The sequence below is a fragment of the Klebsiella sp. CD33 genome, assembly GCF_051992865.1.
GTDB lineage: Bacteria > Pseudomonadota > Gammaproteobacteria > Enterobacterales > Enterobacteriaceae > Klebsiella > Klebsiella pneumoniae.
In genome coordinates this window covers 4144023-4201693 of sequence record NZ_CP197023.1, presented here as the reverse complement: position 1 = coordinate 4201693, position 57671 = coordinate 4144023, and the positions used below count along the sequence as shown (strand labels likewise).

At 55.9% G+C, this 57671-nt stretch carries 51 protein-coding genes, 4 tRNA genes and 3 rRNA genes (2 of these 58 cut by a window edge); 40 read left to right on the top strand and 18 right to left on the bottom strand.

The window, feature by feature from the left end:
• From dgt to cdaR, 3 genes are all read left to right on the top strand, one after another.
• A protein-coding gene (gene dgt / locus ACR809_RS20685) for a dGTPase (protein ID WP_004145871.1) crosses the window boundary here: on the top strand, positions 1–238 show its final stretch. It extends 1277 nt beyond the left edge of the window; the window shows 238 of its 1515 coding nt (coding positions 1278–1515); the start codon falls outside the window, past its left edge; the stop codon is at positions 236–238.
• A gap of 134 nt (positions 239–372) precedes the next feature.
• Positions 373–1806 carry a serine endoprotease DegP gene (gene degP, locus ACR809_RS20680; RefSeq protein ID WP_004145870.1) on the top strand — a complete coding sequence of 478 codons (1434 nt, stop codon included), beginning with the start codon at positions 373–375 and terminating at the stop codon, positions 1804–1806.
• 166 nt (positions 1807–1972) lie between these two features.
• Positions 1973–3130 carry a DNA-binding transcriptional regulator CdaR gene (cdaR, locus tag ACR809_RS20675; protein ID WP_002889289.1) on the top strand — a complete coding sequence of 386 codons (1158 nt, stop codon included), beginning with the start codon at positions 1973–1975 and terminating at the stop codon, positions 3128–3130.
• A 121-nt stretch (positions 3131–3251) separates the two neighbouring features.
• On the opposite strand, the gene ACR809_RS20670 is transcribed toward cdaR, so the two are convergent.
• The 4 genes from ACR809_RS20670 to map all read right to left on the bottom strand — a co-directional run bounded on the left by ACR809_RS20670 (position 3252) and on the right by map (position 8116).
• Entirely contained in the window at positions 3252–3638 is a 387-nt protein-coding gene (locus tag ACR809_RS20670; RefSeq protein WP_002889292.1) for a DUF3461 family protein, read from the bottom strand.
• A gap of 107 nt (positions 3639–3745) precedes the next feature.
• The gene (gene dapD, locus ACR809_RS20665) at positions 3746–4570 is read right to left on the bottom strand and encodes a 2,3,4,5-tetrahydropyridine-2,6-dicarboxylate N-succinyltransferase (RefSeq protein WP_002889295.1); all 825 of its coding nucleotides are present in this window, start codon (positions 4568–4570) and stop codon (positions 3746–3748) included.
• A gap of 30 nt (positions 4571–4600) precedes the next feature.
• Positions 4601–7264, bottom strand: a complete 2664-nt coding sequence (gene glnD / locus ACR809_RS20660) for a bifunctional uridylyltransferase/uridylyl-removing protein GlnD (RefSeq protein WP_004151931.1) — start codon at positions 7262–7264, stop codon at positions 4601–4603.
• A 57-nt stretch (positions 7265–7321) separates the two neighbouring features.
• Entirely contained in the window at positions 7322–8116 is a 795-nt protein-coding gene (gene map / locus ACR809_RS20655) for a type I methionyl aminopeptidase (protein ID WP_004212705.1), read from the bottom strand.
• Between the two features lie 322 nt (positions 8117–8438).
• On the opposite strand from map, the gene rpsB reads away from it, so the two are divergent.
• The 20 genes from rpsB to tilS all read left to right on the top strand — a co-directional run bounded on the left by rpsB (position 8439) and on the right by tilS (position 32119).
• On the top strand, positions 8439–9164 hold the full coding sequence (gene rpsB / locus ACR809_RS20650; RefSeq protein ID WP_002889299.1) for a 30S ribosomal protein S2: 726 nt from the start codon (positions 8439–8441) through the stop codon (positions 9162–9164).
• A gap of 119 nt (positions 9165–9283) precedes the next feature.
• On the top strand, positions 9284–10135 hold the full coding sequence (tsf, locus tag ACR809_RS20645; RefSeq protein ID WP_004151930.1) for a translation elongation factor Ts: 852 nt from the start codon (positions 9284–9286) through the stop codon (positions 10133–10135).
• 150 nt (positions 10136–10285) lie between these two features.
• On the top strand, positions 10286–11011 hold the full coding sequence (gene pyrH / locus ACR809_RS20640) for a UMP kinase (RefSeq protein ID WP_002889306.1): 726 nt from the start codon (positions 10286–10288) through the stop codon (positions 11009–11011).
• A gap of 150 nt (positions 11012–11161) precedes the next feature.
• The gene (gene frr, locus ACR809_RS20635) at positions 11162–11719 is read left to right on the top strand and encodes a ribosome recycling factor (RefSeq protein ID WP_002889308.1); all 558 of its coding nucleotides are present in this window, start codon (positions 11162–11164) and stop codon (positions 11717–11719) included.
• 228 nt (positions 11720–11947) lie between these two features.
• Positions 11948–13150 carry a 1-deoxy-D-xylulose-5-phosphate reductoisomerase gene (gene ispC, locus ACR809_RS20630; RefSeq protein ID WP_004178642.1) on the top strand — a complete coding sequence of 401 codons (1203 nt, stop codon included), beginning with the start codon at positions 11948–11950 and terminating at the stop codon, positions 13148–13150.
• Between the two features lie 237 nt (positions 13151–13387).
• Positions 13388–14146 (top strand): (2E,6E)-farnesyl-diphosphate-specific ditrans,polycis-undecaprenyl-diphosphate synthase, encoded by a 759-nt coding sequence (gene ispU, locus ACR809_RS20625; RefSeq protein ID WP_002889316.1) that lies wholly within the window; start codon positions 13388–13390, stop codon positions 14144–14146.
• Positions 14147–14158: 12 nt separating this feature from the next.
• Positions 14159–15016, top strand: coding sequence for a phosphatidate cytidylyltransferase (gene cdsA, locus ACR809_RS20620; protein WP_002889318.1), 858 nt, complete (start codon positions 14159–14161; stop codon positions 15014–15016).
• 11 nt (positions 15017–15027) lie between these two features.
• Positions 15028–16380, top strand: coding sequence for a sigma E protease regulator RseP (rseP, locus tag ACR809_RS20615; RefSeq protein WP_004177358.1), 1353 nt, complete (start codon positions 15028–15030; stop codon positions 16378–16380).
• Between the two features lie 31 nt (positions 16381–16411).
• A complete protein-coding gene (gene bamA, locus ACR809_RS20610) occupies positions 16412–18841 on the top strand; it encodes an outer membrane protein assembly factor BamA (protein WP_004145860.1) in 2430 nt (809 codons plus the stop codon).
• Between the two features lie 121 nt (positions 18842–18962).
• Positions 18963–19448 carry a molecular chaperone Skp gene (skp, locus tag ACR809_RS20605; protein WP_004178645.1) on the top strand — a complete coding sequence of 162 codons (486 nt, stop codon included), beginning with the start codon at positions 18963–18965 and terminating at the stop codon, positions 19446–19448.
• Between the two features lie 3 nt (positions 19449–19451).
• Positions 19452–20477 carry a UDP-3-O-(3-hydroxymyristoyl)glucosamine N-acyltransferase gene (lpxD, locus tag ACR809_RS20600; RefSeq protein WP_002889327.1) on the top strand — a complete coding sequence of 342 codons (1026 nt, stop codon included), beginning with the start codon at positions 19452–19454 and terminating at the stop codon, positions 20475–20477.
• A gap of 105 nt (positions 20478–20582) precedes the next feature.
• On the top strand, positions 20583–21038 hold the full coding sequence (gene fabZ / locus ACR809_RS20595; protein WP_004145858.1) for a 3-hydroxyacyl-ACP dehydratase FabZ: 456 nt from the start codon (positions 20583–20585) through the stop codon (positions 21036–21038).
• A gap of 3 nt (positions 21039–21041) precedes the next feature.
• Positions 21042–21830, top strand: a complete 789-nt coding sequence (lpxA, locus tag ACR809_RS20590) for an acyl-ACP--UDP-N-acetylglucosamine O-acyltransferase (protein ID WP_004178647.1) — start codon at positions 21042–21044, stop codon at positions 21828–21830.
• Positions 21830–22981 (top strand): lipid-A-disaccharide synthase, encoded by a 1152-nt coding sequence (lpxB, locus tag ACR809_RS20585; protein WP_002889374.1) that lies wholly within the window; start codon positions 21830–21832, stop codon positions 22979–22981. Before lpxA ends, lpxB begins: the two co-directional genes overlap by 1 nt.
• Positions 22978–23577: a ribonuclease HII gene (gene rnhB / locus ACR809_RS20580; protein ID WP_002889376.1), complete on the top strand. Its 600-nt coding sequence runs from the start codon at positions 22978–22980 to the stop codon at positions 23575–23577. The genes lpxB and rnhB overlap by 4 nt, the downstream gene beginning before the upstream one ends.
• A gap of 17 nt (positions 23578–23594) precedes the next feature.
• Positions 23595–27077, top strand: coding sequence for a DNA polymerase III subunit alpha (gene dnaE / locus ACR809_RS20575; protein WP_004177353.1), 3483 nt, complete (start codon positions 23595–23597; stop codon positions 27075–27077).
• Positions 27078–27089: 12 nt separating this feature from the next.
• Positions 27090–28049, top strand: a complete 960-nt coding sequence (gene accA, locus ACR809_RS20570) for an acetyl-CoA carboxylase carboxyl transferase subunit alpha (protein ID WP_108452651.1) — start codon at positions 27090–27092, stop codon at positions 28047–28049.
• A 113-nt stretch (positions 28050–28162) separates the two neighbouring features.
• Complete coding sequence (locus ACR809_RS20565) at positions 28163–30316, top strand: lysine decarboxylase LdcC (protein WP_002889384.1); 2154 nt, start codon at positions 28163–28165, stop codon at positions 30314–30316.
• Positions 30317–30362: 46 nt separating this feature from the next.
• On the top strand, positions 30363–30752 hold the full coding sequence (locus tag ACR809_RS20560; RefSeq protein ID WP_002889387.1) for a VOC family protein: 390 nt from the start codon (positions 30363–30365) through the stop codon (positions 30750–30752).
• 53 nt (positions 30753–30805) lie between these two features.
• The gene (tilS, locus tag ACR809_RS20555) at positions 30806–32119 is read left to right on the top strand and encodes a tRNA lysidine(34) synthetase TilS (protein ID WP_004178654.1); all 1314 of its coding nucleotides are present in this window, start codon (positions 30806–30808) and stop codon (positions 32117–32119) included.
• Positions 32120–32132: 13 nt separating this feature from the next.
• On the opposite strand, the gene rof is transcribed toward tilS, so the two are convergent.
• Both rof and ACR809_RS20545 read right to left on the bottom strand, forming a co-directional pair.
• Complete coding sequence (gene rof / locus ACR809_RS20550) at positions 32133–32393, bottom strand: Rho-binding antiterminator (RefSeq protein WP_002889424.1); 261 nt, start codon at positions 32391–32393, stop codon at positions 32133–32135.
• Positions 32380–32580, bottom strand: a complete 201-nt coding sequence (locus tag ACR809_RS20545; RefSeq protein WP_002889429.1) for a YaeP family protein — start codon at positions 32578–32580, stop codon at positions 32380–32382. Before ACR809_RS20545 ends, rof begins: the two co-directional genes overlap by 14 nt.
• Positions 32581–32776: 196 nt before the next feature.
• Here ACR809_RS20545 and ACR809_RS20540 point away from each other — a divergent pair, with 196 nt between their 5' ends.
• The 3 genes from ACR809_RS20540 to nlpE are packed head-to-tail and all read left to right on the top strand — an operon-like array spanning position 32777 to position 34473.
• On the top strand, positions 32777–33322 hold the full coding sequence (locus ACR809_RS20540) for a YaeQ family protein (RefSeq protein WP_002889431.1): 546 nt from the start codon (positions 32777–32779) through the stop codon (positions 33320–33322).
• Positions 33319–33732, top strand: a complete 414-nt coding sequence (gene arfB, locus ACR809_RS20535) for an alternative ribosome rescue aminoacyl-tRNA hydrolase ArfB (protein ID WP_002889433.1) — start codon at positions 33319–33321, stop codon at positions 33730–33732. The genes ACR809_RS20540 and arfB overlap by 4 nt, the downstream gene beginning before the upstream one ends.
• 42 nt (positions 33733–33774) lie before the next feature.
• Positions 33775–34473: an envelope stress response activation lipoprotein NlpE gene (gene nlpE, locus ACR809_RS20530; RefSeq protein WP_002889435.1), complete on the top strand. Its 699-nt coding sequence runs from the start codon at positions 33775–33777 to the stop codon at positions 34471–34473.
• A 131-nt stretch (positions 34474–34604) separates the two neighbouring features.
• Here nlpE and ACR809_RS20525 read toward each other — a convergent pair whose 3' ends face one another.
• The 7 genes from ACR809_RS20525 to metN all read right to left on the bottom strand — a co-directional run bounded on the left by ACR809_RS20525 (position 34605) and on the right by metN (position 41091).
• Positions 34605–35447: a YaeF family permuted papain-like enzyme gene (locus ACR809_RS20525; RefSeq protein ID WP_004212714.1), complete on the bottom strand. Its 843-nt coding sequence runs from the start codon at positions 35445–35447 to the stop codon at positions 34605–34607.
• A gap of 58 nt (positions 35448–35505) precedes the next feature.
• On the bottom strand, positions 35506–37224 hold the full coding sequence (gene proS / locus ACR809_RS20520; protein ID WP_004151928.1) for a proline--tRNA ligase: 1719 nt from the start codon (positions 37222–37224) through the stop codon (positions 35506–35508).
• A gap of 111 nt (positions 37225–37335) precedes the next feature.
• Positions 37336–38043 (bottom strand): tRNA (N6-threonylcarbamoyladenosine(37)-N6)-methyltransferase TrmO, encoded by a 708-nt coding sequence (gene tsaA, locus ACR809_RS20515; protein WP_004178661.1) that lies wholly within the window; start codon positions 38041–38043, stop codon positions 37336–37338.
• On the bottom strand, positions 38040–38447 hold the full coding sequence (gene rcsF, locus ACR809_RS20510) for an Rcs stress response system protein RcsF (protein WP_002889443.1): 408 nt from the start codon (positions 38445–38447) through the stop codon (positions 38040–38042). The genes tsaA and rcsF overlap by 4 nt, the downstream gene beginning before the upstream one ends.
• Before the next feature lie 107 nt (positions 38448–38554).
• Complete coding sequence (gene metQ / locus ACR809_RS20505) at positions 38555–39370, bottom strand: methionine ABC transporter substrate-binding lipoprotein MetQ (protein WP_002889445.1); 816 nt, start codon at positions 39368–39370, stop codon at positions 38555–38557.
• Positions 39371–39413: 43 nt separating this feature from the next.
• Entirely contained in the window at positions 39414–40067 is a 654-nt protein-coding gene (locus ACR809_RS20500; RefSeq protein ID WP_002889448.1) for a methionine ABC transporter permease MetI, read from the bottom strand.
• Positions 40060–41091, bottom strand: a complete 1032-nt coding sequence (gene metN, locus ACR809_RS20495) for a methionine ABC transporter ATP-binding protein MetN (protein ID WP_002889450.1) — start codon at positions 41089–41091, stop codon at positions 40060–40062. Before metN ends, ACR809_RS20500 begins: the two co-directional genes overlap by 8 nt.
• Before the next feature lie 188 nt (positions 41092–41279).
• Between metN and gmhB the strand changes: the two genes are divergently transcribed.
• The 8 genes from gmhB to dkgB all read left to right on the top strand — a co-directional run bounded on the left by gmhB (position 41280) and on the right by dkgB (position 48470).
• Positions 41280–41846: a D-glycero-beta-D-manno-heptose 1,7-bisphosphate 7-phosphatase gene (gmhB, locus tag ACR809_RS20490; RefSeq protein WP_002889452.1), complete on the top strand. Its 567-nt coding sequence runs from the start codon at positions 41280–41282 to the stop codon at positions 41844–41846.
• Between the two features lie 368 nt (positions 41847–42214).
• Positions 42215–43754, top strand: a 16S ribosomal RNA gene (locus ACR809_RS20485).
• A 71-nt stretch (positions 43755–43825) separates the two neighbouring features.
• Positions 43826–43902 (top strand) — tRNA-Ile (locus tag ACR809_RS20480).
• A gap of 105 nt (positions 43903–44007) precedes the next feature.
• Positions 44008–44083, top strand: a tRNA-Ala gene (locus ACR809_RS20475).
• Positions 44084–44252: 169 nt separating this feature from the next.
• Positions 44253–47155: ribosomal RNA gene (locus ACR809_RS20470) — 23S ribosomal RNA — on the top strand.
• A gap of 97 nt (positions 47156–47252) precedes the next feature.
• Positions 47253–47368, top strand: a 5S ribosomal RNA gene (gene rrf, locus ACR809_RS20465).
• Together the 16S, 23S and 5S rRNA genes with 3 tRNA genes alongside form the textbook arrangement of a ribosomal RNA operon.
• Positions 47369–47425: 57 nt before the next feature.
• Positions 47426–47502: transfer RNA gene (locus ACR809_RS20460), tRNA-Asp, on the top strand.
• 164 nt (positions 47503–47666) lie between these two features.
• Positions 47667–48470: a 2,5-didehydrogluconate reductase DkgB gene (gene dkgB, locus ACR809_RS20455; protein ID WP_002889598.1), complete on the top strand. Its 804-nt coding sequence runs from the start codon at positions 47667–47669 to the stop codon at positions 48468–48470.
• 45 nt (positions 48471–48515) lie between these two features.
• Here the strand turns inward: dkgB and yafC are convergent, their stop codons facing one another.
• The gene (gene yafC, locus ACR809_RS20450; protein WP_025861719.1) at positions 48516–49421 is read right to left on the bottom strand and encodes a DNA-binding transcriptional regulator YafC; all 906 of its coding nucleotides are present in this window, start codon (positions 49419–49421) and stop codon (positions 48516–48518) included.
• Between the two features lie 104 nt (positions 49422–49525).
• Between yafC and ACR809_RS20445 the strand changes: the two genes are divergently transcribed.
• From ACR809_RS20445 to ACR809_RS20435, 3 genes are all read left to right on the top strand, one after another.
• Positions 49526–50716: an MFS transporter gene (locus ACR809_RS20445; protein WP_122051545.1), complete on the top strand. Its 1191-nt coding sequence runs from the start codon at positions 49526–49528 to the stop codon at positions 50714–50716.
• A gap of 102 nt (positions 50717–50818) precedes the next feature.
• The gene (locus tag ACR809_RS20440) at positions 50819–51616 is read left to right on the top strand and encodes an endonuclease/exonuclease/phosphatase family protein (RefSeq protein WP_122051661.1); all 798 of its coding nucleotides are present in this window, start codon (positions 50819–50821) and stop codon (positions 51614–51616) included.
• 91 nt (positions 51617–51707) lie between these two features.
• Positions 51708–52478: a class I SAM-dependent methyltransferase gene (locus ACR809_RS20435; protein ID WP_122051544.1), complete on the top strand. Its 771-nt coding sequence runs from the start codon at positions 51708–51710 to the stop codon at positions 52476–52478.
• Between the two features lie 57 nt (positions 52479–52535).
• Here ACR809_RS20435 and mltD read toward each other — a convergent pair whose 3' ends face one another.
• Both mltD and gloB read right to left on the bottom strand, forming a co-directional pair.
• Complete coding sequence (gene mltD / locus ACR809_RS20430) at positions 52536–53903, bottom strand: murein transglycosylase D (RefSeq protein WP_002889632.1); 1368 nt, start codon at positions 53901–53903, stop codon at positions 52536–52538.
• Between the two features lie 71 nt (positions 53904–53974).
• Positions 53975–54730: a hydroxyacylglutathione hydrolase gene (gloB, locus tag ACR809_RS20425; RefSeq protein WP_004145833.1), complete on the bottom strand. Its 756-nt coding sequence runs from the start codon at positions 54728–54730 to the stop codon at positions 53975–53977.
• 32 nt (positions 54731–54762) lie between these two features.
• On the opposite strand from gloB, the gene ACR809_RS20420 reads away from it, so the two are divergent.
• Positions 54763–55485, top strand: a complete 723-nt coding sequence (locus tag ACR809_RS20420; RefSeq protein WP_002889685.1) for a class I SAM-dependent methyltransferase — start codon at positions 54763–54765, stop codon at positions 55483–55485.
• On the opposite strand, the gene rnhA is transcribed toward ACR809_RS20420, so the two are convergent.
• Positions 55482–55949, bottom strand: a complete 468-nt coding sequence (gene rnhA / locus ACR809_RS20415; protein WP_002889686.1) for a ribonuclease HI — start codon at positions 55947–55949, stop codon at positions 55482–55484. The genes ACR809_RS20420 and rnhA overlap by 4 nt on opposite strands.
• Before the next feature lie 64 nt (positions 55950–56013).
• Between rnhA and dnaQ the strand changes: the two genes are divergently transcribed.
• Positions 56014–56745: a DNA polymerase III subunit epsilon gene (gene dnaQ / locus ACR809_RS20410; protein ID WP_004152034.1), complete on the top strand. Its 732-nt coding sequence runs from the start codon at positions 56014–56016 to the stop codon at positions 56743–56745.
• 133 nt (positions 56746–56878) lie between these two features.
• Positions 56879–56955 (top strand) — tRNA-Asp (locus ACR809_RS20405).
• Between the two features lie 59 nt (positions 56956–57014).
• Here the strand turns inward: ACR809_RS20405 and ACR809_RS20400 are convergent.
• A protein-coding gene (locus tag ACR809_RS20400) for a LysR family transcriptional regulator (RefSeq protein WP_122051543.1) crosses the window boundary here: on the bottom strand, positions 57015–57671 show its 3' portion. Its footprint extends 225 nt past the window's final position; 657 of the gene's 882 nt are visible here — the last part of the coding sequence; its start codon lies off the right edge, out of view; it ends in the stop codon at positions 57015–57017.

Here is a 57671-nt window from a genome sequence, read left to right as displayed (position 1 = left end):
CGAATTAGTAGCGCAGGAGCGGGTACGACGTTTACCCATTGCCTCCCGGCTGTATCAGAAACTTTCGACCCGTCACCGGCTGGCCTATGTTGAAGCGGTAAATAAACTGGCGCGTACGGCGCCCGAATTTGCGCTGATGGAATACTATTATCGCTGCCGTCTGATTCAGGACTATATCAGCGGGATGACGGATTTGTATGCGTGGGATGAATATCGGCGACTCATGGCGGTGGAATAGGCTGGAGTTTTGTAAAGATGGACAATAAATTTTTACTTTTTCCAGAAACTTAATTCCGGAACTTAGCGTTATAAAATGACTCTGATAGTCACGTACACAGCAACTTTCGTTACCTGATATTGAGATTGAAACTGATGAAAAAAACCACGTTAGCAATGAGTGCACTGGCTCTGAGTTTAGGTCTGGCGTTGTCCCCGCTCTCTGCGAGCGCGGCAGAAACGGCATCTTCGGCCACTAATGCACAGCAGATGCCAAGCCTGGCCCCGATGCTGGAGAAGGTGATGCCGTCGGTGGTGAGCATTAACGTTGAAGGTAGCACCACCGTTAATACCCCACGGATGCCACGTAACTTCCAGCAGTTCTTTGGCGATAATTCGCCGTTCTGCCAGGATGGTTCTCCTTTCCAGAGTTCGCCGTTTTGCCAGGGCGGCGGACAGGGCGGTCAGCCTGACGGCGGCCAGCAGCAGAAATTTATGGCGCTGGGCTCCGGCGTCATCATTGATGCCGCCAAAGGGTATGTGGTGACCAACAACCACGTCGTGGACAACGCCACCACGATTAAGGTTCAGCTGAGCGATGGCCGTAAGTTTGATGCCAAAGTCGTCGGCAAAGATCCGCGCTCTGATATCGCGCTGATTCAGATTCAGGATCCAAAAAACCTGACGGCGATTAAGCTTGCCGACTCCGATGCGCTGCGCGTCGGTGATTACACCGTGGCTATCGGCAACCCGTTCGGTCTGGGCGAAACCGTGACCTCCGGGATTGTCTCCGCGCTGGGCCGTAGCGGCCTCAACGTGGAAAACTACGAAAACTTTATCCAGACCGATGCGGCGATTAACCGCGGGAACTCCGGCGGTGCGCTGGTGAACCTCAACGGCGAGCTGATCGGTATCAACACCGCCATTCTGGCGCCGGACGGCGGCAACATCGGTATCGGTTTTGCTATCCCGAGCAACATGGTGAAAAACCTGACCGAGCAGATGGTGAAATATGGCCAGGTGAAACGCGGTGAGCTCGGCATTATGGGCACCGAACTGAACTCTGAGCTGGCGAAAGCGATGAAAGTCGATGCCCAGCGCGGGGCCTTCGTCAGCCAGGTAATGCCAGGTTCGGCGGCCGCGAAAGCGGGCATTAAAGCCGGCGATGTCATCACCTCCCTCAACGGGAAAGCGATCAGCAGCTTCGCCGCGCTGCGTGCCCAGGTCGGCACCATGCCTATCGGCAGCAAAGTTGAGCTTGGTCTGCTGCGCGACGGCAAACCGGTGACCGTGACCGTCGAACTGCAGCAGAGCAACCAGACCCAGGTTGACTCCAGCACCATCTTCAACGGGATTGAAGGGGCGGAAATGAGCAATAAGGGTCAGGATAAGGGCGTGGTGGTCAATAATGTGAAAGCCGGTACCCCGGCGGCACAGATTGGCCTCAAGAAAGGCGACGTCATCGTCGGGGCGAATCAGCAGCCGGTGAAAAACATCGCCGATCTGCGGAAAATCTTCGACGCCAAACCGTCCGTACTGGCGCTGAACATTCAGCGCGGCGACGCCTCTATCTATCTGCTGTTGCAGTAACCGCCAGCGCTCGCTTCCCAGCCCCTTCCCTCGCCGAGGGCAGGGGCTTTTTTCGTTCTGTGACCGCCCCCACAACTCCACATATCTCACCCCGGCTTAGTGCAAATGCACAATGCAGCGCGACGATGACTCTTTTATGCTGGTGCCCAGCAAAGGGGAGGACTACATGGCTGGCTGGCATCTTGATACCAAAATGGCGCAGGATATTGTGGCGCGGACCATGCGCATCATCGATACCAATATCAACGTGATGGATGCCCGCGGGCGGATCATCGGCAGCGGCGATCGGGAAAGGATTGGTGAATTGCACGAAGGCGCGCTGCTGGTCCTCTCCCAGGGGCGGGTGGTGGATATCGACGACGCGGTCGCTCGCCATCTGCACGGGGTTCGCCAGGGGATTAACCTGCCGCTGCGCCTGGAGGGGGAGATCGTCGGGGTGATCGGCCTGACCGGCGAGCCGGAGTCGCTGCGAAAATATGGCGAGCTGGTGTGCATGACAGCAGAGATGATGCTGGAGCAGTCGCGGCTGATGCATCTCCTGGCCCAGGACAGCCGTCTGCGCGAAGAGCTGGTGATGAACCTGATTCAGGCGGAAGAGCATACCCCGGCGCTGAACGAATGGGCTCAGCGTTTAGGCATCGATCTCAATCAGCCGCGCGTGGTGGCGATGATTGAGGTAGACAGCGGTCAGCTCGGCGTGGACAGCGCGATGGCGGAACTGCAACAGTTACAGAACGCGCTGACCACCCCCGATCGCAATAATCTGGTGGCCATTGTCTCGCTCACGGAAATGGTGGTGCTGAAACCGGCGCTGAACAGCTTTGGCCGCTGGGACGCTGACGATCACGTCCGGCGCGTCGAGCAGCTTATCGCCAGGATGAAAGAGAATGGCCAGCTGCGCTTTCGCGTGGCGCTGGGCAACTTCTTCACCGGCCCAGGAAGTATCGCCCGCTCTTACCGTACCGCACGGACGACAATGATGGTTGGCAAGCAGCGGATGCCGGAGAGCCGCAGTTATTTCTATCAGGATCTAATGCTGCCGGTGCTGCTTGACAGCCTGCGCGGCGGCTGGCAGGCCAATGAGCTGGCCCGTCCGCTGGCGCGTTTGAAGGCCATGGACAACAACGGGCTGCTGCGGCGGACGCTGCAGGCGTGGTTTCGCCATAACGTGCAGCCGCTGGCGACGTCAAAGGCGCTGTTTATTCATCGCAATACGCTGGAGTACCGGTTGAACCGTATCTCGGAGCTGACCGGCCTGGATCTCGGTAGCTTTGACGACAGGCTGCTGCTGTATATCGCGCTGCAGCTGGACGAACAACGCTAAGACGTGGAGGAGGCAAAAAAATGCCGGGTAGCGACGCGCCATACCCGGCCTGGACGATGCATGCTGTCTGGAGTGGATAGAGACCACTAGCCCGGCCAGGCAACGCGCCGCCGGGATGCTCTTACTTACGGGTGAGCTTTTCCAGATCGGCTTCGATTTCGCTGATCTTATTGGTGACCACGCTTTCCAGATGGCGTAAATCGTCGAGGATTTTACGCTTGAGATCGATTTCAGTGCGATCGCGCTGGCAGATCTGATCTAACTCGTCGATAACGTAGCGCAGATTGGGGCTGATCTCCTGGACCTCTTTGTAGCCCTGGCCGACGCCGTCGGCGACGACGGTTTTGCGCTGACGCGGATATTTGAACTTCACGCTCTTGGCGAAGAATTCGCCTTTGTCTTTCTGAAAATAGATTTTCAGAATGTCGTTGTTAGCTTCCTGCCGCAGGCTATAGCGATCGATCTCATCAGGGTTGGTAATGCCAAGACTTTTCAGATTATCGTACATAACGGTACCTTTGATAGCATCATAACCATTGAATAATTAACGAAAAAATCCATTTTCGCCAGCATCAAATATAAAAAAAGCGGGATATCTCCCGCTTTTTATTTGCTTTAGTCGATGGTGCGCAGCAGTTCGTTAATGCCGACCTTGCCGCGGGTTTTGGCATCGACTTTCTTCACAATCACCGCGCAGTACAGGCTGTATTTACCATCTTTCGACGGCAGGTTGCCTGAGACCACCACCGAGCCAGCCGGTACGCGGCCGTAGAAGACTTCGCCGGTTTCGCGATCGTAGATTTTGGTGCTCTGACCGAGGTAAACGCCCATGGAGATGACGGAGCCTTCTTCGACAATCACCCCTTCAACCACTTCAGAGCGCGCGCCGATGAAGCAGTTATCTTCGATGATGGTCGGGTTCGCCTGCAGCGGCTCCAGTACGCCACCGATGCCGACACCGCCGGACAGATGCACGTTTTTACCGATCTGCGCGCAGGAGCCGACGGTGGCCCAGGTATCAACCATGGTGCCTTCGTCAACGTAGGCGCCGATGTTAACGTAGGACGGCATCAGCACAGTGTTGCGGGCGATGAACGCGCCCTGGCGCACGGCGGCCGGCGGCACCACGCGGAAACCTTCTTTCTGAAAACGCGCTTCGTCGTAGTCAGCGAATTTCATCGGCACTTTATCGAAGTAGCGGCTTTCCGCACCATCGATAACCTGGTTATCGTTAATACGGAAAGAGAGCAGTACCGCCTTCTTCAGCCACTGATGCGTCACCCACTGACCGTCGATCTTCTCAGCGACGCGCAGCGCGCCGGAATCAAGAAGGGCGATAACCTGGTTAACCGCTTCGCGGGTCACGGTATCCACATTAGCCGGCGTAATGTCGGCGCGACGCTCGAAAGCGGACTCAATAACGTTCTGTAACTGCTGCATTGTTTCTTTCCATTCACTAAAAAAAATACGTCACCCTTTATCGTTTGGATTGAGGGCCGCTGTCAACCGTTGTTGCACTTCTTGTTGCAGCTCATTATTAAGGGCACGCCGGTCGGCGGTGGCGATTATAAATAAATCTTCTACTCGCTCACCAATTGTCGTAATTCGCGCCCCGTGAAGCGATATCCCGAGGTCGGCGAACACCTGCCCGACGCGGGCGAGCAGCCCGGGCTGGTCGAGCGCTATCAGCTCCAGAAACGATTTTCGGTCGGTATGGGTCGGCAGGAAATTCACCTCGGTGTCCACGGAAAAATGGCGTAGCTTTGCCGCCTGACGACGCGGGGCCGGAGGCTGCCAGCTGCGCTGAGTGATGGTCTGCTCCAGCCCCTGGCGGATCGCCTCGTGGCGGTCGGCGGAAAGGGGGCTGCCGTCGGGCTCAAGGACGATAAAGGTATCCATCGCCATACCGTCGCGGGTGGTGAAGATCTGCGCGTCGTGGACGCTGAGGTTGCGACGGTCAAGTTCGCCACACACCGCGGCGAACAGGTAAGGGCGATCCGGGCTCCAGATAAAAATCTCCGTACCGCCGCGGGTGGCCTGCGAGCTCAGCAGGATCATCGGTTTATTCAGATCGTGGCGCAGCAGGTTGCGGGCGTGCCAGGCGAGCTGCGTCGGCGTATGTCGCACGAAATAGTTGGCGCGGCAGCGGTTCCAGATCTGATGCAGCGCCTCTTCATTAATATTGTCCATCCGCAGCAGGGCCAGCGCCTGCAGCTGATGGTGACGCACTCGTTCGCGCATGTCCGGGGTGCTTTGCATGCCGCGACGCAGCTGCTTCTCGGTGGCGAAATAGAGTTCACGCAGCAGGCTCTGCTTCCAGCTGTTCCACAAGGTTTCGTTGGTGGCGCAGATATCGGCGACGGTCAGACACACCAGATAGCGCAGACGATTTTCCGTTTGCACCTCCTCGGCGAACTGCTTAATCACCTCCGGATCCTGAATATCGCGCCGCTGGGCGGTGACCGACATCAGCAGGTGGTGACGCACCAGCCAGGCGACCAGCTGCGTTTCGCGCGAGTTCAGCCCGTGCAGCTCGGCAAACTTCAGCACATCCTGCGCGCCGAGGATCGAGTGGTCGCCGCCGCGCCCTTTGGCGATGTCGTGGAACAGGGCGGCAATTAAGATCAGCTCCGGGTGCGTTAAGCGCGGCCACAGCTCCACGCACAGCGGGTGGCGGCTGCGGGTTTCTTCTTTGGCAAAGCTTTCCAGCTTGAGCATCACCCGGACGGTGTGTTCATCGACGGTGTAGGCGTGAAACAGGTCGAACTGCATCTGGCCGACGATATGCGACCACTGCGGCATATAGGCCCACAGTACGCTGTGGCGATGCATCGGCAGCAGCCCGCGACTTACCGCCCCCTGATGGCGCAGCATACTAAGAAAGAGCGTGCGCGCCTCCGGGATATAGCACAGCGGCTGGGTGAGATGACGGCGGGCGTGGCGCAGATGGCGCAACGTCGTTGAGTAGATGCCGGTGATGGTGCTGTTGCGCACCATGATATAAAACATGCGCAGAATGGCCTGCGGTTCGCGAATAAACAGCGTGTCGTCACGCAGATCGATAAGGGTGCCGCGCAGCTGGAAATCATCATCGATCGGGCGTGGTTTTTCATCCTCGGTCAGGGCGAGGATAGCCTCCTCAAACAGCTGAAGCAGCATCTGATTCAGCTCGCTCACCCGGCGGGTAACGCGGAAGAAGTCCTTCATCATATGCTCAATCGGCTGGTTGCCGTCGCCTTCATAGCCTAGCCGGCGGGCCACGCTGAGCTGGCGGTCGAAAAGCAGACGGTTGTCATAGCGCGTGAGTTCGAGATGCAGCGCGAAACGGATGCGCCACAGCTGATGCAGACACTCATTGAGTTCATTGCGCTCGGCTTCGGTCAGAAAGCCGAAGCCGACCATCTCATCCATTGAGGTGGCGCCGAAATGGCGGCGAGCCACCCACTGTAGCGTATGGATATCGCGCAAGCCGCCGGGGCTGCTTTTCACGTCCGGCTCGAGGTTATAGCTGGTGCCATGATAGCGCTGATGACGGACGTTCTGCTCTTCGACCTTGGCGGCGAAGAACTTTTCCGATGGCCAGAAGCCGTCGCTAAAAATATGTTTTTGCAGTTCAAGGAACAGCGCGACGTCGCCGATCAGCAGGCGCGATTCGATTAAGTTGGTGGCAACGGTCAGATCCGAGAGACCTTCCAGCAGGCACTCTTCGAGGGTGCGTACGCTGTGGCCCACCTCCAGCTTGACGTCCCACAGCAGGGTGAGCAGTTCGCCGACTTTTTGCGCCTGGTCGTCCGGCAGTTTTTTACGACTGAGGATCAGCAGATCGACGTCTGAGAGCGGGTGCAGTTCGCCACGGCCATAGCCGCCGACGGCGACCAGCGCCAGGTCGCTGACGGATTCAAAACCGCAGGCGATCCATAATCGCTGCAGCAACTGGTCGATAAATTCGGTGCGCGCCGCGATGAGCTGCTCCGCGACGATGCCGGAGTCAAACGCCTCGCCCAGCCAGTGCTGGAAGGTATCGATGTGCGCCTTGATTGCGGCACAGTTCAGATCGCCCTGCGGCCAACTCACCGGGTGTTCCGGCGGGACGGGCAGGAGAGGGGAGGCTGTGTCAGGTAATGAGTTGCTCATCGCGTCACCATAAGAAAAAACTATCTAATAAAAAAGCCGGCGGGCGCCGGCTTTTCATCATTCATCGTGCGAGATTATCGCCGGGATGGTGTCATCCTTGCGTAGCGTCAGAATTTCGCAGCCGTTGTCTGTCACCACAATAGTATGCTCGTACTGCGCAGACAAGCTCCGGTCTTTGGTTTTCACCGTCCAGCCGTCTTTCATGCTGCGGATCTCTTTTTTACCGGCGTTGACCATCGGCTCGATGGTGAAGGTCATGCCTGGTTTGAGTACGACGTTGGTCTCCGGCGAATCGTAGTGCAGCACCTGAGGTTCTTCATGGAAGCCGCGGCCGATACCGTGCCCACAGTACTCGCGCACCACGGAGAAACCTTCCGCTTCGACGAATTTCTGGATCGCCGCGCCGATCGCGCGCAGGTTGATCCCCGGTTTAACCATCTTCAGCGCCAGGTACAGGCTTTCCTGAGTGATGCGGCACAGGCGCTCGCCGAGAATCGTCGGTTTGCCAACGATAAACATTTTGGAGGTATCGCCATGGAAATCATCTTTAATGACGGTCACGTCGATATTGACGATATCGCCATCTTTCAGCAGCTTGCCGTCATCAGGGATACCGTGACAGACCACTTCATTGACCGAAATGCAGACGGATTTCGGATAGCCGTGATAGCCGAGGCAGGCGGAAATGGCCTTCTGCTCGTTAACGATATAGTCGTTACAGATGCGGTCCAGTTCGCCGGTGCTGACGCCCGGTTTGACGTAGGGTTCGATCATTTCCAGCACTTCGGCGGCCAGGCGGCCGGCAACGCGCATTTTTTCGATGTCTTCAGATGTCTTAATAGAGATAGCCATGGAGTATGTCCAGCAGTGTCGATATTTTCGACAATAATAGAGTAAGTCCTGTCAATGGTAACAGTCCGGGCAGGCTGGTGCCAAACTGAGAATCATTAACAGCACGCGACGTCAACAAGAGTTGGTGTCTGGATGGATTTTGTGGTATAAAGCGCGCCGGACTTCCGTTCCATCTCAGATACACAAGGATGGACGTAAGCGACATAGCTCACTTTGTGTAATAACACACACGTATCGGCACATATTCCGGGGTGCCCTTCGGGGTCGGTAATATGGGATACGTGGAGGCATAACCCCAATTTAATCTATAGAGGTTTTAAACATGGCAACTGTTTCCATGCGCGACATGCTCAAGGCTGGTGTTCACTTCGGTCACCAGACCCGTTACTGGAACCCGAAAATGAAGCCTTTCATCTTCGGCGCGCGTAACAAAGTTCACATCATCAACCTTGAGAAAACCGTACCGATGTTCAACGAAGCTCTGGCTGAACTGAACAAGATCGCTGCTCGTAAAGGTAAAATCCTTTTCGTTGGTACTAAGCGCGCTGCAAGCGAAGCGGTAAAAGACGCTGCTCTGAGCTGCGATCAGTTCTTCGTGAACCATCGCTGGCTGGGCGGTATGCTGACTAACTGGAAAACCGTTCGTCAGTCCATCAAACGTCTGAAAGACCTGGAAACTCAGTCCCAGGACGGTACTTTCGACAAGCTGACCAAGAAAGAAGCGCTGATGCGCACTCGTGAGCTGGACAAGCTGGAAAACAGCCTGGGCGGTATCAAAGATATGGGCGGCCTGCCGGACGCACTGTTCGTTATCGACGCTGACCACGAGCACATCGCTATCAAAGAAGCAAACAACCTGGGCATCCCGGTATTTGCTATCGTTGATACCAACTCTGATCCGGACGGCGTAGACTTCGTTATCCCGGGTAACGACGATGCAATCCGCGCAGTAAGCCTGTACCTGGGCGCTGTTGCTGCTACCGTTCGTGAAGGTCGCTCTCAGGACCTGGCTTCTCAGGCGGAAGAAAGCTTCGTAGAAGCTGAATAATAAGGTTTAAGCCCTTATTAGTACCGTGTATGAATAGGGGCCCATTATCGGCCCCTTTTTTCAATTTACGCTGTTTGGCCGTTGGCCGGGCAGTATCCACATCTCCCGAGGATTTTAGAATGGCTGAAATTACCGCTTCCCTGGTAAAAGAGCTGCGCGAACGTACTGGCGCAGGCATGATGGATTGCAAAAAAGCGCTGACTGAAGCGAATGGCGACATCGAGCTGGCAATCGAAAACATGCGTAAATCCGGCGCGATCAAAGCGGCGAAGAAAGCAGGCAACGTGGCTGCTGACGGCGTGATCAAAACCAAAATCGAAGGCAACTACGGTTACATTCTGGAAGTTAACTGCCAGACTGACTTCGTTGCTAAAGATGGTGGTTTCCAGGCATTTGCCGACAAAGTACTGGACGCCGCTGTTGCAGGTAAAATCTCCGACGTTGAAGTTCTGAAAGCGCAGTTCGAAGAAGAACGTGTTGCGCTGGTTGCTAAAATCGGCGAGAACATCAACATCCGTCGTATCGCTGTTCTGGAAGGCGACGTTCTGGGTAGCTACCAGCACGGTGCGCGTATCGGCGTTCTGGTTGCCGCTAAAGGCGCTGACGAAGAGCTGGTTAAGCAGCTGGCAATGCACGTTGCTGCAAGCAAGCCGGAATTCGTTAAGCCGGAAGACGTGTCTGCTGAAGTGGTAGAGAAAGAGTACCAGGTTCAGCTGGACATCGCGATGCAGTCCGGTAAGCCGAAAGAAATCGCAGAGAAAATGGTTGAAGGCCGCATGAAGAAATTCACCGGCGAAGTTTCTCTGACTGGTCAGCCTTTCGTTATGGAGCCGAGCAAATCTGTTGGCCAGCTGCTGAAAGAGCACAACGCTGACGTGACTGGCTTCATCCGCTTTGAAGTGGGCGAAGGCATTGAGAAAGTTGAGACTGACTTTGCAGCAGAAGTTGCTGCGATGTCCAAGCAGTCTTAATTTTTAAAAAAAGGAGCCGCCTGAGGGCGGCTTCTTTTTGCGCCCATTTTGTAAATTCAGCCAACTGCTTATAGTGGCCGCGCTGAAATGCGACATACAATGTCGCCGGAATTAACACATCTCATTCGTTGACAGTCTCAGGAAAGAAACATGGCTACCAATGCAAAACCCGTCTACAAACGTATTCTGCTGAAATTAAGTGGCGAAGCGCTGCAGGGCTCAGAAGGCTTCGGTATTGATGCAAGCATACTTGACCGCATGGCTCAGGAGATCAAAGAGCTGGTTGAGCTGGGTATTCAGGTTGGCGTAGTAATTGGTGGCGGTAACCTGTTCCGTGGTGCTGGTCTGGCGAAAGCGGGTATGAACCGCGTTGTGGGCGACCACATGGGCATGCTGGCAACGGTCATGAACGGCCTGGCAATGCGTGATGCGCTCCACCGCGCCTATGTGAACGCTCGTCTGATGTCCGCCATCCCGCTGAACGGCGTATGCGACAACTACAGCTGGGCAGAGGCAATCAGCCTGCTGCGCAACAACCGCGTAGTGATCCTCTCCGCTGGTACCGGCAACCCGTTCTTTACCACCGATTCCGCAGCCTGCCTGCGCGGTATCGAAATTGAAGCCGATGTGGTGCTGAAAGCCACCAAGGTTGACGGCGTATTCACCGCTGACCCGGCAAAAGATCCTTCTGCCACCATGTACGATCAGCTGACCTACAGCGAAGTTCTGGAAAAAGAGCTGAAAGTCATGGATCTGGCGGCCTTCACCCTGGCGCGTGACCATAAATTACCGATTCGCGTCTTCAACATGAACAAACCTGGCGCCCTGCGTCGCGTGGTGATGGGCGAAAAAGAAGGCACATTGATCACGGAATAATTCCCGTCAGCGCCAAATCCGGGTAATATTCCGCTTTACTTTCGCGGGGATATTGCCCGGTGATTTTCATTAAATCTGACTATACTTAGCTCATTTTCCGACGGGTGCCCCGTCTGGTCTGACTGAGACAAGCTTTCAAGGATTCGTAACGTGATTAGCGATATCAGAAAAGATGCTGAAATCCGCATGGAAAAATGCGTCGAAGCATTCAAAAACCAAATCAGCAAAATTCGCACGGGTCGTGCTTCTCCGAGCCTGCTGGACGGGATTGTTGTTGAATACTACGGTACTCCGACCCCGCTGCGCCAGCTGGCCAGCGTCACCGTCGAAGACTCCCGTACCCTGAAAATCAACGTCTTTGACCGTTCTATGTCCGCGGCCGTTGAAAAAGCGATCATGGCGTCAGACCTCGGTCTGAACCCAAGCTCTGCCGGCAGCGATATTCGTGTCCCGCTGCCGCCGCTGACCGAAGAGCGTCGTAAAGATCTGACCAAGATCGTGCGTGGTGAAGCCGAGCAGGCGCGCGTTGCCGTGCGTAACGTTCGCCGTGACGCCAACGATAAAGTCAAAGCGCTGCTGAAAGAAAAAGAGATCAGCGAAGATGACGATCGCCGTTCTCAGGACGACGTGCAGAAAATGACTGACGCCGCCATCAAAAAAGTTGACGCGGCGCTGGCAGACAAAGAAGCGGAACTGATGCAGTTCTAATGCTCTGCCCTTACTCGGGCCAGACAGGCTCTGGCCTGAGTAAAATCTGAAACGCCGTACAGAAGACTGTACGCTCAATTCTCGGGATTGCGTTGCGACCGCTGGCCTTGTAGCCTTTAGCGCTTAGTTGAAGGCCTAATGCCGCCGCCTTATCCCCGATAGTTGCTGCGTAGGGGCTTGCTGGCGGCGTTTTGCTTTTTATTCTGTTTCCACTCTTCTGGACGTCTCATGAAGCAATTAACCGTTCTCGGTTCGACCGGCTCCATTGGCTGTAGCACGCTGGACGTGGTGCGCCATAACCCTGGTCGCTTTTCCGTCGCCGCGCTGGTCGCGGGGAAAAACGTTGACCGTATGGTTGAACAATGCCTGGAATTTACCCCCCGTTACGCGGTGATGGACGATGCGCAAAGCGCTGAGCGGTTGCGCACCCGTCTGCATGAGCATGGCTGTCGCACCGAGGTGCTAAGCGGCCAGCAGGCGGCGGCCGAGGTCGCGGCGCTGGATGAGGTCGATCAGGTCATGGCGGCAATCGTCGGCGCGGCGGGACTGGTGCCGACGCTGGCGGCGATCCGCGCCGGGAAAACGGTATTGTTAGCGAATAAAGAATCGCTGGTGACCTGCGGTCGCTTATTCATGGAGGCGGTGCAACAGTCGGGGGCGCGATTGCTACCGGTCGATAGCGAGCATAACGCTATTTTTCAGAGTATGCCGGAGACAATTCAGCAGCATCTGGGATACGCTGATCTTGCCCGGAACGGCGTCTCGTCTATCCTGCTGACCGGCTCCGGTGGGCCTTTCCGCGAGACGGCCGTGGCTGAACTGGCGGCGATGACCCCGGATCAGGCCTGCCGTCATCCCAACTGGTCGATGGGGCGCAAGATCTCCGTCGATTCGGCCACGATGATGAACAAAGGCCTGGAATATATTGAAGCGCGCTGGCTGTTTAACGCCTCGGCCCAGCAGATGGAAGTGCTGATCCATCCGCAGTCGGTGATCCACTCGATGGTTCGCTATCAGGATGGCAGCGTGCTGGCCCAGCTTGGGGAGCCGGATATGCGCACGCCGATCGCCCATACCATGGGCTGGCCGCAGCGACTGAATTCCGGCGTTAAACCGCTGGACTTCTGTCAGTTGAGCAATCTGAGCTTCTCCGCGCCGGACTATACGCGATATCCGTGCCTGAAGCTGGCGATGGACGCGTTTGACGTCGGCCAGGCCGCGACCACGACGCTGAATGCGGCTAATGAAGAGTCGGTTGCCGCGTTTCTGCATGGCGATATCCGCTTTACCGATATTGCGGCGGTTAACCTGGCGGTGCTGGATAAGATGGACCTGCAGGAGCCGCAAAGCATTGATGATGTTCTGGTTATCGACGCCGAGGCGCGCGCAATCGCTCACCAGCAGCTGCAGCGGTTGGTTGCGCAGGCGTAACGCGGTGATATTTGTGGGCGCAAGGCTTCGGTGATATAGTCTGCGCCACCCGATCGTTGCATTTTGTTGTTAAAGATTACGGTGGCCGTGACAAAACACGGCTTTTTTGCGTAAAGCTTTTGGTTGTTCTCTGCGATTGGCTGCAGCCCCGGCACCGGATAAAAATGCGTATCCAGCGCGGCCCGGTGCCCTCTGTTTGGTGGCTAGTTAATCCTTATTATGGACTTAAAACGCGTGATGTTGTCTGCTAATCAAACTGTCAGCGAAATATCGCCCACCCATGGCTGCCGTCATGTCGCCATTATTATGGATGGCAACGGCCGTTGGGCAAAACGGCAAGGTAAAATTCGCGCTTTCGGGCATAAGGCCGGGGCGAAATCCGTGCGTCGCGCGGTCTCCTTCGCGGCGAATAATGGGATTGAGGCGTTAACGTTATACGCGTTCAGCAGCGAAAACTGGAACCGTCCGGCTCAGGAAGTCAGTGCGCTGATGGAACTGTTCGTCTGGGCGCTGGATAGCGAAGTCAAAAGCCTGCACCGACACAATGTGCGTCTGCGGATTATTGGCGACACCACGCGCTTCAATGCGCGCCTGCAGGAGCGGATCCGCAAAGCGGAAGCGCTAACCGCAAACAATACCGGCTTAACGCTGAATATTGCAGCCAATTACGGCGGTCGCTGGGATATTACCCAGGGCGTTCGTTTGCTGGCGAAACAGGTACAGGACGGGACGCTGCTGCCTGAGCAGATCACGGAAGACATGCTGAGTCAGCAGGTCTGCATGCATGAACTGGCTCCCGTTGATTTAGTTATTAGGACCGGGGGAGAGCACCGAATAAGTAACTTTCTGATTTGGCAAATTGCCTATGCCGAACTTTACTTTACGGATGTTCTTTGGCCCGATTTTGCTGAACAGGACTTTGAAGGTGCACTCCATGCCTTTGTTAATCGAGAGCGTCGTTTCGGCGGCACTGAGCCGGGTGGCAGTCATGCCTGATGGGGGTCACTTTTGCTGAAGTATCGCCTGATATCTGCTTTCGTCTTAATCCCCATCGTCATTGCGGCATTGTTTTTATTGCCGCCGATGGGCTTTGCTATCGTCACCCTGGTGGTCTGTATGCTCGCCGCCTGGGAGTGGGGACAACTGAGCGGTTTTACCTCGACGTCGCAGCGGGTTTGGCTGGCGGTGCTGTGCGGCCTTCTGCTGGCGGCGATGCTTTTTCTGCTGCCTGAATACCACTATGACGTTCATCAACCGATGGTTGAAGGGTCGCTATGGGCCTCTTTTGCCTGGTGGATCGTCGCGTTACTGCTGGTGCTCTCATACCCGGCGTCAGCGGCATTCTGGCGCCACTCTAAGGTGCTGCGCCTCATCTTCGGCATTCTGACCATCGTCCCGTTTTTCTGGGGCATGCTGGCGCTGCGCGCCTGGCACTATGCCGATAACCACTATAGCGGCGCGCTGTGGCTGCTGTACGTCATGATCCTGGTGTGGGGCGCGGACTCTGGCGCCTATATGTTTGGTAAAATGTTTGGCAAGCACAAGCTGGCGCCGAAGGTCTCACCGGGTAAAACCTGGCAGGGCTTTTTTGGCGGTTTGCTGACCGCGGCAGTGATTTCCTGGGCCTACGGCGTGTGGGCCCATCTTGACGTCACGCCGACGGTGCTGCTGGTCTGTTCGGTGGTGGCGGCCCTGGCTTCGGTGCTGGGCGACCTGACGGAAAGTATGTTTAAGCGCGAGGCCGGCATTAAGGATAGCGGGCACTTGATTCCCGGACATGGTGGTATTCTCGATCGTATCGACAGCCTGACGGCGGCGGTACCGGTCTTCGCCTGTCTGCTACTGTTGGTCTTCAGGACGATTTGACGGAAGGTTATATGCTGAGCGTGCTCTGGAATCTGGCGGCTTTTATCATTGCGCTTGGCGTACTGATTACGGTGCATGAGTTTGGCCATTTTTGGGTGGCGCGCCGCTGCGGTATCCGGGTTGAGCGTTTTTCTATCGGCTTCGGCAAAGCGCTGTGGCGGCGGATGGATAAGCAGGGCACAGAGTTCGTCATCGCCCTGATCCCACTGGGCGGCTACGTCAAGATGCTGGATGAGCGTGTTGAAGCGGTGGCGCCGGAGATGCGTCACTATGCCTTCAACAATAAAACCGTCGGTCAGCGTGCGGCGGTGATTGCCGCCGGCCCCATCGCTAACTTCATTTTCGCTATCTTTGCTTACTGGCTGGTCTTTATCATCGGCGTTCCCGGCGTGCGGCCGGTGGTGGGTGAAATAACGCCCAATTCGGTTGCCGCGCAAGCACAAATTGCAAAAGGAACGGAACTTAAAGCGATAGATGGTATCGAAACGCCTGATTGGGATGCGGTGCGTCTGCAGCTGGTGGCCAAAATCGGCAACCCGCAAACAATAGTTACCGTCGCCCCTTTCGGGACCAATCAGCGCCAGGATAAAATCGTCGATCTGCGGCACTGGTCGTTTGAGCCAGACAAGCAAGATCCCGTGACCTCTCTGGGGATCCAGCCGCGCAGCGCGCAGATTGATACGGTGCTGGCTGAGGTTCAGGCGGGATCGGCAGCCCAGAAAGCGGGTTTGCAAGCGGGCGACCGGATCGTTAAAGTCGATGGTCAACCGTTAACGCAGTGGATGACGTTTGTTAATCTGGTGCGCGATAATCCGGGCAAAGCGCTGGCGCTGGAGATTGAACGGCAGGGGAGTGCGCTGCCGTTAACCCTGACGCCGGATGCGAAAACGGTGAAAGGTAAGGCGGAAGGGTTCGCAGGGGTGGTGCCAAAGGTCATCCCGCTGCCTGAAGAATACAAGACAGTACGTCAGTACGGACCGTTTGCCGCCATCGCTGAAGCCACGGATAAAACCTGGCAGCTGATGTCGCTGACGGTCAGGATGCTGGGTAAATTGATAACCGGTGATGTCAAACTGAACAACCTCAGTGGGCCGATCTCTATCGCTCAGGGGGCTGGAATGTCAGCGGAGTTTGGGTTGATTTATTATCTGATGTTCCTGGCGCTGATTAGCGTGAACCTCGGAATCATCAACCTGTTCCCTCTACCCGTACTGGATGGGGGACATCTGCTGTTTTTAGCGATTGAAAAGCTGAAGGGCGGGCCGGTATCCGAGCGAGTTCAAGACTTTAGTTATCGCATTGGCTCAATACTGCTGGTGCTGTTAATGGGGCTTGCACTTTTCAATGATTTCTCTCGGTTATAAGAGAGTTTGTTAGGAAGAACGCATAATAACGATGGCGATGAAAAAGTTGCTCATAGCGTCGCTGCTGTTTAGCAGCGCGACTGTATACGGTGCTGAAGGGTTCGTGGTGAAGGACATTCATTTCGAAGGCTTGCAGCGTGTCGCTGTTGGTGCGGCCCTCCTCAGTATGCCAGTGCGTCCTGGCGATACGGTGACCGACGATGATATCAGTAACACTATTCGCGCGCTGTTTGCCACTGGCAACTTCGAGGACGTCCGCGTCCTGCGCGATGGTGATACCCTGCTGGTGCAGGTGAAAGAGCGTCCGACGATCGCCAGCATCACTTTCTCCGGCAACAAGTCGGTGAAAGATGACATGCTCAAGCAGAACCTTGAGGCCTCAGGCGTTCGGGTGGGCGAGTCGCTTGACCGCACGACCATCGCGGATATCGAGAAGGGTCTTGAAGACTTCTACTACAGCGTCGGTAAATACAGCGCCAGCGTCAAAGCAGTCGTTACGCCGCTGCCGCGTAACCGTGTCGATTTGAAGCTGGTCTTCCAGGAAGGCGTCTCCGCAAAAATTCAACAGATCAACATCGTCGGCAACCATGCGTTTTCGACCGATGAGCTGATCTCCCACTTCCAGCTGCGCGATGAGGTGCCGTGGTGGAACGTGGTCGGCGACCGTAAATACCAGAAGCAGAAGCTAGCGGGCGACCTTGAAACCCTGCGCAGCTACTACCTGGATCGCGGCTATGCCCGTTTCAACATCGATTCTACCCAGGTCAGCCTGACGCCGGATAAGAAAGGGATCTACATCACCGTCAACATCACCGAAGGCGATCAGTACAAGTTTTCCGGAGTGCAGGTGACGGGCAACCTCGCTGGCCATTCCGCGGAAATCGAAGCGCTGACTAAAGTTGAGCCAGGCGAACTGTACAACGGCGCGAAAGTGACCAAGATGGAAAACGACATCAAGAAACTGTTGGGTCGTTATGGTTACGCCTATCCGCGCGTGCAGTCGCAGCCGGAGATCAACGACAGCGATAAAACCGTTAAGCTGCACGTTAACGTCGACGCAGGCAACCGTTATTACGTGCGTAAAATTCGCTTCGAAGGCAACGACACCTCTAAAGATGCCGTACTGCGCCGCGAAATGCGCCAGATGGAAGGCGCATGGCTGGGGAGCGACCTCGTCGATCAGGGTAAAGACCGTCTCAACCGTTTAGGTTTCTTTGAAACGGTGGATACTGATACCCAGCGCGTGCCGGGCAGCCCGGACCAGGTCGACGTTGTCTACAAGGTGAAAGAACGTAACACCGGTAGCTTCAACTTCGGTATCGGCTACGGCACCGAGAGCGGCGTCAGCTTCCAGGCGGGCGTTCAGCAGGATAACTGGTTAGGTACTGGCTATGCTGTCGGGATCAACGGTACCAAAAACGACTACCAGACCTATACCGAGCTGTCGGTGACCAACCCGTATTTCACCGTAGACGGTGTAAGCCTCGGCGGTCGTGTCTTCTATAATGACTTTGATGCGAACGATGCGGATCTGTCTGACTATACCAACAAAAGCTATGGTACAGACATTACGCTGGGCTTCCCGGTCAACGAATACAACACGCTGCGCGCCGGCGTCGGTTATGTGCATAACTCCCTGTCCAATATGCAGCCGCAGGTGGCAATGTGGCGTTACCTTAACTCGATGGGCCAGTATCCGGACAACACCAACGACCGGAACTCGTTCAGTGCGAATGACTTCACCTTCAACTACGGTTGGACCTATAACAAGCTTGACCGCGGCTTCTTCCCAACGGAAGGTTCGCGCGTCAACCTGAACGGTAAGGTGACCATTCCGGGCTCAGACAACGAGTACTACAAAGCGACGCTGGATACCGCGACCTACGTGCCGATCGACAACGATCATCAGTGGGTAGTACTGGGTCGTACGCGCTTTGGTTATGGCGATGGTATTGGCGGCAAAGAGATGCCGTTCTATGAGAACTTCTATGCCGGTGGTTCCAGCACCGTGCGTGGCTTCCAGTCGAACACCATTGGTCCGAAGGCAGTGTACTTCCCGGCAAGCAGTCGTCATGATGATGACGATAGTTACGATAATGAATGTAAGAGCACCGAATCCGCACCGTGTAAATCCGATGATGCGGTGGGCGGTAACGCGATGGCGGTGGCCAGCCTTGAGCTGATTACCCCGACGCCGTTTATTAGTGACAAATATGCGAACTCGGTCCGTACTTCCGTCTTCTGGGATATGGGTACCGTATGGGATACTCACTGGGATTCGAGCGCGTACGCTGGTTATCCGGATTACAGCGATCCGAGCAACATCCGTATGTCTGCGGGTATTGCCGTGCAGTGGATGTCGCCGTTGGGGCCGTTGGTCTTCTCCTACGCCCAACCGTTCAAAAAGTACGATGGAGACAAAGCCGAACAGTTCCAGTTTAACATTGGTAAAACCTGGTAATTGTTGGCGGCAACGGAATGCAAGTGCAGTATAGCGCTGACTGTAGGCGATAACGCGTTTATCGCCTCGCCACGCAAATAACGGTACCCCTGGGTACTCATGGGATGGTAAGGAGTTTATTGTGAAAAAGTGGTTATTAGCTGCAGGTCTGGGTTTGGCAATGGTAACTTCCGCTCAGGCGGCAGATAAAATTGCCCTGGTGAACATGAACAGCCTGTTCCAACAGGTTGCCCAGAAAACTGGCGTTTCCAACACGCTGGAAAACGAGTTCAAAGGCCGCGCTAGCGAACTGCAGCGTATGGAAGGCGACCTGCAATCCAAAATGCAGCGTCTGCAGTCCATGAAGCCGGGCGCCGAACGTACCAAACTGGAAAAAGACGTGATGGCTCAGCGCCAGACCTTCTCCCAGAAAGCGCAGGCGTTTGAACAGGATCGCGCACGTCGTTCCAACGAAGAGCGTGGCAAACTGGTTACCCGTATCCAGACTGCCGTACAGAGCGTAGCGAAAGATCAGAGCATCGATCTGGTGGTTGACGCGAATGCCGTTGCATATAACAGCAGCGATGTAAAAGACATCACCGCTGATGTGCTGAAACAGGTTAAATAAGTAATGCCTTCAATTCGACTGGCTGATCTCGCGCAGCAGTTGGATGCAGAATTACACGGTGATGGCGATATCGTCATCACCGGCGTTGCGTCCATGCAGAGCGCGAAAACGGGCCAAATCACTTTCATGGTCAACCCTAAGTACCGTGAGCACCTGGCCGCTTGCCAGGCTTCTGCCGTTGTGATGACGCAGGATGATTTACCTTTTGCCCATAGCGCCGCGCTGGTAGTGCGTAACCCCTACCTGACCTACGCGCGCATGGCTCAAATTCTTGATACCACGCCGCAGCCGGCTCAGGATATCGCGCCGAGCGCGGTCATCGATCCGTCGGCGAAGCTGGGTAGCAACGTTGCCATCGGCGCCAACGCGGTTATCGAATCCGGCGTAGTGCTGGGCGATAACGTAGTTATCGGCGCAGGCTGCTTCGTTGGGAAAAATACGAAAATAGGCGCCGGCTCGCGTTTGTGGGCTAATGTGACCGTTTACCATGAGATTGAGATCGGCGAGAATTGCCTGATTCAGTCCAGCACGGTGATTGGCGCGGATGGCTTCGGCTACGCTAACGATCGCGGTAACTGGGTAAAGATCCCGCAGCTGGGTCGCGTCATTATTGGCGATCGCGTGGAGATTGGCGCCTGCACCACGATTGACCGTGGTGCGCTGGACGATACCGTGATTGGCAACGGGGTTATCATTGATAACCAGTGCCAGATTGCGCATAACGTGGTGATTGGCGACAATACCGCGGTCGCTGGCGGAGTTATCATGGCGGGCAGCCTGAAAATTGGCCGCTACTGCATGATTGGCGGCGCCAGCGTGATTAACGGCCATATGGAAATCTGCGATAAGGTCACCGTCACGGGGATGGGGATGGTGATGCGTCCTATCAGCGAACCTGGCGTATATTCCTCCGGTATTCCGCTGCAGCCGAACAAGGCGTGGCGTAAAACCGCTGCGCTGGTGATGAATATCGACGAGATGAGCAAGCGCCTGAAAGCGATTGAGCGCAAGGTTAATCAACAAGACTAATTCATCATTTGGTCACATGACATTTCCGGCCTGTTGCATTCGCTAAAAGATTGCCGCAGGCCGTGTTATTATTGCCTTTTAGTACATTTAGACAGGAAGAGTATTTTGACTACTGACACTCATACTCTGCACATTGAAGAGATTCTGGAACTTCTGCCTCACCGTTACCCGTTCCTGCTGGTAGACCGCGTGCTGGATTTTGAAGAAGGTCGTTTTCTGCGCGCAGTAAAAAATGTTTCTGTAAACGAGCCGTTTTTCCAGGGGCACTTCCCTGGTAAGCCGATTTTGCCGGGCGTCCTGATTCTGGAAGCAATGGCGCAAGCCACCGGGATTCTGGCGTTCAAAAGCGTCGGAAAACTGGAACCAGGCGAGCTGTACTACTTCGCGGGTATCGATGAAGCACGCTTCAAACGCCCGGTAGTACCAGGCGATCAGATGATTATGGAAGTCACTTTCGAGAAAACCCGCCGCGGCCTGACCCGTTTCAAAGGCGTTGCGCTGGTTGACGGTAAAGTGGTTTGCGAAGCGACGATGATGTGTGCGCGTAGCCGGGAGGCCTGATACGTGATTGATAAAACCGCTTTTGTTCATCCTACCGCCATTGTAGAAGAAGGCGCCGTGATTGGCGCTAACGTCCACATTGGTCCGTTTTGTATTGTTGGCGCTAACGTCGAAATCGGCGAAGGCACCGTGCTGAAGTCTCACGTTGTCGTTAACGGCCACACCAAAATCGGCCGTGACAATGAGATCTATCAGTTCGCTTCCATCGGCGAAGTTAACCAGGATCTGAAATATGCTGGCGAACCGACCCGGGTGGAAATTGGCGATCGCAACCGCATTCGCGAAAGCGTCACCATTCATCGCGGCACAGTACAGGGCGGTGGATTAACAAAGGTGGGCAACGATAACCTGCTGATGATCAACGCCCACGTGGCGCACGATTGTACGCTTGGCGATCGCTGCATTCTGGCCAATAACGCGACGCTCGCGGGCCATGTTTCGCTGGATGATTATGTCATTATCGGCGGCATGACGGCGGTGCATCAGTTCTGCGTCATTGGCTCACACGTTATGGTTGGCGGCTGCTCCGGCGTGGCGCAGGACGTTCCGCCGTTCGTAATTGCCCAGGGCAACCATGCGACGCCGTTCGGCGTTAACATCGAAGGGCTGAAACGCCGCGGCTTCAGCCGGGAAGCAATCACCGCGATCCGCAACGCGTATAAACTGCTGTACCGCAGCGGCAAAACGCTGGAAGAAGCCAAGCCGGAAATCGCCGAACTGGCTGCTCAGCATCCTGAGGTTCAGCCGTTTGTCGATTTCTTCGCTCGTTCTACCCGCGGCTTGATTCGTTAATGGCTGAACAGCGTCCCCTGACGATTGCCCTGGTCGCCGGAGAAACCTCCGGCGATATTCTAGGCGCTGGTCTCATCCGCGCGCTTAAAGCACGCATCCCGAATGCGCGCTTTGTCGGCGTGGCGGGGCCGCTAATGCAGGCGGAAGGGTGCGAAGCCTGGTATGAAATGGAAGAGCTGGCGGTGATGGGCATTGTTGAAGTGCTCGGTCGCCTGCGTCGCTTACTCCATATTCGCGCCGATTTGACCCGCCGCTTCGGCGAGCTGCGTCCCGATGTCTTCGTCGGCATCGACGCCCCTGACTTTAATATCACCCTCGAAGGAAATCTGAAAAAGCAGGGCATCAAAACCATTCACTACGTCAGCCCGTCGGTCTGGGCCTGGCGACAAAAACGCGTTTTCAAAATCGGCAGATCCACCGATCTGGTGCTGGCCTTTCTGCCTTTCGAAAAAGCGTTTTATGACAAATTTAACGTCCCCTGCCGCTTTATTGGCCATACCATGGCGGATGCGATGCCGCTGGATCCTGACAAAGGCGCTGCGCGCGACCGGTTAGGGATCCCGCACAGCGTGCGCTGCCTCGCTCTGCTACCCGGCAGCCGCGGCGCGGAAGTCGAAATGCTTAGCGCCGACTTCCTGAAAACCGCGCAGCTTCTGCGCGCCACCTATCCCGATCTGCAGGTGGTGGTGCCGCTGGTTAATGCTAAACGGCGGGAGCAGTTTGAGCGTATTAAAGCTGAGACGGCGCCGGATATGATCGTGCATATGCTGGACGGTCAGGCGCGCGATGCGATGATCGCCAGCGACGCCGCGCTGCTGGCCTCCGGGACGGCAGCGCTGGAGTGTATGCTGGCGAAATGCCCGATGGTGGTTGGCTACCGGATGAAGCCGTTCACCTTCTGGCTGGCGAAGCGGTTGGTAAAAACCGACTACGTCTCGTTACCGAACCTGCTGGCCGGTCGCGAACTGGTTAAAGAGCTGCTGCAGGATGAGTGCGAGCCCCAGGCGCTGGCAGCCGCTCTGCAGCCGCTGCTGGCCGATGGCAAAACCAGCCATGAGATGCATGAGACGTTCCGCGCCCTGCATCAGCAGATCCGCTGCAACGCCGATGAGCAGGCGGCGGACGCCGTACTGGAGTTAGCAAAACAATGATGGAGTTCGTCTATCCGCATACCCATCTGGTTGCCGGCGTCGATGAGGTCGGGCGTGGCCCCCTGGTTGGCGCGGTGGTTACCGCGGCGGTGATCCTCGATCCGGCGAAGCCGATTGTGGGTCTGAATGATTCCAAAAAACTCAGCGAGAAGCGTCGTCTGGCGCTGTTCGATGAGATTAAAGAGAAAGCGCTGTGCTGGAGCCTGGGGCGCGCCGAGCCGCACGAAATCGACGAGCTGAATATTCTGCATGCCACTATGCTGGCGATGCAGCGCGCCGTCGCCGGCCTGAGCATTGTTCCTGAGTTTGTCCTGATCGATGGCAACCGCTGTCCGTCGCTACCGATGCCCTCCCAGGCGGTGGTGAAAGGCGACAGCCGGGTGGCAGAAATCAGCGCAGCGTCTATTCTGGCAAAAGTCACTCGTGACGCCGAAATGGCCACGCTGGACCTCGCATTTCCCCACTACGGATTTGCCCAGCATAAAGGCTATCCCACCGCTGTTCACCTGCAGAAGCTGCAGGAACACGGCGCAACAGAGCATCACCGGCGCAGTTTTGGCCCGGTGAAGCGTGCCCTGGGCCTGGCGTCCAACTAAGTCACCGGGATCTAAAGATGGCTGAACCACGTTTCGTACACCTGCGGGTGCACAGCGACTATTCCATGATCGATGGGCTGGCAAAGACCGGGCCGCTGGTGAAGAAGGCGGCCTCGCTTGGCATGCCAGCGCTGGCGATCACCGATTTCACCAACCTCTGCGGACTGGTGAAGTTCTACGGGACGGGACACGGCGCGGGGATTAAGCCGATCGTCGGCGCCGACTTTCACGTGCAGTGCGACCTGCTCGGCGACGAATTTACCGAGCTGACCGTGCTGGCGGCGAACAACACCGGCTACCAGAACCTGACCCTGTTGATTTCCCGTGCCTATCAGCGCGGCTACGGCGCCCTGGGGCCGTGGATCGATCGCGACTGGCTGGTGGAACATCAGGAAGGGCTGATTCTGCTCTCCGGCGGCCGGAAAGGTGACGTCGGCGTCAGCCTGATCCGCGGCAATATGCCGCTGGTTGAACAGTGCGTCGCCTTCTACGAAGAGCATTTCCCGGACCGCTATTTTCTGGAGCTGATCCGTACCGGTCGACAGGATGAAGAGGCCTATCTCCACGCCGCCGTGGCGCTGGCGGAAGCGCGCGGCCTGCCGGTGGTGGCGACCAACGATGTCCGCTTTCTCGACACCAGCGATTTCGACGCCCATGAAATCCGCGTCGCGATCCACGACGGCTTTACGCTCGACGACCCGAAACGGCCGCGCAACTACTCGCCGCAGCAATATATGCGCAGCGAGGAAGAGATGTGCGAGCTGTTCGCCGATATTCCGGAAGCGCTGGCGAACAGCGTTGAAATTGCCAAGCGCTGCAACGTCACCGTGCGGCTTGGCGAATATTTCCTGCCGCAGTTCCCGACCGGCGATATGACCACGGAAGATTTCCTGGTCATGAAATCGAAAGAGGGTCTGGAAGAGCGGCTGGAATTCCTCTTCCCGGATCCTGCCGTCCGTGCTGAAAAGCGCCCGGAGTATGACCAGCGTCTGGATATTGAGCTCCAGGTTATCAACCAGATGGGGTTCCCGGGCTACTTCCTGATTGTGATGGAGTTTATCCAGTGGTCGAAGGATAACGGCGTGCCGGTTGGCCCGGGACGCGGTTCCGGCGCCGGTTCGCTGGTGGCCTACGCGCTGAAGATCACCGATCTTGACCCGCTGGAATTCGACCTGCTGTTCGAACGTTTCCTTAACCCGGAGCGTGTCTCGATGCCCGACTTCGACGTTGACTTCTGCATGGAGAAACGCGACCAGGTTATTGAGCACGTGGCGGATATGTACGGCCGCGACGCGGTATCGCAGATCATCACCTTCGGTACCATGGCGGCGAAAGCGGTCATCCGCGATGTCGGTCGCGTGCTGGGTCACCCGTACGGATTTGTCGATCGTATCTCCAAGCTGGTGCCGCCCGATCCGGGCATGACGCTGGCGAAAGCCTTTGAGGCCGAGCCGCAGCTGCCGGAGATCTACGAGGCGGACGAGGAAGTGAAAGCGCTGATCGACATGGCGCGTAAGCTGGAAGGGGTGACGCGAAACGCCGGTAAACATGCCGGTGGGGTAGTTATCGCTCCAACCAAAATCACCGATTTCGCGCCACTGTATTGCGATGAGCAGGGGCTGCATCCGGTTACCCAGTTTGATAAGAACGACGTGGAATACGCCGGGCTGGTGAAATTCGACTTCCTCGGTCTGCGTACGCTCACTATCATTAACTGGGCGCTGGAGATGATCAACAAGCGCCGTGAGAAGAACGGCGAAGGGCCGCTGGATATCGCCGCCATCCCACTGGATGACAAGAAAAGCTTCGACATGCTGCAGCGCTCGGAAACCACCGCGGTCTTCCAGCTTGAATCGCGCGGCATGAAAGATCTGATTAAACGCCTGCAGCCGGACTGCTTCGAAGATATGATCGCGCTGGTGGCTCTGTTCCGCCCGGGCCCGCTGCAGTCGGGGATGGTAGATAACTTTATCGACCGTAAGCATGGCCGCGAGGAGATCTCTTATCCGGACGTGCAGTGGCAGCATGAAAGCCTGAAACCGGTGCTGGAGCCAACCTACGGCATCATCCTGTATCAGGAACAGGTCATGCAGATTGCCCAGGTGCTGTCCGGATATACCCTCGGCGGCGCGGACATGCTGCGTCGTGCGATGGGTAAGAAAAAGCCGGAGGAGATGGCCAAGCAGCGTTCTATCTTTGAGGATGGGGCGAAGAAAAACGGCATAGACGGCGAACTGGCGATGAAAATCTTCGACCTGGTGGAGAAATTCGCCGGTTACGGATTTAACAAATCGCACTCCGCCGCCTACGCGTTGGTCTCCTACCAGACGCTGTGGCTTAAGGCGCACTACCCGGCCGAGTTTATGGCGGCGGTGATGACCGCCGATATGGACAACACCGAGAAAGTGGTTGGCCTGGTGGATGAGTGCTGGCGAATGGGGCTAAAAATCCTGCCCCCGGATATTAACTCCGGCCTGTACCATTTCCACGTCAACGACGATGGCGAGATCGTCTACGGCATTGGCGCCATCAAGGGCGTCGGTGAAGGACCGATCGAAGCGATTATTGAGGCGCGCAACAATGGCGGCTATTTCCGCGAGCTGTTCGACCTCTGCGCGCGAACCGATATTAAAAAGCTCAACCGTCGGGTGCTGGAAAAGCTGATTATGTCCGGGGCGTTCGATCGTCTCGGCCCACATCGCGCGGCGCTGATGAATTCGCTGGGCGATGCGTTGAAAGCCGCCGACCAGCACGCGAAAGCCGAGGCCATCGGCCAGGCTGATATGTTCGGCGTGCTGGCGGAAGAGCCCGAGCAAATTGAGCAATCCTACGCCAGCTGCCAGCCATGGCCTGAGCAGGTGGTGCTGGATGGTGAAAGGGAGACCCTGGGGCTATACCTCACCGGACACCCGATTAACCAGTATCTGAAGGAGATTGAGCGCTACGTCGGCGGCGTGAGGCTCAAAGACATGCATCCGACCGAACGTGGGAAAGTCACCACGGCGGCGGGGCTGGTGATTGCGGCGCGGGTAATGGTCACCAAGCGCGGCAATCGTATCGGCATCTGTACTCTGGATGACCGTTCCGGGCGGCTGGAAGTGATGTTATTCACCGACGCGCTGGATAAATATCAGCAGTTGCTGGAAAAAGACCGCATACTTATCGTCAGCGGACAGGTCAGCTTTGATGACTTTAGCGGGGGGCTTAAAATGACCGCCCGTGAAGTCATGGACATTGACGAAGCCCGGGAAAAATATGCTCGCGGGCTTGCTATCTCGCTGACGGACAGGCAAATTGATGACCAGCTTTTAAACCGACTCCGTCAGTCTCTGGAACCCCACCGTTCGGGAACCATTCCAGTGCACCTCTACTATCAGAGGGCGGATGCACGCGCGCGGTTGCGTTTCGGCGCAACATGGCGCGTCTCTCCGAGCGATCGTTTACTTAACGATCTGCGGGGCCTTATCGGCTCGGAGCAGGTGGAACTGGAGTTTGACTAATACAGGAATACTATGAGTCTGAATTTCCTAGATTTTGAACAGCCGATTGCAGAGCTGGAAGCGAAAATCGATTCCCTGACTGCGGTAAGCCGTCAGGATGAGAAACTGGATATTAACATCGACGAAGAAGTGCATCGTCTGCGTGAGAAAAGCGTAGAGCTGACGCGCAAAATCTTCGCCGATCTCGGTGCATGGCAGGTTGCGCAACTGGCGCGCCACCCGCGCCGTCCTTACACCTTGGATTATGTCCGCCTGGCGTTCGACGAATTTGACGAACTGTCCGGTGACCGCGCCTTCGCTGACGATAAAGCGATTGTCGGCGGTATCGCGCGTCTTGACGGTCGTCCGGTGATGATCATCGGCCACCAGAAAGGTCGTGAAACCAAAGAGAAAATTCGCCGCAACTTTGGGATGCCGGCGCCGGAAGGCTACCGCAAAGCGCTACGCCTGATGGAGATGGCTGAGCGGTTTAAAATGCCGATCATCACCTTTATCGACACCCCGGGCGCCTACCCGGGCGTCGGCGCGGAAGAGCGTGGCCAGTCGGAAGCGATCGCCCGCAACCTGCGTGAGATGTCGCGTCTGAGCGTGCCGGTTATCTGCACCGTAATCGGTGAAGGCGGCTCCGGCGGCGCGCTGGCGATCGGCGTGGGCGACAAGGTCAACATGCTCCAGTACAGCACCTATTCGGTCATTTCGCCGGAAGGCTGCGCCTCCATTCTGTGGAAGAGCGCGGATAAAGCGCCGCTGGCTGCGGAAGCGATGGGCATTATCGCCCCGCGTCTGAAAGAGCTGAAGCTGATCGATTCTATCGTTCCGGAACCGCTGGGCGGCGCTCACCGCAACCCGGAAGCGATGGCGGCAAGCCTGAAGGCGCAGCTGCTGGCAGACCTGGCAGACCTCGATCTGCTCAGCGAAGAAGAGCTGCTGAACCGCCGTTATCAGCGCCTGATGAGCTACGGTTACGCTTAACTTTTTCGTCAGGACTAAACACTAAGGGCCGGATTTTCCGGCCCTTTTTTTATGTGCGATGCGCCCGGGGGATTGCTATGATGCTTGACTTAGGTGAATACCAGGAGGAAAGCGTGAATATCATCGCCATCATGGGGCCTCACGGCGTCTACCACAAAGACGAGCCGATCAAAGAACTGGAAGCGGCGCTGCAGCGCCAGGGCTTCCAGACCATCTGGCCGCAAAACAGCGCCGACCTGCTGCAGTTTATCGAGCACAACCCGCGCATCTGCGGGGTGATCTTCGACTGGGATGAATACAGCGTCGATCTGTGCAGCGATATCAATCAGCTCAATGAATACCTTCCTCTGTACGCCTTTATTAACGCCCACTCGACGATGGATGTCAGCAGTCAGGATTTGCGCATGACGCTGTGGTTCTTCGAATATGCGCTGGGACTCTCCGAAGAGATCGCCACCCGCATTGGGCAGTACACCCGCGAGTACCTGGAGAATATCACTCCGCCGTTTACCCGCGCGCTGTTCAACTATGTCCAGGAGGGAAAATATACCTTCTGTACGCCGGGCCATATGGGCGGCAGCGCCTATCAGAAAAGCCCGGTGGGCTGCCTGTTCTATGATTTTTTTGGCGGGAATACGCTGAAGGCGGATGTCTCGATTTCGGTCACCGAGCTGGGCTCCCTGCTGGATCATACCGGCCCGCACCTGGAGGCGGAGGAGTATATCGCGCGCGCCTTTGGCGCCGAGCAAAGCTATATGGTGACCAACGGCACCTCGACGTCCAATAAAATTGTCGGCATGTACTCGGCGCCCGCCGGCAGCACCCTGCTGATTGACCGTAACTGTCACAAATCGCTGGCCCACCTGCTGATGATGAGCGATGTGGTTCCCCTGTGGCTGAAGCCGACCCGCAACGCGCTGGGGATCCTCGGCGGTATCCCCCGGCGCGAATTTACCCGCGACAGCATTCAGCAGAAAGTGCGCGACACGGGCGGGGCGCAGTGGCCCGTGCATGCGGTGATCACCAACTCCACCTACGATGGTCTGCTCTATAACACCACCTGGCTTAAGGAGACGCTCGATGTCCCGTCGATCCATTTCGATTCCGCCTGGGTGCCCTATACCCATTTCCATCCGATATATCAGGGGAAAAGCGGTATGAGCGGGGAGCGGATCCCCGGGAAAGTCATCTTCGAGACGCAGTCGACGCATAAGATGCTGGCCGCGCTGTCGCAGGCCTCGCTGATCCACATTAAAGGCAACTATGATGAAGAGACCTTTAACGAAGCCTTTATGATGCATACCTCTACGTCGCCGAGCTACCCCATCGTCGCGTCGATTGAGACCGCGGCGGCGATGCTGCGCGGCAACTCCGGTAAACGTCTGATCCAGCGCTCCATTGAGCGGGCGCTGGACTTCCGCAAAGAGGTGCAGCGACTGCGCGAGGAGTCGGACGGCTGGTTCTTTGATATCTGGCAGCCGGAAGCCGTGGATAAAGCCGAGTGCTGGCCGGTAGCGCCGGGCGAGGACTGGCACGGTTTCAAAGATGCCGATGCGGATCATATGTATCTCGATCCGGTGAAGGTCACTATTCTGACGCCGGGCATGGACGAGCAGGGGAATATGGATGAAGAGGGGATCCCGGCGGCGCTGGTGGCGAAGTTTCTCGACGAGCGGGGCGTAGTGGTAGAGAAAACAGGCCCCTACAATCTGCTGTTCCTGTTCAGTATCGGCATCGATAAAACCCGGGCGATGGGGCTGCTGCGCGGCCTGACCGAGTTTAAACGCGCCTACGATCTCAATCTGCGGGTGAAAAATATGCTGCCGGATCTGTACGCCGAAGATCCCGACTTCTACCGCAACATGCGGATCCAGGATCTGGCGCAGGGGATCCACCGCTTGATCCGTCAGCATCAGCTGCCGCAGCTGATGCTCAGCGCCTTTGACGTCCTGCCGGAAATGAAAATGACGCCGCATCACGCCTGGCAGCGCCAGATCAAGGGGGAGGTGGAAACTATTGAACTGGAGAACCTGGTGGGGCGGATTTCGGCCAACATGATCCTCCCTTATCCGCCGGGGGTTCCGCTGCTGATGCCGGGAGAGATGATCACCGAGGAAAGCCGGGCGGTGCTCGATTTTCTGCTGATGCTTTGCTCTATCGGCCGTCATTACCCGGGCTTTGAGACCGATATTCACGGCGCCAAGCGCGATGAGGACGGTGTGTATCGGGTACGAGTCTTAAAAAATGACGAAAGGCTTGCGCGTTAACGGCGCGCACGAGTAACGTGGCTGGCTTAACAGAAGGAGTTTAACCATGCTGGGTTTGAAACGGGTTCACCATATTGCCATCATTGCGACCGACTACGCCCGCAGTAAAGCGTTCTATTGCGATATTCTGGGGTTTACGCTGCAAAGTGAGTTTTATCGCGCCGAGCGCGATTCCTGGAAAGGCGATCTGGCGCTCAACGGCGAGTATGTGATTGAGTTGTTCTCGTTCCCGTTTCCGCCAGCCCGCCCCAGTCGTCCGGAAGCCTGCGGGCTGCGTCATCTGGCCTTTAGCGTGGATGATATCGACGCCGCGGTAGCCCATCTCACCGCGCATGGCGTGGAGTGCGAAGCGATTCGTGTCGATCCCTTTACCGGTAAACGCTTTACCTTCTTTAGCGATCCGGACGACCTGCCGCTGGAAATATATCAGCAGTAAATCTTGCCAGCGCGGCCCTGGCCCGGTAACGTGCCGGGCCATCACTTCTCGGTATGTTCGTGGATATGACGGCTGATATTGCGCATACGCTTCATCCCCATCGCCAGCTGCTGGTGGCCTTCAGCGGCGGTCTGGACTCGACGGTTCTTCTGCATCAGCTGGTGCTGCTGCGGGAACAGGATCCCTCGCTGACGCTGCGGGCGGTGCATGTTCACCACGGCCTTAGCGCCCACGCAGACGACTGGGTGGCGCATTGTCGGCAGATTTGCCAGCAGTGGCAGGTGCCGCTGGTGGTGCATCACGTGACGTTAGCCCGGGGAGGGCTGGGCGTCGAGGCCCACGCTCGTGCGGCGCGCTATCAGGCCTTTCAGGATACGCTCAATGCCGGCGAGGTGTTAGTGACCGCCCAGCACCAGGACGATCAGTGCGAAACCCTGCTGCTGGCGTTAAAACGCGGCAGCGGTCCTACCGGCCTGTCGGCGATGGCGCCATCCTCTGCCTTTGCCGGCAGTCGACTGCTGCGTCCTCTCCTCAATGAAACCCGCGAATCACTACGCCAGTGGGCGCTCGCCCATCAGCTGTCGTGGATCGAAGATGAGAGTAATCAGGATGATACCTATGACCGCAATTTCCTGCGCCTGCGGGTGATCCCGGTGCTGCGCGAGCGTTGGCCGCACTTTAGCGAGGCCGTCGCCCGCAGCGCCAGCCTGTGCGCCGAGCAGGAACAACTGCTGGACGAGATGTTGGCGGCGGAGCTGGCGTCGCTGGTGGCCGAAGATGGCTCGCTGGCTATCGCGCCGCTGGCGACGATGAGTCCGCCGCGCCGAGCGGCGCTGCTGCGTCGCTGGCTCGCCGGGCAGCAGGCGCCGATGCCCGCCCGCGAGGTGCCTGAGCGCCTCTGGCACGAGGTGGCGCTGGCGCGGGAAGATGCCAGCCCCTGTCTGCGGCTGGGGGAATTTACCGTCCGCCGTTTTCAACAGCGTTTGTACTGGGTGAAGTATCTTCCCGGTCAGACGGACAGCGTTCAGCGCTGGCCCGACTGGCGCCAGCCGCTGCGGCTGGCGGACGGTCTCGGCGAGCTGACGCTGCAGCCCGGCGGCAGGCTGCGCCCGCCGTCGGCGGATGAGCCGGTCACCGTCCGCTTTCGCGCCAGCGGCCACCTGCATATTGTCGGGCGCCATGGCGGACGCAAGCTTAAGAAGCTCTGGCAGGAGCTGGGCGTTGCTCCGTGGCGACGAGACACCACGCCGCTGCTGTTTTACGGCGAAACGCCGATTGCCGCAGCGGACGATCTGTTTGTGACCACAGAAGGTGAAGTGAAGGACGGGGAAGGGGTCAGGCTGATGTGGAGGAAAACGGGCGATTAAGCCCGTTTTTGATTCAGGATTCGCTCACCACCACGGTGCCGATTTCCGGGTGACTGAAGCTGGCGATTTTATCCAGGCGCAGCTCGCGGACGTTGCCGGCGAGTTCGACCACCAGATACTCGATATTTTTTCGCGAGATAAGATCGCTGGCCTTTGCCTGCAGCTGTTCGCCATCCTTCAGCGCCAGCGTCAGCACCAGGTGATGCTGGCAGGCCAGCTCCAGGTTGTCGTAATCATCGCAGTTAATGGGTTGATAAGTATCATTCATTGACATAATCGCTCACCAGTAAGTTTGCTGCCGCATAAGCGGCCTTTTCCCTGACTGACTCCGAAAGGGCCTCATCCGCCGCAATCTCATTCAATACTTTCAACACGCAACCCAGCGCATCCGGGATATACCCTAAGTCTCCGCTGGCTATTTCCGCATACCGCTTGCGTATTAACTCACAATAGTGGTCCACATGCCCTCCTGTCAGCGTTCTGACTCAACCGTGGGATGCAAGTTTAAGCCTACGAAGATAAACTCTGTTTAGCAAGGGAACTATATCATAGTCATTTAAGCAATTTCAGCAGGATGAAACAGGTTGCTGCGATTGACGACAGCCTTTTGCCGCCAGTTTCGCTACAATGTACGCCATTCTTTTCAGGAGTTTATTCATGGCGCTGAAAGCGACAATATATAAAGCTGCGGTAAATGTAGCCGATCTGGATCGCAACCAGTTTCTGGATGCTAACCTGACGCTGGCTCAGCATCCGTCAGAAACCCAGGAGCGCATGATGCTGCGCCTGCTGGCATGGATCAAATATGCCGATGAACGGCTACAGTTTACCCGCGGTCTGTCGTCGGATGACGAGCCGGAGCTGTGGCTGCTTAACGATCATCTCGGGGTCGATCTGTGGATCGAACTGGGTCTGCCGGATGAGCGGCGGATTAAGAAAGCCTGCTCACGGGCGCAGGCGGTGGCGCTGTTTGCCTATAATAGCCGGGCAGCTGAAATCTGGTGGCAGCAGAATCAGAGCAAGCTTGCGGCGTACCCGAAGCTGACCATCTGGTATCTTGATGATGCGCAACTGGCACTGCTTAGCGCCTTTGCCGACCGTACCATGACGCTGCAGGCCACTCTGCAGGAGGGCAGTATCTGGTTATCCGACGCTCGGAATAATCTGGAAATTCAGCTTACCGCCTGGCAAGCGTCGGCATGATTACTATTAGCCGCAGCGTAGCCCTTGCCGACGACGAGATCGTCTTGTCAGGCATTCGCGCCCAGGGAGCAGGGGGGCAGCATGTAAACAAAGCGTCGACGGCGATCCATCTGCGCTTTGATATTAAAGCTTCAAGCCTGCCGGAGTTTTACAAAGAGCGCCTGCTCGCCGCCAGCCACCACTTAATTTCTGCTGACGGTGTGGTTATCATTAAGGCTCAGGAATACCGCAGCCAGGAGATGAACCGTGAAGCGGCGATCGCCCGGCTGGTGGCCCTTATTAAAGAATTAACCGCAGTGCAAAAAAGTCGCCGGGAGACGCGACCGACTCGGGCATCGAAAGAGCGACGCCTTGCTTCCAAGGCACAGAAGTCCTCAGTCAAGGCGCTGCGTGGGAAAGTTCGCCAGTGAAGGCGTCGGCGAACGGGTGAAATGGATGATAAGGAAAGCAAAGTGAAGAAAATCGTATTCTCCGTGATAGCGGCCTGTTCGCTGTTCGCGCTGTTTGGTTGTAACCATCGCGCCGAGACTGACACGGTCCAGCCAGCGGCGATGGAAGAGCTCAAGCCGATGCAGCAAAGCTGGCGAGGCGTGCTGCCTTGCGCGGATTGCGAAGGTATCGACACCTCGCTGTTCCTGGAAAAAGACGGGACCTGGGTGATGAATGAGCACTACCAGGGCGCCCGTCGTGAGCCGTCATCCTTTGCCTCGTACGGCACCTGGGCACGTACCGCGGATAAGCTGGTGCTGACCAACAGCAAGGGCGAGAAATCTTACTTTCGCGCGAAAGGCGACAAGCTGGAGATGCTCGACCGCAACGGAAGCCCCATTCAGTCTCCTCTCAACTATACCCTGGAGCCAGTGAAGGCCAGCCTGCCGACGACGCCGATGGCGATGCGCGGCATGTATTTCTATATGGCCGATGCGGCAACCTTTACCGATTGTGCGACCGGTAAACGCGTCGCGGTGGCGAACAATGCCCAGCTTGAACGGGATTATGCCGCCGCGCGCGGGACCGATACTCGCCCGGTACTGCTGGTGGTAGAAGGGCACTTTACTCTCGAAGCGAACCCGGATACCGGCGAGATGATGAAAACGCTGATGACGGATCAAGCCGGCAAATTTATTCCCGGTAAAGACTGCAGCCATTGATTGTCAGGCCCCTGTCCGGGTAACGGGCAGGGGATGATCCCGCGCAGTACCACCTACTTCCTCCTGTTATTAGCCCTGTCACATCAAGAGTGAGCGTGGATCTGGCTAGCGGAAAAGCGTCAATCGTTTCTTTACTCCGCACCGTCCTTCGGTTTGTTCAGCCCCACCAGCTTACCGGCCTGAAGATAAACTCCCAGTTTCAAATGCCCGACATACTGGAGCTGCGTTTCGGGTTTAAACGTGGCGACGTCTCCTTCCCGCATGTGCAGCAGATCGGAAGGACTGATCCACGCCGCCTGCGCGAGCGTCAGCGGATGCCCGGCTCGGACAAAGGCCTCGCTGACAAACTCCGAGCAAAACCACGCTTTCTTGTCGCCGCTTGCCGCATCGCCCAGCTGCGCTTTAGCCAGGCCGCTCACGCACTGCTGGCGAAAGTCTCGTGAGAAGGGGTTGAGCGAGCAGAGCGGTTTGGTGACCATATAAGGGATAAACTGAATAATGCCGCGATAGTTATACCCGCTGTCTTTGACCTGCCAGGCAAAACTTTTCATCGCCGTCGCCTGGTCCGGCGTCAGGTCAGGCACCCTGAGAGCAAAGAGTTTATCGCTGTGCGCCAGCGCCTGCTGAAGGGTAATCACTTGTACGCCGGCACCGGTGGCTTCCGCAACCTGACCTTCGCCAACATACAGCGCGACGTGGCTTACGGAAGAGGCGCTGAAGGCGCGGATCCCAAGCGATGTGACGCCCAGGCTGGAGGAGAACAGCAGGTCGCCGGAGCGCAGGTCGCTTTCGGCGATTTCGCGCAGTCCGCTGCCGGCAATCGAGCTTTGACGCTGGAGGGTAACAGCCCAGGATGATGAATGGTCATCGGCAGCAGATGTGGAAGGCGAGCTGCGGCCGACGTCCAGGGTACAGGCGGTAAGCAGGAGCAGGGCAAAAGTAAGCAGTCCGCTGCGGAGGAGATGTGCAGTCATTGGTACTGTCCTTGTAAAAAAAAAGCCCTGACATCCGTTCAGGGCCCTGAGGTGGGTGTTAGCCTTTTATCGCTTTAACCAGATATTCCACAATATCTCCGGTCTTAATCAGCTGCTTCTCACCGTTGCGACGATACTTGTATTCGATATCATCGTTGTCGAGGTTACGATCTCCCAGCACGATGGTGTGCGGGATACCGATCAGCTCCATATCGGCGAACATCACGCCCGGACGCTCTTTACGATCGTCCATCAGCACTTCAATACCCTGGGCGCTCAGCTCGGCGTACAGTTTCTCCGCCAGCTCCTGCACACGGTAAGACTTGTGCATGTTCATCGGCAGGATCGCCACCTGGAACGGCGCAATCGCATCCGGCCAGACGATACCGCGATCGTCAAAGTTCTGCTCAATCGCCGCCGCTACCACGCGAGTCACCCCGATACCATAGCAGCCCATGGTCAGGATCTGGTTACGGCCATCTTCGCCCTGGACCGCGGCTTTCATCGCCTCGGAGTACTTCGTCCCCAGCTGGAAGATATGACCCACTTCGATACCGCGCTTAATAAGCAGGGTACCTTTACCGTCCGGGCTCGGGTCGCCGGCGACGACATTACGGATGTCGGCCACTTCTGGCGTCGCGACATCGCGGTCCCAGTTGATGCCGAAGTAGTGTTTGCCATCGATGTTGGCGCCAGCGGCGAAATCGCTCATCACCGCTACAGTACGGTCGATAATCACCGGAACCGGCATGTTCACCGGGCCCAGGGAGCCAGGACCGGCGTTCACCAGGGCGCGGATCTCTTCTTCGGTGGCGAAGGTCAGCGGGCTGGCGACCTGCGGCAGTTTTTCCGCTTTCACTTCGTTCAGCTCGTGATCGCCGCGCACCAGCAGGGCAACCAGCGGGGAAGCGCTATCTTCAACCGCTTTCACCAGCAGAGTTTTCACGGTTTTTTCGATCGGCAGGTTGAACTGCTCCACCAGCTCGGCGATGGTTTTGGCGTTCGGCGTATCGACCAGGGTCATCTCCTGGGTGGCGGCTGCGCGCGGCTCTTTCGGCGCAACGGCCTCCGCAAACTCGATGTTTGCCGCGTAGTCGGAGCTGTCGGAGAAGATCACATCGTCTTCGCCGCTCTGCGCCAGCACCTGGAATTCATGAGAGGCGCTGCCGCCGATAGAACCGGTGTCAGCCTGTACCGCGCGGAAATCCAGCCCCATACGGCTGAAGATTTTGCTGTAAGCGGCATACATCGCGTCGTAGGTTTCCTGCAGCGATTCCTGCGAAGTATGGAAAGAGTAGGCATCTTTCATCAGGAATTCACGGGAGCGCATCACCCCGAAACGCGGGCGTACTTCGTCGCGGAATTTGGTCTGGATCTGATAGAAGTTCAGCGGCAGCTGTTTATAGGAGTTCAGCTCGTTGCGGATCAGATCGGTAATGACCTCTTCGTGGGTTGGGCCGAGGACGAACGGACGATCGCCGCGATCGGCAATGCGCAACAGTTCCGGGCCGTACTGCTCCCAGCGCCCGCTCTCCTGCCACAGTTCAGATGGCTGAACGACCGGCATTAACACCTCGATCGCACCGGCGTTGTTCATTTCTTCACGCACGATGTTTTCGACTTTTTTCAGGACGCGCACGCCGGTCGGCAGCCAGGTGTATAACCCGGAGGCCAGCTTGCGGATCATCCCGGCGCGCAGCATCAGCTGATGGCTGATTACCTCGGCGTCGGCAGGTGTCTCCTTCAGAGTGGAGAGCAGATATTGGCTAGTACGCATGTTGTAACGGTTCCAGTTAAACGAGCGGAACAGGCTGGTTGCCCAGCCTGAAACAAAAAAGTGGTTTAGTTTACCAGTGTGGCAAAGATGCCAAAAGAGAGGAAAATAAAATTAGCGCGCTTCGAGGGCAAAGACTTCAAAACCGGAGGCAATCACCCGCCAGCGGACGTTGAAATCCAGCAGCCAGACGGCATACGTTTTTCCCGCTTGTTCCTCTTTTCGGTAGGCCGGACGCGGATCCTGCGCCAGCACCTCGCGGATAAACGCTTTGATATGTGGGTAACGTTTTTCCAGCGTGAGTAACTGTGCGTCTATTTCCGGCGTAAAGCTGACGTTCATACCCGCCAGCGGCGCCTGCTGTGCATAGCTGGCGCTGGCGTCCGGCAGGGCTTCGGCGAAAGGAAGATACGGTTTGATATCAACCACCGGCGTCCCGTCGACGAGATCGAGGCTGCCGAGTTCCAGTATTACCTGATCTTTCTGACAGCGAATGCCCTTGAGCTCAACGAGCGACATGCCGATGGGATTAGGGCGAAACGTTGAACGGGTGGCGAAGACGCCCATCCGCGCATTGCCGCCCAGTCGGGGAGGTCGCACCGTCGGACGCCAACCGCCTTCCATTGTCTGATGAAACACAAACAGGATCCACAGATGGCTGAAGCTCTCCAGGCCACGCACGGCGTCGGCCTGGTTATAGGGCGCGACCAGATGGAGTTCTCCGCCGCCGTGTTTCACCAGGCCTGGCTGGCGAGGAACGGCAAACTTCTCTTTATACGGCGAACGGATGACGCCTATTTGCGCGAACTGAAATGCGCTCATTGCGCCGAGACGTTAAGCGCTGAACCCAGGCAAACGGCCTGACGGTAGCAGCCTGGCGTACCGCTGGTCACTTCGCAGCGGTGAAGCAGGACGGCATTAGCTTTCATACGCGCGGCATTAATTTGCAGACGCTTGCGCGCGGTGGGGATATTCGGCGGAGAATCCTGATTCGAAGCCTGGCAGGACTCGCCAGATACTTCACCCAGATCGCGGAACGGTTTACCAACCAGCTCTGACGCATCGGTGTAAATACGTACTGGGGCCGGGCGGGTGGCGCGCGGTTTGCTCGGCTCAGATTTAACCGGCGGGGTTGCAGTGCTTTGAGCAGGCTCAACGGGAGATCTGCTTAGCATGGAACAACCGCTTAACATGAGTGCTAACAAACAGATCGGTAAAGCACGCATAGTATTTCCTCAATGAATAAAAAACAGGGCGTTATTGAATCAGGTGCTTGCATAAATGACAAGACGGGCGTGAAGCCCGTCCTGAATGATATTACGGTGAGAAAAGATTACCAGCCTTTCACGGCACCGCCGTTAAAGATCTTGTTTGCTGCTTCGTAAACTTCATCGCTCTGGTAAGCCTGAACGAATTTTTTCACATTCTCAGCATCTTTATTGTCTTCACGCGCCACAATCAGGTTCACGTAAGGAGACTCTTTACCTTCAACAAAGATGCCGTCTTTCGCCGGGGTCAGGCCAATCTGGCTGGCGTAAGTGGTGTTGATAACGGCCAGCGCAATCTGCGCATCGTCCAGGGAACGCGGCAGCTGCGGCGCCTCCAGTTCAACAATCTTCAGGTTTTTCGGGTTCTCGACGATGTCCAGCGAGGTCGGCAGCAGGCCTACGCCATCCTTCAGTTTGATCAGGCCCACCTGCTGCAGCAGCAGCAGAGAACGACCGAGGTTGGTCGGATCGTTAGGGACGGCGATCTGCGAGCCCGGCTGCAGTTCGTCCAGCGATTTGATTTTCTTCGAATAACCCGCGATCGGGTAGACGAAGGTGTTACCGACAGCCACCAGCTTATAGCCGCGGTCTTTAATCTGCTGATCGAGATACGGTTTATGCTGGAAGGCGTTCACGTCGATATCGCCTTTGCTCAGCGCTTCGTTCGGCAGAACGTAATCGTTGAAGGTCACCAGCTCAACATCGAGGCCATACTTCTCTTTTGCCACTTTCTGCGCAACTTCAGCGACCTGCTGTTCCGCCCCGACGATAACGCCGACTTTAATATGATTCGGATCTTTTTCATCCTGACCGCAACCCACCAGCGCCAGAGAACCGATTAACGCGCCAACTGCCGCAAAAGTTTTGAAATTAAAGGCCATGTTATTTCCTTCCTGTAAGAATGAGTGTTGTCTGCCAATAACGTTATTTGTGAGTCACAGCCCGGACGATGCGATCGCCAGAGAATTGAATTAAATAAACCAGAACAACCAGCAATACCAGTACGGTATTCATCACGGTGGCGTTATATCCAATATAGCCATACTGATAACCAATCTGACCCAGGCCACCGGCGCCCACCGCGCCGCCCATTGCGGAATAACCCACCAGCGTGATGAGCGTGATGGTGGCGGCGTTGACCAGACCCGGCAATGCTTCAGGTAGCAGGACTTTGCGCACGATCTGCAGCGGCGTGGCGCCCATCGCGCGGGAGGCTTCAATAAGGCCGGTGGGGATCTCCAGCAGGGCGTTCTCCACCATGCGGGCGATAAACGGCGCGGCGCCAACTGTTAATGGCACAATCGCTGCCTGCAGGCCGATAGAGGTACCGACGATCACGCGGGTAAACGGAATCATCCAGACCAGCAGGATAATGAACGGGATGGAGCGGAAAATATTCACCAGCGCCGACAGCGTGCGGTACAGTTTGGCATTGGCGACGATTTGCCCCGGACGGGTAACGTACAGCAGCACGCCCACCGGCAGGCCGAGGACAAAACCGAAGAAGCCAGAGACAAAAGTCATTGCCAGCGTTTCCCATACGCCGCGCAACAGCAGCCACATCATTGCCTCAGACATAACCCAATACCTCTACTTTTACATGATGTTCCTGCAGCCAGGCGATGGCCGCCTGAGTGTCTTCCTGTGTACCGTGCATTTCGGTGAGCATGATGCCGAACTTCACCCCGCCGGCATAATCCATCTGCGCGCTGATAATGTTGTTATTCACGTTGAAGCGACGCGCGGTTTCAGAGAGCAGCGGCGCATCGACGGAGTGGCCGGTAAATTCCATGCGCAGCATCGGTACGCTATCCGCTGTGGCGGTAGGTTTCAGGCGCGCCTGATAGTCATCCGGAATATCGAGGTGCAGAGTGGACTGAATAAACTGCTGAGCCAGCGGCGTCTTCGGATGGGAGAAGACTTCGCTCACGGTGTCCTGCTCGATCAGTTGACCATTACTAATGACCGCCACGCAGTCGCAGATACGTTTAACCACGTCCATTTCATGGGTGATCAACAGAATGGTCAGCCCCAGACGACGGTTAATGTCTTTCAGCAGTTCGAGAATGGAACGGGTAGTGGCCGGATCCAGGGCGCTGGTGGCTTCATCGCACAGCAATACTTTAGGATTGCTGGCCAGCGCGCGGGCAATCGCCACGCGCTGTTTCTGGCCGCCGGAGAGGTTGGCCGGGTAGCTGTCGTGCTTATCACCCAGACCGACAAGATCCAGCAGCTCCGTGACACGGCGTTTGATTTCAGCCTGCGGCGTGTTATCCAGCTCCAGGGGTAATGCCACGTTGCCGAAAACGGTCCGCGAGGCCAACAGGTTAAAATGCTGGAAAATCATGCCAATTTGACGGCGAGCGCGGGTTAGCTCTTTCTCCGACAGGGCAGTCAGTTCCTGACCGTCAACCTGTACGCTGCCCTCGGTCGGGCGCTCCAGCAGGTTCACGCAGCGAATCAGCGTACTTTTACCGGCGCCGGAGGCACCGATGACGCCGTAAATCTGTCCGGCAGGGACATGCAGGCTGACGTTATTCAGCGCCTGAATGCTGCGATTCCCCTGCTGGAATACTTTGGTGATATTGGAAAGTTTAATCATCAGTTATTTATTATCGTTTAGCCGTTTGCCGTGGCATTTTCTTCTGCCGTATCCAGGCGATGCCTGGGAATGAAATGGATGTTAAGGCATCCAGACGTCTAAATCAATCTGACTCTTTATAATGAGCACTTTCTTGCATGCGGAAACATGCGATACTAGCGGCACTAGTCTTTTTCAGGAGCAAACCGGTGGCAAAGTCAGTACCCGCAATTTTTCTCGACCGTGACGGCACTATTAATGTCGATCATGGCTACGTCCACGAAATCGACAATTTTGAATTTATCGATGGCGTCATTGACGCGATGCGCGAACTAAAAGAGATGGGCTACGCGCTGGTGCTGGTCACTAACCAGTCCGGTATTGCCCGCGGTAAATTTACCGAAGCCCAGTTTGAAACGCTGACCGAATGGATGGACTGGTCTCTGGCAGACCGCGGTGTCGACCTCGACGGTATCTACTATTGCCCGCATCACCCGCAGGGTGCGGTTGAGGAGTACCGTCAGACCTGTGATTGTCGTAAACCGCATCCGGGGATGCTGATTTCCGCCCGCGACTATCTGCATATCGATATGGCTGCTTCTTATATGGTAGGGGACAAACTGGAAGATATGCAGGCGGCAGCGGCTGCGGATGTCGGGACTAAAGTACTGGTGCGCACCGGTAAACCCCTGACTGAAGAAGCGGAAAAAGCGGCGGATTGGGTGCTAAATAGCCTGGCAGAGCTGCCGGCGGCGATTAAAAAGCAGCAAAAATAAGCGCTGCGTTTAAAAGATGAGCGGTTGAAATAAAATTGTATTTTTCCGCTTGTCATTCCCGGAGAGCTCCCTATAATGCGCCTCCATCGACACGGCAGATGTGAATCACTTCACACAAACAGCCGGTTCGGTTGCAGAGAAAAATCCTGAAAAACGGGTTGACTCTGAAAGAGGAAAGCGTAATATACGCCACCTCGCGACAGAGCGCTAAAGCGCGTCGCAACTGCTCTTTAACAATTTATCAGACAATCTGTGTGGGCACTCAAAGTGACATGGATTCTTAACGTCCTCGGACGAAAAATGAATACCAAGTCTCAAGAGTGAACACGTAATTCATTACGAAGTTTAATTCTTTGAGCATCAAACTTAAATTGAAGAGTTTGATCATGGCTCAGATTGAACGCTGGCGGCAGGCCTAACACATGCAAGTCGAGCGGTAGCACAGAGAGCTTGCTCTCGGGTGACGAGCGGCGGACGGGTGAGTAATGTCTGGGAAACTGCCTGATGGAGGGGGATAACTACTGGAAACGGTAGCTAATACCGCATAACGTCGCAAGACCAAAGTGGGGGACCTTCGGGCCTCATGCCATCAGATGTGCCCAGATGGGATTAGCTAGTAGGTGGGGTAACGGCTCACCTAGGCGACGATCCCTAGCTGGTCTGAGAGGATGACCAGCCACACTGGAACTGAGACACGGTCCAGACTCCTACGGGAGGCAGCAGTGGGGAATATTGCACAATGGGCGCAAGCCTGATGCAGCCATGCCGCGTGTGTGAAGAAGGCCTTCGGGTTGTAAAGCACTTTCAGCGGGGAGGAAGGCGTTAAGGTTAATAACCTTGGCGATTGACGTTACCCGCAGAAGAAGCACCGGCTAACTCCGTGCCAGCAGCCGCGGTAATACGGAGGGTGCAAGCGTTAATCGGAATTACTGGGCGTAAAGCGCACGCAGGCGGTCTGTCAAGTCGGATGTGAAATCCCCGGGCTCAACCTGGGAACTGCATTCGAAACTGGCAGGCTAGAGTCTTGTAGAGGGGGGTAGAATTCCAGGTGTAGCGGTGAAATGCGTAGAGATCTGGAGGAATACCGGTGGCGAAGGCGGCCCCCTGGACAAAGACTGACGCTCAGGTGCGAAAGCGTGGGGAGCAAACAGGATTAGATACCCTGGTAGTCCACGCCGTAAACGATGTCGATTTGGAGGTTGTGCCCTTGAGGCGTGGCTTCCGGAGCTAACGCGTTAAATCGACCGCCTGGGGAGTACGGCCGCAAGGTTAAAACTCAAATGAATTGACGGGGGCCCGCACAAGCGGTGGAGCATGTGGTTTAATTCGATGCAACGCGAAGAACCTTACCTGGTCTTGACATCCACAGAACTTTCCAGAGATGGATTGGTGCCTTCGGGAGCTGTGAGACAGGTGCTGCATGGCTGTCGTCAGCTCGTGTTGTGAAATGTTGGGTTAAGTCCCGCAACGAGCGCAACCCTTATCCTTTGTTGCCAGCGGTTCGGCCGGGAACTCAAAGGAGACTGCCAGTGATAAACTGGAGGAAGGTGGGGATGACGTCAAGTCATCATGGCCCTTACGACCAGGGCTACACACGTGCTACAATGGCATATACAAAGAGAAGCGACCTCGCGAGAGCAAGCGGACCTCATAAAGTATGTCGTAGTCCGGATTGGAGTCTGCAACTCGACTCCATGAAGTCGGAATCGCTAGTAATCGTAGATCAGAATGCTACGGTGAATACGTTCCCGGGCCTTGTACACACCGCCCGTCACACCATGGGAGTGGGTTGCAAAAGAAGTAGGTAGCTTAACCTTCGGGAGGGCGCTTACCACTTTGTGATTCATGACTGGGGTGAAGTCGTAACAAGGTAACCGTAGGGGAACCTGCGGTTGGATCACCTCCTTACCTTAAAGAACCTGCCTTTGTAGTGCTCACACAGATTGTCTGATGAAAATAGAGCAGTAAGTAATCTCTGCAGGCTTGTAGCTCAGGTGGTTAGAGCGCACCCCTGATAAGGGTGAGGTCGGTGGTTCAAGTCCACTCAGGCCTACCAAATTCGCTCTCGTGCTTTGTTGTGGCAAAGCTCGCATACTTCAGTATGCTTCGCTTCACCACGCCGCGCCCGAAAACGAATTAAGGTTAAAGAGATTCATTCGATGGGGCTATAGCTCAGCTGGGAGAGCGCCTGCTTTGCACGCAGGAGGTCTGCGGTTCGATCCCGCATAGCTCCACCATCTTTACTGCGAACACAAGAAAACTTCAGAGTGAACCTGAAAAGGTGCACTGCGAAGTTTTGCTCTTTAAAAATCTGGATCAAGCTGAAAATTGAAACGACACACAATTAATGTGTGTTCGAGTCTCTCAAATTTTCGCAATCAGAAGTGAAACATCTTCGGGTTGTGAGGTTAAGCGACTAAGCGTACACGGTGGATGCCCTGGCAGTCAGAGGCGATGAAGGACGTGCTAATCTGCGAAAAGCGTCGGTAAGGTGATATGAACCGTTACAGCCGGCGATGTCCGAATGGGGAAACCCAGTGCAATTCGTTGCACTATCGTTAACTGAATACATAGGTTAACGAGGCGAACCGGGGGAACTGAAACATCTAAGTACCCCGAGGAAAAGAAATCAACCGAGATTCCCCCAGTAGCGGCGAGCGAACGGGGAGCAGCCCAGAGTCTGAATCAGCTTGTGTGTTAGTGGAACGGTCTGGAAAGTCCGACGGTACAGGGTGATAGTCCCGTACACCAAAATGCACAGGCTGTGAACTCGAAGAGTAGGGCGGGACACGTGGTATCCTGTCTGAATATGGGGGGACCATCCTCCAAGGCTAAATACTCCTGACTGACCGATAGTGAACCAGTACCGTGAGGGAAAGGCGAAAAGAACCCCGGCGAGGGGAGTGAAAAAGAACCTGAAACCGTGTACGTACAAGCAGTGGGAGCACCTTTATGGTGTGACTGCGTACCTTTTGTATAATGGGTCAGCGACTTATATTCTGTAGCAAGGTTAACCGTATAGGGGAGCCGCAGGGAAACCGAGTCTTAACTGGGCGTTAAGTTGCAGGGTATAGACCCGAAACCCGGTGATCTAGCCATGGGCAGGTTGAAGGTTGGGTAACACTAACTGGAGGACCGAACCGACTAATGTTGAAAAATTAGCGGATGACTTGTGGCTGGGGGTGAAAGGCCAATCAAACCGGGAGATAGCTGGTTCTCCCCGAAAGCTATTTAGGTAGCGCCTCGTGAACTCATCTTCGGGGGTAGAGCACTGTTTCGGCTAGGGGGTCATCCCGACTTACCAACCCGATGCAAACTACGAATACCGAAGAATGTTATCACGGGAGACACACGGCGGGTGCTAACGTCCGTCGTGAAGAGGGAAACAACCCAGACCGCCAGCTAAGGTCCCAAAGTCATGGTTAAGTGGGAAACGATGTGGGAAGGCACAGACAGCCAGGATGTTGGCTTAGAAGCAGCCATCATTTAAAGAAAGCGTAATAGCTCACTGGTCGAGTCGGCCTGCGCGGAAGATGTAACGGGGCTAAACCATGCACCGAAGCTGCGGCAGCGACACTATGTGTTGTTGGGTAGGGGAGCGTTCTGTAAGCCTGCGAAGGTGTGCTGTGAGGCATGCTGGAGGTATCAGAAGTGCGAATGCTGACATAAGTAACGATAAAGCGGGTGAAAAGCCCGCTCGCCGGAAGACCAAGGGTTCCTGTCCAACGTTAATCGGGGCAGGGTGAGTCGACCCCTAAGGCGAGGCCGAAAGGCGTAGTCGATGGGAAACAGGTTAATATTCCTGTACTTGGTGTTACTGCGAAGGGGGGACGGAGAAGGCTATGTTAGCCGGGCGACGGTTGTCCCGGTTTAAGCATGTAGGCTGGTTGTCCAGGCAAATCCGGATAATCAAGGCTGAGGTGTGATGACGAGGCACTACGGTGCTGAAGTAACAAATGCCCTGCTTCCAGGAAAAGCCTCTAAGCATCAGGTAACATTAAATCGTACCCCAAACCGACACAGGTGGTCAGGTAGAGAATACCAAGGCGCTTGAGAGAACTCGGGTGAAGGAACTAGGCAAAATGGTGCCGTAACTTCGGGAGAAGGCACGCTGGTGTGTAGGTGAAGTCCCTGCGGATGGAGCTGAGACCAGTCGAAGATACCAGCTGGCTGCAACTGTTTATTAAAAACACAGCACTGTGCAAACACGAAAGTGGACGTATACGGTGTGACGCCTGCCCGGTGCCGGAAGGTTAATTGATGGGGTTATCCGTAAGGAGAAGCTCTTGATCGAAGCCCCGGTAAACGGCGGCCGTAACTATAACGGTCCTAAGGTAGCGAAATTCCTTGTCGGGTAAGTTCCGACCTGCACGAATGGCGTAATGATGGCCAGGCTGTCTCCACCCGAGACTCAGTGAAATTGAACTCGCTGTGAAGATGCAGTGTACCCGCGGCAAGACGGAAAGACCCCGTGAACCTTTACTATAGCTTGACACTGAACATTGAGCCTTGATGTGTAGGATAGGTGGGAGGCTTTGAAGCGTGGACGCCAGTCTGCGTGGAGCCAACCTTGAAATACCACCCTTTAATGTTTGATGTTCTAACGTTGGCCCCTTATCGGGGTTGCGGACAGTGTCTGGTGGGTAGTTTGACTGGGGCGGTCTCCTCCCAAAGCGTAACGGAGGAGCACGAAGGTTAGCTAATCCTGGTCGGACATCAGGAGGTTAGTGCAATGGCATAAGCTAGCTTGACTGCGAGCGTGACGGCGCGAGCAGGTGCGAAAGCAGGTCATAGTGATCCGGTGGTTCTGAATGGAAGGGCCATCGCTCAACGGATAAAAGGTACTCCGGGGATAACAGGCTGATACCGCCCAAGAGTTCATATCGACGGCGGTGTTTGGCACCTCGATGTCGGCTCATCACATCCTGGGGCTGAAGTAGGTCCCAAGGGTATGGCTGTTCGCCATTTAAAGTGGTACGCGAGCTGGGTTTAGAACGTCGTGAGACAGTTCGGTCCCTATCTGCCGTGGGCGCTGGAGAATTGAGGGGGGCTGCTCCTAGTACGAGAGGACCGGAGTGGACGCATCACTGGTGTTCGGGTTGTCATGCCAATGGCACTGCCCGGTAGCTAAATGCGGAAGAGATAAGTGCTGAAAGCATCTAAGCACGAAACTTGCCCCGAGATGAGTTCTCCCTGAGACTTTAAGTCTCCTGAAGGAACGTTGAAGACGACGACGTTGATAGGCCGGGTGTGTAAGCGCAGCGATGCGTTGAGCTAACCGGTACTAATGAACCGTGAGGCTTAACCTTACAACGCCGAAGATGTTTTGGCGGATTTGAGAGAATTTTCAGCTCTGATACAGATTAATCGATACGTTGGTGAGACGTGTTGATAAAACAGAATTTGCCTGGCGGCACTAGCGCGGTGGTCCCACCTGACCCCATGCCGAACTCAGAAGTGAAACGCCGTAGCGCCGATGGTAGTGTGGGGTCTCCCCATGTGAGAGTAGGGAACTGCCAGGCATCAAATTGCAGTAAGCCGGGGTGACAACCGGTGGTAATAAAGCGAAGAAATTCGGTGGAGCGGTAGTTCAGTCGGTTAGAATACCTGCCTGTCACGCAGGGGGTCGCGGGTTCGAGTCCCGTCCGTTCCGCCACTTATTAAGAGCCCTGAGCATTTGCTCAGGGCTTTTTTGTTTGATCTGTTCTCTATTATTGCTAATTCAGCAAAAATCCTCTGCATTAATCGCTCTTTTTCCCCTCCACACCATCAGCCATAATTTCATCCGTTAACCGAAATGAAGAAATAACGAGGAAAATCATGGCAATCCCTGCATTTGGTCTTGGCACCTTCCGTCTGAAAGATGATGTTGTTATCGCATCCGTAAAAACCGCGCTGGAGCTGGGCTATCGTGCTATCGACACCGCGCAAATCTATGACAACGAAGCCGCGGTGGGTCAGGCTATCGCCGAAAGCGGCGTGCCGCGTGATGAGCTGTTCATCACTACCAAAATCTGGATCGAGAACCTGAGCAAAGACAAACTCATCGCCAGCCTGCAAGAAAGTCTGCAGAAGCTGCGCACGGACTATGTTGACCTGACGCTCATCCACTGGCCGGCACCGAACGATGCGGTTGCCGTTGAAGAGTTTATGGCAGCCTTGATGGAAGCGAAGAAGCTGGGTCTGACCCGTCAGATTGGTATCTCCAACTTCACTATTCCACTGATGGAGCGCGCGATTGCCGCCGTTGGCGCTGAAAACATTGCGACCAACCAGATTGAACTCTCGCCGTATCTGCAAAACCGTAAAGTCGTCGACTGGGCACGTGAGCACGGCATCCACATCACCTCTTACATGACGCTGGCTTATGGTAAGGCGCTGAAAGATGAAGTGATTGCCCGTATCGCGGCGAAACATAATGCGACTCCGGCGCAGGTTATCCTGGCATGGGCGATGGGCGAGGGGTATGCGGTGATCCCGTCCTCGACGAAGCGTGATAACCTGGCCAGCAACCTGAAGGCGCTGGATCTGCAGTTGGATGATGAAGATCGACAGGCGATCGCTGCGCTGGATTGCAACGATCGGCTGGTGAGCCCGGAAGGTCTGGCGCCGCAGTGGGATTAATCACTCGCTACCGGTATGCCGTTCGCCCTGCCGCCCGAGAAGGTATTACGACAGCTCCTTCGGGAGCTGTTTTACGTGGTCGCTCAGAAAATCAATAAATGCCCTGATGCGAGTGCTGACCGCCCGGTCGCTGTAATAGACGGCACTGAAAGGCATTTCCACCGGTAAGCGCTTATCGGCCAGTAGCTCGACAAACTCTCCGCTGGCAATCTCTTTATCCACCATGTAATCCGACAGGCAGGCAATACCGTTGCCGGTCAGGCACAGCTGCTTGAGCGTTTCGCCGCTATTGGATGACACCGCCGCTTCGATCTCTAACAGCTGGCCATCGCAACAGGAGACCGGCCAGGTATTCAGCGATACCGGCTCGGTGAAGCCGAGGCAGTGATGCTGTTTCAGATCGGATGGATGCTGCGGCATACCGTAGCGCGCGACATAGTCGGGCGAGGCGACGATCTTACGATAGCTGGTAAACAGCGGTCGGGCGCGCAGGCTGGAATCCGTTAAGGTCCCGGCCCGAATGGCCACATCCACTTTCCGTTCAATCAGATTGATAAACGTCTCAGACGAGACGAGCGACAGCGTCATTTCCGGGTAGCGTTCGCGAAATGACTTCACCAGCGGCATGAGAAAATGCAGCATCACCGGCGTCGCGGCATCTACCCGCAGCAGGCCCCGCGGCGTCGTGCGCGTCTCCAGCAGATCGTTCTCTGCCGCCGCCATTTCCTGCAAGACCACCTGCATCCGGCGAAAATAGCGCTCGCCTTCTTCTGTCAGGCTGAGCTGGCGGGTGGTCCGATTGAGCAGGCTTACGCCTAGCTTTGATTCCAGCTTTTTGACCGCCCGGCTGACGGCGGAGTTGGCCTGTCCGAGCTGCTCGGCCGCCCGGCTGAAACTCCCGCTTTCCACCACCGCCACAAAGATGGCGATCTCCTCTGATGTGGCTCTCATTATTGCACCTATAGCAAAATTCTATTGATACTTTGATAGTTTTTGTTATTTATACAACCCTTCATACTACGTGTCATCTTAATCCTGATGCTACGGAGTAAATTATGCCACTGGCGCTATTTGCCTTAACCATCGGTGCCTTCGCAATTGGCACCACTGAATTTGTGATTGTCGGCCTGGTCCCGACGATTGCCCAGCAACTCTCTATCTCCCTGCCTTCGGCGGGACTGCTGGTCTCTATCTACGCGCTGGGCGTGGCGATCGGCGCCCCGGTACTGACGGCGTTGACCGGGCGTATGCCGCGTAAACAGCTGCTGCTGGCGTTGATGGTCCTGTTTACGGCGGGTAATGTGCTGGCCTGGCAGGCCCCGGGCTATGAAACGCTGATCCTGGCGCGACTGCTGACCGGCCTGGCACACGGCGTGTTCTTCTCTATTGGCTCGACAATTGCTACCAGCCTGGTGGCAAAAGAGAAAGCAGCCTCGGCCATCGCCATTATGTTCGGTGGCCTGACGGTCGCGCTGGTGACCGGCGTTCCCTTTGGCACCTTTATTGGCCAGCATTTCGGCTGGCGGGAAACCTTCCTCGCGGTATCGATTCTCGGGGTGATTGCGCTAATCAGCAGTCTGCTTCTGGTGCCGAATAATATTCCGGGCCGCGCCAGCGCCAGCCTGCGCGATCAGATGAAAGTATTAACTCATCCTCGCCTGCTGATGATCTACGCCATTACCGCGCTGGGCTACGGCGGCGTGTTTACCGCCTTTACCTTCCTTGCGCCGATGATGCAGGAGCTGGCCGGTTTCAGTCCGTCAGCGGTGAGCTGGATCCTGCTGGGCTATGGTGTCTCGGTCGCTATCGGTAATGTGTGGGGGGGCAAACTGGCCGATAAGCATGGCGCCGTCTCCGCGCTGAAGTTTATCTTCGCCGCGCTGGTGGTGCTGCTGCTGGTCTTCCAGTTGACCGCCAGCGTTCACTATGCCGCGCTGGCAACGGTACTGGTGATGGGCATCTTCGCCTTCGGCAACGTGCCGGGTTTGCAGGTGTATGTGGTGCAAAAAGCCGAACAGTACACGCCTGGCGCCGTCGACGTCGCTTCCGGCCTGAATATTGCCGCCTTTAACGTCGGCATTGCTCTGGGGTCCATCGTCGGCGGACAGACGGTCGAGCGGTACGGTCTGGCGCAGACGCCGTGGATTGGCGCGATGATTGTGCTGGTCGCTTTGCTGTTGGTGGTCCTGAGCGGACGTTTAGATAAATTGCCACGCCGTTCGGCAGCGCTTTCTCCCGAAGGCTAAGGGTTTCTCGCAATTTGCATTGAAAGTGTATGGGAAAATCCCTATAACAGAATAACCAGTCGTCGTCGGGCTGGTTTCTGTTATCGAGGATTAATGCCCAAATTGCGAAAGAACACCTACGCCATGCGCTATGTCGCCGGACAACCTGCGGAGAGAATATTGCCTCCGGGGGCGTTTGCGGGCGTGAGTCCGGTTTATCCCGCCGGTACGCCATTAAGCAGCGATGAGAAGATCCGCGTGCTGGTATGGAATATCTTCAAGCAGCAGCGCGCAGAGTGGCAGTCGATCCTCAAAAATTTCGGCAAAGATGCGCATTTGGTCCTGTTGCAGGAGGCGCAAACCACCCCAGAACTGGTCCGGTTCGCGACTTCAAACTATCTGGCCGCCGATCAGGTGCCGGCGCTGGTATTGCCGCAGCATCCTTCCGGCGTAATGACGCTGGCCTCCGCGCACCCCATCTATTGCTGTCCGCTGCGCGAGCGCGAGCCTATTTTGCGATTGCCGAAATCGGCGTTAGTGACCGTTTATCCGCTGCCGGATGCGCGGTTGTTGATGGTAGTCAATATCCATGCCGTCAACTTTAGCCTTGGCGTCGACGTCTACAGCAAACAGCTGCTGCCAATTGGCGATCAGATCGCCCATCACAGCGGGCCGGTGATCATGGCCGGCGACTTCAATGCCTGGAGCCGGCCGCGGATGAATGCGCTGTACCGCTTTGCGCGTGAGATGTCGTTACGCGAAGTTCGTTTCTCAGACGATCAGCGCCGCCGCGCGTTTGGTCGTCCCCTCGATTTTGTGTTCTACCGTGGGTTAAGCGTGCACGATGCTTCCGTGCTGGTGACCCGCGCCTCCGACCACAACCCGCTACTAGTCGAATTCAGTCCCGGCAAGCCTGATTAATTTAAGGTTGGTCAGGCCTGCCATGGGGCAGGCCTGACCATGCATGGTGCTGCCTTTTATTACTCAAAAAAAACCGTAAGGACAAGACAACATGACAACACGCTCTCACCATGACAACGTCGAAAAGCAGTTCGGCTCCCAGGCCAGCGCCTATCTGACCAGCGCCGTACACGCCTCTGGTCGCGATCTGCAGCGGCTGGCGGAACGGCTGGCTGATTTTCCTCAGGCGAAAGTGCTGGATATGGGCTGCGGGGCAGGGCACGCCAGCTTTACCGCGGCGGGACAGGTTACCGAGGTGACCGCCTATGATTTATCGAGCCAGATGCTGGAGGTCGTTGCCGCCGCGGCAAAGGAGAAAGGTTTTAGCAATATCGTGACCCAGCAGGGGTACGCCGAAACGCTGCCGTTCGCTGATGCCAGCTTTGATGTGGTGATTAGCCGCTACTCTGCTCACCACTGGCATGACGTTGGCCAGGCGCTGCGTGAGGTGAAACGTGTTCTCAAGCCGGGCGGGGTGATTATCGTGATGGACGTGATGTCGCCGGGTCATCCGGTAGGTGATGTCTGGCTGCAGACGGTGGAAGCCCTGCGCGACACCTCGCATGTGCGTAATTATTCCAGCGGCGAGTGGTTGACGCTGGCGACTGAAGCGGGGCTGGTGGTTAACCAGTTGTTGACCGATCGCCTGCCGCTGGAGTTCAGTTCATGGGTGGCGCGGATGCGTACTCCTGAGCCGCTGGTGGAGGCGATTCGCTTATATCAGCAGAGCGCTTCGGCGGAGGTCAAAGCGTACTTCGAGTTACAGGAGGACGGATCGTTTACCAGCGATACCATTCTGTTCGAAGCGCATAAAGCGGTTTAATTTAGGCAATAAAAAAGGCACCGGGGAAGTCGGTGCCTTTTTGTCGAACCAGAGGTATCAGGACTCTGGTCGATCGCTGTTTTTCACAAACAACGTTAGCTGATCGCCTGGGCGCAGGTTGTCGGTATCGCTGTTCCAGCGCATCACGTCGCGAATATTAACGCCGTGACGTTTGGCGATGCTCGACAGCGAATCGCCTTTACGAACGCGATAGGTGATGCTATCGCTGTTGTTCGCCAGACGCTGGGCGCTGCTGCCTGCGCCAATAACCAGATTCTGCCCAACCTTTAATCCAGAGCCGCGCAGGTTATTCCACTGCTGCAGATCGCGGGTCGTCACACCAAGACGGGAAGCTATCCCGGAAATGGTGTCGCCGGAACGCACCTTATAGCTACGGCTGGTCAGCGGCGTATTGTCTGCGAGCTGCGTCGGCTGCACGGCGGCAATGTCGCCAGAGGCCAGCGATTCACGCAGCTGTGCGGCGTGCTTCTGCGGCACCATGACGTACTTTGGCCCGCTCGCGCCCAGCGTTGACCCTTTTACGCCCGCATTGAACGTCTTCAGCTTGCTGACCGGCATACCGGCCATGTCCGCGAGCTGAGAAATATCAACCGGACTGTCGAGGCGAACGCGCGCCAGCGCACGGCTTTCATCAGCCGTAGGCAGCTTTACGCCGTAACGTTTGCTGTTTTTGAGAATGTCGCTCAATGCCAGCATTTTCGGGACGTAGATTTTCGTTTCATGCGGCAGAGACAGCGACCAGAAATCGGTGGGTTTGCCACGCGAACGGTTCGCTTTTACTGCCTTCATGACCCGGCCTTCGCCGCTGTTATAGGCTGCGACCGTTAACAACCAGTCGCCGTCGAACATTTTGTTCAGACGTTGCATCATGTCCAGCGCCGCGGTAGTAGACGCGACGACATCACGACGCGCATCGTAACTGCGGGTCTGTTTTAAACCATAATTGCGCCCTGTGCTCGGAATGATCTGCCAAATGCCTGCGGCATTGGCGCCAGACGTCGCGTGTGGGTCAAAAGCGCTCTCCACTATGGGTAGTAATACCAGTTCCATTGGCATGTTACGTTTCTTAACCTGCCCGGCTATCCAGTACATATACGGCTCTGCCCGTAAAGTTACATCGTGGAGATAGCTCTTATTTCTTAAGTACTTCTGTTTCTGTTCGCGAATCCGGGGATTATCCGGTATTCCCATCTTTAGCTCGTCGCCTATGGAAGTCCACAGATCCTGGTCTTGCGCGTAGAAGGTTCCATCATCTAACCAGCGCGCTTGACTTGTGAACTTGCCTGCTTCCCCTTGACCAGCCGCAGAAAGGCTCTGTGCTCGCTGTTCGACGGTGCCGTCGTGCTTAGACGCCTGGCACCCCACCAGCAGGACAGAGGCGAGTAATATCGCTCGTGCCTTCATGTGTGTGTCAATAGTTGCTTAAAAGACGACCAAGGATAACGGCGAAGTTGGCCGATGACAAGAATTAAATATCAGAAGTCATCTTTCTTTGACCTTAACCATGCAAATCGCGCCACAGAGTGTTGCAAATTTGTTTCTTTGTTAATTTTGTCAATTAAATCAATATCATTTACGCGTAAAAATAAATTTATACGCCGCTCATTTTTCAGAGTTACGGGTAGTGTTTTTTGTTTTTTTGCACGTAACTCATTAACTTTATGATAGTAATCGTTTATGTCCCTATCATCTGGCAGGATACTCAATGCAAACTTCATATTCGCTAACGTATATTCATGTGCGCAACATATGAGGGTTTCTTCAGGAAGGGCATTAATTTTCATAAATGATTGATACATCTGCTCTGCTGTACCTTCGAACAGCCTTCCGCAGCCGCCGGAAAACATCGTATCGCCACAGAACAGATAAGGTTCGCTGTAGTAACAGATATGTCCTAATGTGTGACCTGGCGTAGAGAAAATGGAAAAATCGTGCCCGAGAATTGACAGCCGATCGCCATCGCCTACCACCTGAGTGACGCCTTTATCCTGGGTTTCCGCTGGCCCGTAAACCACTATAGAAGGGAATTTTTCACGTAATTGTTTTACGCCGCCGACGTGATCCTGATGATGATGGGTCAATAAAATAGCCTCGGGCTGCCACTGGTTTTCCTCGATGGCCGCCAGAACCGGCGCGGCTTCGCCTGGATCTACGATGATGCAGCGGCCGTTATTCTCACTGAGAACCCAGATGTAGTTGTCCTGAAACGCGGGAATACTGATAAGATTCATAAATTACCTCTAAAGCGTAGCGGAAGGTGGCAATGAAGCCGGCAAGGATACCTCACACAGTGACAGCGCCTGAGCATTGGTCCAGTATGCCGTGGGGCGAATACTATCGCGAAACGCTGGAGCAGCAGATGAAACCGTGGCTGGCTAAATTATATGGCTTTCATCTGCTTAAGATTGGCAATCTGAGCGCGGAAATCAATACCGAAGCTTGCGCCATCTCGCACCAGGTGAATGTCTCGCTGGCGGGAAATCCAATGCAGGTCCGGGCTGACCCGCTGCATTTACCCTTTGCCGAAAAGTCCGTTGACGCCTGCCTGCTGGCGCACACCCTGCCGTGGTGTAGCGATCCGCATCGTCTGCTGCGGGAAGCCGATCGTGTACTGATCGATGATGGCTGGATGATCCTGACCGGGTTTAATCCGGTCAGCCTGATGGGGTTGCGTAAGCTGGTGCCGGTCCTGCGCAAAGGAACGCCTTATAATAGCCGTATGTTTACGCTGATGCGCCAGCTGGACTGGCTGGCGCTGCTCAACTTTGAAGTGCTGCACTATGGACGTTACCAGGTTTTGCCCTGGTCGCGCCATGGCGGCAAATTGTTGAGCACCCATCTGCCGGCGCTGGGCTGTTTGCAATTGATTGTCGCCCGCAAACGGACCATTCCGCTGACGCTCAATCCGATGAAATCCGGCAAAGCGAAAACTCAGCTGCGGCCGGCGGTGGGCGCCACCCGGCAGTGGCGCAAAGGGCAGAATTAACTCTCAGGCAGGTAGCCGACATCGTCCAGTGTGGGGTGGGAGGCCGCCGCGCGCGCCAACTCGTCGCAGCGTTCATTTTCAGGATGGCCGGCGTGGCCCTTTACCCATTCCCATTTAATTTTATGCTGGCCAAGCGCGGCGTCCAGCCGCTGCCAGAGGTCGACATTTTTCACCGGCTTTTTCTCTGCCGTTTTCCAGCCGCGCTTTTTCCAGTTGTGGATCCACTGGGTGATCCCCTGACGAACATACTGGCTGTCAGTGCTGAGCACTACTTCGCAATGCTCTTTTAACGCTTCCAGGGCAACAATTGCCGCCATCAGTTCCATGCGGTTATTGGTGGTCAGACGGTAGCCAGCGCTGAAGGTTTTTTCGTGCTGGCGGTAGCGCATGATGGCGCCGTAGCCGCCAGGTCCTGGATTACCCAGGCAAGAGCCGTCGGTGAAAATTTCTACCTGTTTGAGCATCTCTGGTAGACTTCCTGTAATTGAAATCGATTTGTAAACGATAAGTCTGACATAAATGACCGCTATGAGCACTGCAATTACGCGCCAGATTGTTCTCGATACCGAAACCACCGGTATGAACCAGATCGGGGCACACTACGAAGGACACAAGATCATTGAGATCGGCGCCGTGGAGGTGATCAACCGCCGCCTGACCGGTAACAATTTTCACGTCTATCTGAAGCCCGATCGGCTGGTGGATCCTGAAGCATTCGGCGTACACGGGATCGCCGATGAGTTCCTGCTGGATAAACCTACCTTTGCCGACGTGGCTGATGAGTTTATGGATTACATCCGCGGCGCGGAGCTGGTGATCCATAACGCCTCGTTCGATATCGGCTTTATGGATTATGAATTCAGTAAGCTAAACCGCGGCATCGGAAAAACCGAGACCTTTTGTAAAATAACCGACAGTTTGGCGCTGGCGCGGAAAATGTTTCCAGGCAAGCGCAACAGCCTCGATGCGCTATGTTCGCGTTACGAAATAGACAACAGCAAGCGTACGCTGCACGGGGCGTTGCTCGATGCCCAGATCCTTGCCGATGTCTATTTGATGATGACCGGCGGCCAGACTTCGATGGCGTTCTCTATGGAAGGCGAAAGCCAGCAGCAGGCGGGAGAGATGGGAATTCAGCGCGTCGTCCGCGCCGGCAGTCAGTTACGCGTGGTTTATGCCTCAGATGAAGAACTGGCGAACCATGAATCCCGCCTCGACCTGGTACAAAAGAAAGGCGGAAGCTGCCTGTGGCGTGCCTGATAGCCACTAAAATGAATTAAAAGTAGGCGGTTGGGTGATTTTTGCAGCAAACGATTCAAAATGGTAGAAAAAGCGTTGACGGGGTAGAGGGGAATCCGTAATATTCGCCTCGTTCCCAACGGAACAACAACGCGGAGCGGTAGTTCAGTCGGTTAGAATACCTGCCTGTCACGCAGGGGGTCGCGGGTTCGAGTCCCGTCCGTTCCGCCACTATTCAGAAAGCCTGAATCAGCAATGATTCAGGCTTTCGTCGTTTTCGTCGCCGAATTTCAGCGCGCCTCTTGTTCCTCCTGCATGCACTGCATAAATACCCGCATCGCCGGACTGATAGCCTTCCCGGCATGGTGGGCGCAGAGCGCATGGATCGTCAACGGCGTCTCGCTGAATGGCAGCTCAACCAGCGTCCCGCGCTTGAGCTCGTCCTCCACCGCAAAGCGTGGCAGAAAACTCACTCCCAGATTTCCCGCCACGCACTGCTTGATACTCTCAATACTCCACAGCTCAATAGTGTTCTCCAGAGTAATTTCGCGTTGGCGCAGGGTGCTTTCAAAAATCTGCCGGAACACGCACTGGGGTTCGTTGATGATAAAGCTCAGCGGGATATGCTGCCGCGGGCACATGAAGTCTACCGGCGCCTGCTCGATCGATGCGACCAGCGCCAGCGACTGCTGGCCAAGCTCCATTATCGTGAGCGCGTCATCGTTACCCACCCGGTAAAACACCCCCAAATCGACCTCGTCGGCAAGCAGCGCATCGCGGATGCTGTAGCAGTTGAGCGACTGCAGCGACAGGCGCACTTTCGGAGCGCGTTGCTTAAAACGCTGCAGCACCCGCGGCATTTTATACGCCAGCAGCGTTTCGCCAGTGGCGACGCGAAGTTCGCCGCCGGGCTCATCGTCCTGGCGTGCCGCCTGACGAATCGAGGC

Excerpts from the sequence above, each read along its gene's own strand:
- degP (WP_004145870.1), top strand. The coding sequence starts at position 373 with ATGAAAAAAACCACGTTAGCAATGAGTGCACTGGCTCTGAGTTTAGGT.
- cdaR (WP_002889289.1), top strand. The coding sequence starts at position 1,973 with ATGGCTGGCTGGCATCTTGATACCAAAATGGCGCAGGATATTGTGGCG.
- ACR809_RS20670 (WP_002889292.1), bottom strand. The coding sequence starts at position 3,638 with ATGTACGATAATCTGAAAAGTCTTGGCATTACCAACCCTGATGAGATC.
- dapD (WP_002889295.1), bottom strand. The coding sequence starts at position 4,570 with ATGCAGCAGTTACAGAACGTTATTGAGTCCGCTTTCGAGCGTCGCGCC.
- glnD (WP_004151931.1), bottom strand. The coding sequence starts at position 7,264 with ATGAGCAACTCATTACCTGACACAGCCTCCCCTCTCCTGCCCGTCCCG.
- map (WP_004212705.1), bottom strand. The coding sequence starts at position 8,116 with ATGGCTATCTCTATTAAGACATCTGAAGACATCGAAAAAATGCGCGTT.
- rpsB (WP_002889299.1), top strand. The coding sequence starts at position 8,439 with ATGGCAACTGTTTCCATGCGCGACATGCTCAAGGCTGGTGTTCACTTC.
- tsf (WP_004151930.1), top strand. The coding sequence starts at position 9,284 with ATGGCTGAAATTACCGCTTCCCTGGTAAAAGAGCTGCGCGAACGTACT.
- pyrH (WP_002889306.1), top strand. The coding sequence starts at position 10,286 with ATGGCTACCAATGCAAAACCCGTCTACAAACGTATTCTGCTGAAATTA.
- ispC (WP_004178642.1), top strand. The coding sequence starts at position 11,948 with ATGAAGCAATTAACCGTTCTCGGTTCGACCGGCTCCATTGGCTGTAGC.
- ispU (WP_002889316.1), top strand. The coding sequence starts at position 13,388 with ATGTTGTCTGCTAATCAAACTGTCAGCGAAATATCGCCCACCCATGGC.
- rseP (WP_004177358.1), top strand. The coding sequence starts at position 15,028 with ATGCTGAGCGTGCTCTGGAATCTGGCGGCTTTTATCATTGCGCTTGGC.
- bamA (WP_004145860.1), top strand. The coding sequence starts at position 16,412 with ATGGCGATGAAAAAGTTGCTCATAGCGTCGCTGCTGTTTAGCAGCGCG.
- lpxD (WP_002889327.1), top strand. The coding sequence starts at position 19,452 with ATGCCTTCAATTCGACTGGCTGATCTCGCGCAGCAGTTGGATGCAGAA.
- lpxB (WP_002889374.1), top strand. The coding sequence starts at position 21,830 with ATGGCTGAACAGCGTCCCCTGACGATTGCCCTGGTCGCCGGAGAAACC.
- rnhB (WP_002889376.1), top strand. The coding sequence starts at position 22,978 with ATGATGGAGTTCGTCTATCCGCATACCCATCTGGTTGCCGGCGTCGAT.
- dnaE (WP_004177353.1), top strand. The coding sequence starts at position 23,595 with ATGGCTGAACCACGTTTCGTACACCTGCGGGTGCACAGCGACTATTCC.
- accA (WP_108452651.1), top strand. The coding sequence starts at position 27,090 with ATGAGTCTGAATTTCCTAGATTTTGAACAGCCGATTGCAGAGCTGGAA.
- ACR809_RS20560 (WP_002889387.1), top strand. The coding sequence starts at position 30,363 with ATGCTGGGTTTGAAACGGGTTCACCATATTGCCATCATTGCGACCGAC.
- tilS (WP_004178654.1), top strand. The coding sequence starts at position 30,806 with ATGTTCGTGGATATGACGGCTGATATTGCGCATACGCTTCATCCCCAT.
- rof (WP_002889424.1), bottom strand. The coding sequence starts at position 32,393 with ATGTCAATGAATGATACTTATCAACCCATTAACTGCGATGATTACGAC.
- ACR809_RS20540 (WP_002889431.1), top strand. The coding sequence starts at position 32,777 with ATGGCGCTGAAAGCGACAATATATAAAGCTGCGGTAAATGTAGCCGAT.
- arfB (WP_002889433.1), top strand. The coding sequence starts at position 33,319 with ATGATTACTATTAGCCGCAGCGTAGCCCTTGCCGACGACGAGATCGTC.
- ACR809_RS20525 (WP_004212714.1), bottom strand. The coding sequence starts at position 35,447 with ATGACTGCACATCTCCTCCGCAGCGGACTGCTTACTTTTGCCCTGCTC.
- proS (WP_004151928.1), bottom strand. The coding sequence starts at position 37,224 with ATGCGTACTAGCCAATATCTGCTCTCCACTCTGAAGGAGACACCTGCC.
- tsaA (WP_004178661.1), bottom strand. The coding sequence starts at position 38,043 with ATGAGCGCATTTCAGTTCGCGCAAATAGGCGTCATCCGTTCGCCGTAT.
- rcsF (WP_002889443.1), bottom strand. The coding sequence starts at position 38,447 with ATGCGTGCTTTACCGATCTGTTTGTTAGCACTCATGTTAAGCGGTTGT.
- metQ (WP_002889445.1), bottom strand. The coding sequence starts at position 39,370 with ATGGCCTTTAATTTCAAAACTTTTGCGGCAGTTGGCGCGTTAATCGGT.
- ACR809_RS20500 (WP_002889448.1), bottom strand. The coding sequence starts at position 40,067 with ATGTCTGAGGCAATGATGTGGCTGCTGTTGCGCGGCGTATGGGAAACG.
- metN (WP_002889450.1), bottom strand. The coding sequence starts at position 41,091 with ATGATTAAACTTTCCAATATCACCAAAGTATTCCAGCAGGGGAATCGC.
- dkgB (WP_002889598.1), top strand. The coding sequence starts at position 47,667 with ATGGCAATCCCTGCATTTGGTCTTGGCACCTTCCGTCTGAAAGATGAT.
- yafC (WP_025861719.1), bottom strand. The coding sequence starts at position 49,421 with ATGAGAGCCACATCAGAGGAGATCGCCATCTTTGTGGCGGTGGTGGAA.
- ACR809_RS20445 (WP_122051545.1), top strand. The coding sequence starts at position 49,526 with ATGCCACTGGCGCTATTTGCCTTAACCATCGGTGCCTTCGCAATTGGC.
- ACR809_RS20435 (WP_122051544.1), top strand. The coding sequence starts at position 51,708 with ATGACAACACGCTCTCACCATGACAACGTCGAAAAGCAGTTCGGCTCC.
- mltD (WP_002889632.1), bottom strand. The coding sequence starts at position 53,903 with ATGAAGGCACGAGCGATATTACTCGCCTCTGTCCTGCTGGTGGGGTGC.
- gloB (WP_004145833.1), bottom strand. The coding sequence starts at position 54,730 with ATGAATCTTATCAGTATTCCCGCGTTTCAGGACAACTACATCTGGGTT.
- ACR809_RS20420 (WP_002889685.1), top strand. The coding sequence starts at position 54,763 with ATGAAGCCGGCAAGGATACCTCACACAGTGACAGCGCCTGAGCATTGG.
- rnhA (WP_002889686.1), bottom strand. The coding sequence starts at position 55,949 with ATGCTCAAACAGGTAGAAATTTTCACCGACGGCTCTTGCCTGGGTAAT.
- dnaQ (WP_004152034.1), top strand. The coding sequence starts at position 56,014 with ATGAGCACTGCAATTACGCGCCAGATTGTTCTCGATACCGAAACCACC.